Here is a 57,671-nt window from a genome sequence, read left to right on the forward strand (position 1 = left end):
TCCGGCAATATCTTTCCCCCCTACAGCGGCCAAAAGCCCCCTTTTCCTCGCAACGTTTTGCCAGCACCGCCTCCAACGCCATAAACCTTCCCTGCACCTGCCCACTTACATTGCGGAGAGGAAGGCATATCGCCGGCACAGTGCCGAGAGCGTTCGCCAAAATATTCAAACCACGTACACCCGTTGGTTATTAATTGGATGAATCCTCGTTTTGCACTAACCCTCCCTCTCCTCAAGACTAAAAGAGGGACGGTTGGCGATGAACCAGAGAATAAGTTCCTTATTGTTTTTCACACCTAATTTACGCATCACCCTGCGTTTGTGGTAACGAATTTTCAGCACATCCATGCCTGTCCGGCACGCAATCTGCTGTAATTTCATTCCGGTCATGTAAAACCCTATTACGGCAATTTCGTTTTTCGTTAAAAAAACATTTTCTCCATGTTTCCCGATAACCCTAAGCACATGTTATCTCCATAGTGAATCAGAAAAACTCAAAGGCGCGCCTGCAATAAACTACAGGGTGACTTTATTTGTTTTTAACTGATAATTATAATCACTGACGCTGGTGATGTTCAGATGCATACCCTTTGAAAGTGGATGAGAAGGTGTAGCGCACAACGTCTCCTGCGGAAGAACATAAGGCTTCGTAAAAGTGATTTTCGATCCGCCTTCATCTGTATTAACCAAAGGTGAGAAACGGAACACTTTAGCGCTGGGATTACTTATACAGAGATCGCCGCGGACTAACTGATATTGTACGCGCTGCCACATATCTTTTTGCTCGATATCTTTTCTGACGTTAACTACGACCGGCAGATCTTGCCCAATGAGAATTTTCACCTTTCCATCGCTGACCTCATCCTTAGGTGGTAATCCTGTAAATACGACGCGCGCGATATGCTCTTTTACATCCGGCGTATTGGTACGGTAAATTACCCGAATGCTCTGGATGTCGCCTGGACCTATTACAATAGCCTGAGGTTCAGTATACAGTGTGCCACCGGCAAGATTATCGTCTGGTAGACGCCGGATTTTGCTGTAAAGCAGCACACTTTTATCGCCATTATTCTTAATATCAATAGTCGACTCCTGCTTACCTGACTCGATCAACACCGCTGATGATGAAGGTAGAATTTCGGCACTGGCATCATGAATAAGACCTGTAAATATGAAAACACTCATAGAAACGTTACGAAGCATGGCAGTTGAAAATAACATTTTTAATACTCTCCTGTTGATTCAGACGACGAGATGAAAGTTTACATTGCATATTTAAATGCGTAGGTGACGACATACCTTCTGATTCCAGCTTTCCGATATCTTTTTCATCGATTAAAAGAATATCTTTGTCGATGAAACGGGCAATTAATTTTCCAGAACCGTCATAAAAAAGATCACTCTGATGAATGTCAGAAGGTTTGTGGCTCCATTTCAACAGCATTGAACGGTTATCCGCTATGCCAAATTTAAAGAACGGCACCGATCCGCGAACAGCTGAAAAATCTCTGACGTTGTTTTTAATGATTACACCTGATGGCAGACCTTCCGGGCTAACGCGAATAAAATCATTTCGTCCTTCAGCGACAGGCGTAATTATGGCTTTTCCATCATGATTGGTGACCGCACTACTTTGTAATGAGGCGACATCAAGATAATGATGGACGCCTGTGTCGACCACCGCCCAGGTATTGCCAATACGGTTTGGTGAGAAAATAACGCCTTCTTTACTAATGGCAACAGCACCGGATAAATATGCCGCGGTGGTCTGCGATACGCCTCCGGCATCTCGTCCCTGGGAGAGCGAGACATCCGCAGTGGTGTAAGGTGTAATGACGGCATTATCCAGCGAGTAGCTTTCTGAACGACCCGCGCCCGACGTACGCATCTGGCTGGCAGTCACGGTATAGTTTTTAGATACCGGCGCACTGAGCGAATTCGACAGGCGCGCTCTGTTACCGTACGTGTAATACTGACTTCGCCAGTTAGCGCTGTGTTTGTTGAAACTTAGTGGAAGGCTCAAGAAAAGATTGAGGCTGATCTTATCTTTTTGCGTTTGTCCGGGGCTTAATGACATGTAGGAGACACCTACGCCCAACGAAGCTTTTCCCACAGGTAAGTTCAGACTGCCTGACAATGAATTGAAACCAGGCGCATCGTAGAAACGATAATGTGTTAACGAGATACTTCCTGTCACGCCATAGGAAAACTGCTGCGTCTGCGTTAAACCAATGCTGCTCCGCTGTGCATTGTAATTCCCGAGTCGTGCCTGGCCAATATAGCTAAAATGCCGGCTGTTACGACTAAAATTAAGGCTGGTATTTTTATAGCTGCCTGAAACATCCAAACTCAGGCCCTTCTGGTTTTTCTCATTTTGTACGCTTGTCAGGCTGGAGCGAAAGCGAAAATCTTTTTCGAAAGCCGTATTGCTGACCGTAAGCCCGCGATAGCCTGACGCAGTGACCATAGCGACCGATGGGGCGAAGATTGAATTTAGCGTTCTGGAGAAACCGGCGCCGCTTACCGTGCTTCTGCTGCCGCTAACGGTACGTCCCGTAAAAGCATAATAGCCCGCGTTACCATCCTGGTCAGAGGTGATTTGCGCGCGTGAGATGATGCGCGAGTCAACGATCTGCCCGTCTCGCTTAACCAATACCCTGACGTCATCACTAAAGCCAGCTACCGGAATATTACGCAGTTCCGCATGGCCTTTCTGAATGATTTGTTTCCAGAGAAGCAAGTTATTTTGCCAGAACTCGACAGTCAGCGTTTCTGCAGCTTCATAATTAAAGTTCACAAATGCCGTCGCGTTGCCGTTGGCGGAGGAGATGATGGCACCATCAATATAGCCAGTGCCAAACCCACCATCGCTAACGATTGTTCGTCCTGCGCGGACGCGAACATTTTGATAGTCTCGCTCAATATAGCCATCACGTATCGTGTTAACCGCCGTACGTGCGTTACGGTTGCTAAAGGAACTGTAGTAACCATGTGAGCGAATAATCGTATTTTTCATATTAATTCCGGCTTCATAATCTGTATTGATACTGTTGAGGGAGGTTTCTCCTCCTGAAAAGCGATAGGCATAGGTATTGTAATTTATAAATGCCCCGTTCCCGCCACTCAACCTTTGCTTCCCCTCTGGATTAATCAGATATTTTACAGGGACTAATAACCGTAAGGTATTATTAGCCCGATCAAATTTAGCCTGAATCTGTTTATCCAGATAAAAATATTTACTGCCGTTTCTGGCTTTGTAGGGCGACCATGCTAACGCTTTTATTCCTGCTTTTGATTTTATGTCTTCCGAATAAACCGCTGCATTTTTAACCGAAAAAACCCTTCCTGATAAAATATATTTTCCATTGATGTAAATATCAGATTCCGTTTCTCGCTCTGGCATTACATGCTGATTAAGTGCATTATCAAGCTGCGCAGAAGTGATACCATTCGCAGCCATCAAATTAGAATCAAAATGTAGCGTTTCACTCCGCACTGGTGCTATAAAAATTAAAAAGAAAATAACAGTAACAACATAATATATTTTTTGCATGTCAAAATCAGGCACCTCATAGGGAGATGCCTGCTGTCGCTCTCAAAAAAATAAATTAGAAATAACGTACGTTAATCTGTGCAGTACCCTGCCAGTCAACCTGTTGTGCATTGGTTATCATATTTCCGGCGTTTAATTGCGGTTCGATGTCAAACACCCATGAAATAACTTTCCCTGAGGCTGGTGCACTAGTCGTTTCATCCCATGGTGTCCAGTCTTCCGTTTTCTTATAACTCCAATTGGCATTTAACACACGACCAAACGCAGTACCACTATGCGAACCACTATTCTGGTAACCGAAAGAGGTCGTATTGGTCACGCCGTCTACCGTTGATGAAACAGGGCTGATGGTAAAATTCCCCAATTTATTTCCCGTTACCGGATCCATCCCTAAACCAAAAATACGCGTACTATCTGCATGCCCACTTCTGTTATTGGTATTCACACCCACCATAGCACTGCTTTCATTGGGGTCGGTCGCCCAGAATGCCACTTTCTGCGCTGAGGGACAACTTACCTGTAATGTCACTTGTTTCGCTGCAAAGGTATTGACCGCGGTTTGATTAAGATCTTCGTGCTGAGTAATCCCCCAGTCAAGAGCCTCACCGCCTACAACATTTGCTGTACAGGCGTTCGGCGCAATGATGCCATGAACATTAATGTCGGTTCCCGCCATGGCTGAATGGCAAAATAATGCACTGGTGGTGAAACTCAACGCTAATACTGTTTTATTAAAAGACACGTTATTCTTCCTTATCTCTGTATAAAAAAATCGACACAAGCCGCTCAGGCTTAATGCGGTGAGAAATATAACGTTAAACATTGAAATCGCCATATGAATTAATCTCTTTTTTTATAAAATAATCTTTTGTTTTTTATTGTTAAAAATCAATAAGATAGAAACATACCCTATGCCACATTTAAAGCAATGTTTTTTTGATTGATTTATAAATAAATTCAGAAAAGAACATACACATCAACTCCCAATATTTACTTATCACTGCGTGAAAACCCGTCTTTTAAAGATTGCAATGGACACCTGCCGGATTAGCCTGCCCTTTCCAGTACCTTTTCATACTTTTTTCTGTGTCGAAGCGTCAGTACACACAACGCCATGCCGTCACATCTGATTGACGCTGTTTCATTGCCCTACTAATCACGTTTAAAATAGACAAACGTTCAGCCTGACGCTGTCGTTAGTCACTCAACCTGAATGCATTACTTAAGATGTTTCATTCCTGACCATTTTCATTCCTTTAGTTCATTACTGGTTTACATTGACTCACAGCCATATCTTTTAGTCAGATAGTCGTACCAGAAAAGCTTACCGTTTTATCCTACCTTCCCGTTAAATCAGCAATCTGTTTGAAAAAGAAAGTGCGGTGCAAACCGTGACGCTCTTAGAACATTGGGCCTCAGGCCTGGGTAGCGCACTTTTCGATACTTAACGTCAGGAGATCAGGAAACGACAGACATTCTGTCAGGTCGATGAGAGTGGTGTTTGTTACAGCGGGATATTGATTACATGATATCTACGATGCGTTGCTAAGCCATAATGTCGCAGGTATGGATAAATACAGAATGACACAGGTAAGTGAGGGCAGTTAAAAACATCATCAACGCCCCATTGAAATGCAATACCTTAACGTTAAACGAAGCAACGTAAGATTCTGTGATGCCCACCTTGAATTCTCGCGTGATTTACTTAAACAACGGCTGATGCGTGATCTCAGGCTGCAGTGACGATGAGTATCATTGAGGTAGAGGTTCTTTGAAAATGGAGGGTGTATTCGTTCCGCTCAGTCTGCAATCTGGGCTTAATCTGGTTGGTTTAACAACCCTGCACATTATTTTCTTGCAGATTTTATCCTCGCCCAACCCCCCTGGTCGCATGATGTCTGTCTGCGCGACCTGAGGATTGCGCGCATGCAGCTACGCCTACCTCTGATGTGGATAGCGCTGACGGCTTATTAAAGTATGTATGTGCGTTTTTCATATGAGTGTGTATGCTGACAACAACGTCTGTTTTGAATGATGCAGTGAACGGCAGCAAGCGCGTAAACCAATGAGAGTTCAAATGAATCTGACACCTGCCGTTGACCAGAACGCCTGACTGACAGGGCAAATGAGAATGTATATAATTACTATTAGAGAAATTTTTGAGAAGTTAATTGCGCGTTTTAACATCGTTATCTGCTGTCTTTCGCGTGCGACAGCGGGCTACATAAGAAGCCTAAACCCGCTTCAGGTTCCCTCTAAAAACATTACTATTTTTTATTAAATTAAATTTAAAATTATAAACAATAAAATCAATTACTTACAACTTAAATCATGTATTTTATATTCCACTTAAATTAAAAAAGCCAAAGGCATGCAAATAAAACTCTTTTATTTAATTTGATTTGGAAATTATTCAGCACTATGCTGATGTCGATTCAGATAACAAATTTTTATCTATTAATTCCTTTCAATAGATGGGTATTCATGTCCATTTCTTTTGGTACAGATGGAGAGCACTTTGAGCCGAAAGATTACACTTAATCACTTTCTGGTTTTTGAACCCGAGAAAAAAAGAATTACTGGCAGAGGCAATCCGGCGATCATTAGTGCTTCAGCATCACTATGCTTCGAGTTGCTCATTGAAAATGTCGGTGAGTTAGTCACTCATCAACAGTTTTTTGACTATGCATGGCGTCGTTTTGGCATGGAGCCGACCTCTACGTCCCTCTATCAGAATATATCCAGCCTCAGGCGCGCACTGAGTAAAGCCGGACTGCAGGAAGACATCATTCGAACGATGCCCCGGCGTGGTTTTATTCTGTCACCACAAACCGTGGTGATGAAAGAAAATACCGTTACAGCCTCTTCAGCAACTGTCTTGAGTGAGAAAAATTATGAACCTCTTTCGTCAGAAGAAAACACAGAATCGCACGAGGGAGCATCTCCAGCCGTGTTACAGCACGCAGATGTCGAGGATGATAAAGATGATAAGACGGTTTTACCCTCAACACGTCAACGTGATCACTCGCCATGGCTACCCACAACAGAAATGTTGTTAGCACGACTCTCTTTTAAAAATGTGTTTTTTACCGCCATCACTTTCGTTTCTTTTTGCTGTATTTTTATTTTTATCAAAGTCGAACCGCAATCGGCAGAGCCCGTTTTCGCTCACAGCATGGACTATAAAGGCTGCGTGATTTTTAATAACTCAGACGCCTGGCTCAATAGCGCTGAGTTAAAAAAACGCGTAGATGATTTGGATATCAATTGTAAAGACAGTCAATATATCTATATGACATCTTTTAAAAATGCTGACAGACTCTCTTACTTTCAATGCCAGCACCCCTTGCACGCTACAATTCGAGCAAACTGTCTCTCTCATTATTATGTTAAGAATTTCAATGATGAATAAAATTCTGGTTCTGACAGGGCTATGCTTTATCGCTCTTTTATTGTATCCATTTAGTGGAAACCGGGAACACCGTATATCATGTAAAGCGGATATTTCTTATCAGTGGCAAGATAGCACGCTAAATTTATTCATTTCTCAAAACATCCAGAATGGCAAAGGTATACTGGCTCTCTCTGGTACGCTTCATGAAAAAAATAAAGCCGATGGTTATTTAAGTAAAACCATATCTTTCTCCTATCGAGAACAGGGCTATTATTATCACCTTAACTCAGATTTGGTCATCAACTCGCCACAAATGACCATGAGCGTTCAGGATCAAAGAAAATGGTTACCTGATTTCTTTATTGAAAAAGGGAAGCCTCTGCTGCTGAAAATCAGGCCTTACGGTGATAAAGCCTGGCTTTTTTACTCTGAGACTACGCCACTTTTCGTCTGTGAAAGAAGTAGTTAGCTTTTTTAACGATTTTTCACCCTTGTCCACTGCACGACGCTGAGATCTCAATGTTGATAATCTTGACGTCGTGCAGTGCATTTTTTACGACGAAATCAGTTTACTTCTGGCAGAAACAACTCTGTTTCGCCCCTCATGCTTTGCCTGGTACAACCATTGGTCAACGGAAAGCAATGTTTCCTCAATATCGTTGTTATGGTGAGCTAAACTCTCCACGCCAGCTGATATTGTCATTTTTCCTATTTCGCTAAATTGCGCACATGCGATATGTTCACGGATACGATTTGCAATAGATTCAGCCTCTGAGATTTGTGTATTCGGAAAGAAAACAACAAATTCTTCGCCACCAAACCGACAAACAATATCGTTAGTGCGGCAGCCTTTTTTTAAAAACATCGCGACGGCCACTAACGTTTTATCACCGATATCATGCCCATAGTGATCATTAATGCGCTTAAAGTAATCGATATCGAAAGAGGCAAGACTATGTTCGTTTTTAGCAGAGAGGTAAGGCGCGGTAAGTTGCTCAAATCCACGTCGGTTATACAGTTTGGTCAGATGATCGGTTATTGCATCATCTCGTAATATGGCCAACGTTTTATTAATTGTGTTCGAATAAGCCAAAAAAGATTTTTTCAGCCTGTCAGATTCTTTATACCACGTTTTTATATCCTTTATTTTGGGAGGCAAATCCTTCGTTGTAGTAGACCGGGTCAGGCCAGCGAGTCTTTCGAGCGGTTTGGAAATCTGCGTGGAAACAAAGATGCTCACACCGACCAATAGCAATGCTATCACCAGTCCATAAACCAACACATCTTTAGCGATAAGCGTGAGTGTCGTGCTGACCACGTCAGGCGAAACGCATACGAATACGTGCCAGTTGGTTTTGATAACGTCTGAATAGCCTAACAGGCAGTCGCGTTGTTCTAACGTTGTCTTTAATCCACCGCTGCTGGCCTGATTCAGCCGCGTCGTCAGGCTGGTAGTCAAAGGATTGTTTTTTCCTGTAAGCATCTCATCAGGTGAATAAATGACTTCTCCAGTATCTGAAACAATGCTGATCGTTGTTTTATCAGTGTAAAAATGATGGCTCATGAGGCGGCTTAAAATACTTTTTCTTTTCAGGTAGATAGATCCTGCAATATAACCCAGATACGCCCCCGAAGAGGAATAGATCGGGTTCGACAAAAAAATGAGATAGTTACCTGTGGAAGGTGTAAAGGGTTCTGATACGAACGCCCCCTTTTTTACCGCCATCAACTGCTCAGGGGCAACATTCAAAGACGTACCAACAGGCAGTAAACCTGGTGGAGAGGATGCCGCAACGTAACCGTCTGGCGTTAGCATCACGACTGAACTGAACATATCCGATTGCAGTCTTAATCTGTCAGCTTCTTGCTGTAGTGCCTGTTTGTCTTCAAAACGTTTAATCTGAGTGGCACTGTATGCAAGCTCTTTTTGTGCCGTTCTGAATGTACTGTCGGTCATATCAGCAAGCTTACGGGCATAGGCGGTGTTAGATTCAATAATTCTTTTTTCAGTCAGAACCTTAAGAACAACGCCCACCACCAATATCAGCATGAGTGCAGTAATGACTATGCAACCAACAGAATGCAGGCACAGAAGCCCTTTTAACGAGGGTTTATAGGTTTTATTCATTCCCACAGCAGGTCTCTGTTATTTGCCATCATTATTTCAAAGATATTAGCACTGCCTGGAAAAAACAAAGCGTTTCACGGCTAAACGTCACCCTCTTACTCTCACTAATCAGCGACATCGCGCTGATAAAGGCGTAAATCCAGCGCTTGCCAGACTGGCAATCCGGTGACGCAGTTATACCGCTGGCACCCTCTTCTCCATCATTAACCTTATTCTGCCGTGAAAAAAGAGGCGGGCCGTCGTTAACGTCTTCTGAAACAGGCCAAATACGTACAGGACAGGCATTCATTGCAAATGCGTTATGACCTGCTAGCAATAATAAACCGACATAACGCAGAGGGAATGGACATGCTTTATCCGTGATTGAGAAAGCATGCAGGCTGGCATGATGTGATACAACGCATGCACCCACACGATGAATAATCCCTGTTCAGGCAATGCTTATTCACTCACGCTCTCTCACCTACCATTACCGATTATGGGTTGCGCCACCTGCTACTCAAAAAAGCGGCGCATCAGCGCCGCCCTTAGCTTATTGAATCAGCCGTTTCACCGGCGCGTTCCGTTGACGATCCCAAATTACCGTCAGCAGGCGCTGTAACGCGATAAACGCAAACAGCAAAATGCCAATAGCAATCTTGGTCCACCAGGAACTGAGCGTGCCGTCAAAGTTGATCCAGGTTTGAATAAGCCCCTGAATTAACACGCCGAACAAGGTGCCCAGCACCGTGCCTACGCCACCCGAGAGTAAGGTTCCGCCAATCACTACAGAGGCAATCGCATCCAGTTCCACGCCCAATCCAGCCAGGGCATAGCCCGCCGAGGTATAGATGGAAAACACAATGCCGGCCAGCGTCGCCAGGGTAGTCGACAGCATGTAGATCTTAATGGTGGTGGCGCGGGTTGAAACGCCCATGAGTTGCGCGGAGGTCAGGCTGCCGCCAATCGCATAAACCTGATTACCAAAGCGAGTGCGGTGCGCCAGAATGATCCCGCCCGCCACCACCACCAGCATGATCAACGCCAGCAAACTGAGCCGCCCGCCCCCCGGAACCTTCCATGCCATGCTGGACAGCGTGGCGTAAAGAGGATGATCGATCGGAATAGAATTCTCAGAGACCAGGTAACTGCAGCCGCGCAGAAAAAACATGCCCGCCAGGGTGATAATAAATGCGGGAATTTTCAGCGCATCAATCAGCCAGCCCATCATGGCACCAAACATCGCTCCCATACTCAGGATGAGGGCAAACGCCAGGACGGGGTTGAGGTGATAGTCACCGATAACCTTTGCCAAAAATACACCCGAAAACGCAATGACGGCCCCCACCGAAAGATCGATGCCGCCCGATAAAATCACAAAGGTCATACCGACAGCGATAATGCCGAGGAAGGCGTTATCCGTCAAAATGTTACAGATCACCCGCGTGGAAGCAAAGCCGGGAAACTGGCTCAGGCAAAACAGATAGCCCATGACGAACACCAGTAGGGTGATCATCAGAGGCAGATGACGTTTAATCATGATGGACGTCTCCGTTTAAACATCGCAATAAAGCGCGGGGATTGCAGAAGCAGAACGCACATGACCACTATCGCCTTCACCACCTGATTCAACTCTGGCGGAAAGCCAGAGAGTAGAATACCGGTGTTCATCGACTGAATAATCAGCGCACCTATCAATGACAGCACGATGTTAAACCGGCCGCCCATTAGGGACGCTCCGCCGATGACCACGGCGAGAATCGCATCCAGTTCCAGCCACAATCCGGCATTGTTAGCATCTGCGCCACGAATATCCGCCGCCACAATCAGGCCGGCTACCGCCGCGCAAAGGCCGCTGATGGCATAGGTGGACATCACCACCAGCCAGCCATTCACGCCTACATTGCGCGCGGCGCGCAGGTTAATGCCCACGGCTTCGATAAACAGCCCCAGGGCGGTTTTACGCGCCAGTAGCCAGACCAGCAACGCAACCGCCACCGTTATCCAGACCGGCACCGGTAACAACCACAGCGCCCCATTCCCAAACCAGCCAAGGCTGTCATTATTAAAGGTTACGATTTGCCCCTGAGTAATAAGCTGAGCAATACCGCGTCCGGCGACCATTAAAATCAGCGTGGCAACAAACGGCTGGATACGGAGTAAGGCCACCAGAATGCCGTTCCATATGCCGCAGGCCAGACCGCTGGCCAGCGTCACCATAATGATAAAGGGTACACCGTGCCCGGCGACGGTCAGCGTAGCGGCGGTGGCGCCGGCAATCGCCATCACGGCGCCGACTGACAGGTCGATCCCGCCGGTGGCGATGACCAGCGTCATGCCGATGGCCAGTAAAGCAACGGGCGCGGCGCGGTTGATAATGTCGATCGGACTGCCAAACAGCCGTCCGTCCTGAAGATGAATCGCAAAAAAGTTATTCGCGACCAGGCTGTCAACTAACAGCACCAGCAACAGGGCAATAATCTGCGGCATGCCGGGCGGCAGCCTGAACTTGCGACGTTGAGGTTTGGTCGCGGTGACCGGGGATTCAAGCATGCTGCGTACCTCCGTCAGCAATAGCGTTAACGATTGCCGCCACTGAAAGCTGCTCCAGTGGAATTTCAGCCACCTGTTTCAGATCACGCATGATCAATACACGATCGGCGTAGCCGACCAGCTCTTCCAGCTCTGAAGAGATAACCAGCAGCGCCAGACCATCAGCACACAGCGACTCGATGAGGCGGATAATTTCCGCATGAGCGCCCACATCAATGCCGCGCGTCGGTTCATCCAGGATCAGGAACTGCGGTTTTGTCACCAGCCAGCGTGACAGCAGAACCTTTTGCTGATTGCCGCCCGATAACAGCTCAACGGGCTGCTCTGCATGCGGCGTGCGAATACCCAGACTTTTAATAAAACGTTCGGCAATCGCCTGCTGTTCCCGTTTTTTAATCGGCCGTAACCAGCCGCGCTGCGCCTGCAGGGCCAGAATAATGTTTTCCCGCACCGAGGCCGCACCAATGATACCGTCGGTTTTGCGGTCTTCCGGACAGAACCCCATGCCCAGGCGTGAAGCCTGAGCAGGCGTGCGAATGTGTTCAACTTTGCCTTTGATCTTTGCCGTACCGCGATCGGCGCGACGAATACCAAATAACACTTCGGCCGTTTCAGTGCGTCCGGACCCCAGCAGTCCGGCCAGCCCCACCACTTCGCCGGGCCTGACCTGCAGGCTGAAAGGCTCGATCGTGCCTTTCTTGCCGTAATCTTCAAAAGACACCACAGGCTGATTACTGCGTAGCGTGCTGCCCTGACGCTGCAGCGCGGTCGCCATCAGCTCACGGCCAATCATCAGTTTCACCAGATCAATCTGCGGCAGCGTTGCCGTGTCATGCGTGGCGATGAATTTACCATTGCGCAGTACGGTGATGCGGTCGGTGATGCGATAAACCTGATCCAGAAAATGCGTGACGAAAATCAGGCTCATGCCGCGATTTTTCAGCTGCGTCATGAGGGTAAACAGCATTTCAACCTCGCTGGCATCCAGGCTGGCAGTAGGTTCATCCAGAATCAGGACCTGCGCAGAAAGATCGACAGCCCGGCAGATGGCAATGATCTGCTGCATGGCGACTGAATAGTGGCCAAGGGGCCGGGTGACATCAAGGGCAAAACCGTAATTACGCATCAGGGCATCGGCATCGCGAACCATGCGCTTACGATCGATCATGCCAAAACGACGCGGTTCACGCCCGATATACAGGTTATCTGCCACCGACATGTTGGGCAGCAGGTTAACTTCCTGATAAACCGTACCGATACCGATATCCTGGGCTCCGGCGGTGCTGTGCGGCGAAATCGCCTGGCCGTTTAGCGTTACGGTGCCGCTGTCCCGGGTGTAAACGCCGGTCAGGACTTTTATGAGTGTGGATTTTCCGGCGCCGTTTTCACCTAACAGCGCCATGATCTCGCCTTTACGCAGGCTGAAAGACACATCGTCCAGCGCTTTGACGCCCGGGAAGCCTTTACTGACGCCGCTGATGGCTAAAAGAGGTTGTTCGTTGTGTGTGGTCATGCTGTCAACTCCGCCCTACATCATGGAAAACCGCCCCGAAGGGCGGCCTGCGGCTTAGTAACCCATGTTCTTTTTCTTATCTAACTCGGCCTGCGCGTCGGCAGGTAAAAAGAGTTTTGATTGCGTTCTGATAATTTTTGGCGGCAGCGTGCCGTCTTTTTTGAATTTTTCCAGCGCGTCAAACGCCGGGCCTGCCATGTTTGGCGTTAATTCCACGTTTGCGTTGGCTTCGCCTGCCAGCATGGCTTTATAGATATCAGGTACACCGTCAATCGAACCAGTCAGGATGTCTTTACCCGGTTTCAGGCCGGCCTCTTTGATGGCCTGAATGGCACCGATGGCCATGTCATCGTTATGGGCGTAAACCATGCAAATGTTTTTGCCGTTATTCTCTGCTTTGATAAAGCTTTCCATGACTTCTTTACCTTTACTGCGGGTGAAGTCGCCAGACTGAGAACGGATGATTTTGATATTAGGATGACCGCTAATCGCTTCGGCAAAGCCTTTTTTGCGGTCGATGGCGACGCTGGCGCCTACCGTGCCTTGAAGTTCAACGACGTTACACTTCTTGTCGCCCACCGTTTTCACCAGCCAGTCACCGATAAGCTTACCTTCCAGCACGTTATCTGCCGTTACGACAGCCTGGTACAACGAGTTGTCTTTCACCACAATGGCGCGATCCAGCAGGTAAACCGGGATTTTCGCGTCTTTAGCTTCTTCTAATACCGGCTCCCAGCCCGTCTGAACCACTGGTGCGATAAAGATGGCATCAACGCCCTGCGCAATAAATGAACGCACGGCCTTGATTTGGTTCTCTTGTTTTTGTTGTCCATCGGCAATCTTCAGATTGATGCCGCGTTTTTTGGCTTCGCTTTTTGCCACATTGGTTTCAGCCGAGCGCCAGCCGGATTCCGAACCTACCTGTGAGAATCCCACTGTCATTTCCGCCGCTAACACTGAGCCACTTAATGCGGCGCTGACCAGCGTGGTCAGGAGTAAACGTTTCCACATAGTTTTTATTCCTCTGAAGGGCGTTCGCTGTATAGGGTAAAGTGCCCATTAAGACTGACGTAAAAAAAAGTAAATTAGGGCGACACGCTTCACAAAATCGAGCGATTTAAAGGAGTTACGCGTTTCATGAGGGGGCATTTCATCAGGGGTTATGGACAAAACGCCTGTGTGTTTTTTCAACTTATGATAAATAAATGTAATAAACAGAATCGTTTAAGTGTAGGCCAGTTGAAAACGATTACAGGGAGGCGTACAGAATGAGTTACGGCAATTATTCGGCGACAAAAAGTGCATTTTGTGATTTCCAGCACATCCCTACACGGCCCTGTATATCGAATGAAACGATTCCGCTATAAGCCTTTGTTGAGGGTTTACTGACGTTCTCTTCATCTGACGCGGGAAACGGGAATTAATGGCAGTCGATTCGTACATATAAACAAATAAAAAGTTACCTGGTCTGATCAACCCAAACAACATGCGCCCTGTACAGCACCTGACCTGATAACGGCGGCGACGTTTACTGTGCACGAAAATGATGAAAAGGGTTGTTTAGCGATCAATCTCTCGTGATTGTCCGATTTTTGCTTTTTTTAAGTGGCAGAACTGGACACGGCCGGGTGTCTCCTTATACTTGGCACTCTTTCCCATCCATATGTTACGATAAAAATGACTGTGCACGATTATCTTTTAAAATTCCGCAAAGTGAATAACCTCGACAGTCTGGAAAAACTCTACGACCATCTGAATTATTCCCTTTCTGACAACACCGATATCATCAATATGTACCGGGCTGCAGATCATCGTCGCGCAGAGCTGGTATCCGGTGGTCGTCTGTTTGATCTGGGCTGCGTACCTAAATCGGTATGGCGCTACGTGGTATAATTCTGAGGTTCAGAATATTGTCTGAAAGCGCTTAGCCATAATGTTTCCCTTCTGTCTTAACATGCTATTCTGAGCCGCTTCTGACATTGAGACAGGATTAACCGCAATGAACACACAGGATGCCGCACCCCGAATTGGTGGCTGGCTTTTAGTGCCGCTAGCATGGTTGCTGATGACGTTGCTCACCACGGCGCTGGTGATGGCCATGTATCTGACACCGCTGTTTGATACACAATGGCGCGCCACCCTGTTTAATCACAGTTCGCTCGTCACCACCTACTGGGCCATTTCGCTTTTCACCGCCACCGCGCTGTGGGCTTACAGCATGTGGGTTGTGTGGATTTTCTTTAAGCGCTCTTCCCGGCTGCCCCGCCACTATATTGTCTGGTTGCTGATTACCGTGCTGCTGGCCCTGAAAACGTTTGCCTTTACGCCGGTTTCTGACGCCCGGGCGATTCAGACGTTACTGCTGTCTCTGGCGGCAGCGGCAATTTTTGTGCCTTATTTCAAGCGTTCAGCACGGGTAAAAGCGACGTTTACTCAGCGGTGAGGCCAAAATTATCGCCAACAGTTTAATCCTGAGTGCGGTTGTCCGTAGACAATGTTGTGTCACAGTTGTGATACAGCGTTTTATCAATGATAATAAGCCGCTTTCTGGTATTCAGGCGAAAAAATGACCGATTATCTCCTTCTCTTTGTGGGTACTGTGCTGGTGAATAACTTCGTTTTGGTGAAGTTCCTCGGCCTGTGTCCCTTTATGGGCGTTTCCAAAAAGCTGGAAACGGCGATTGGCATGGGCCTCGCCACCACATTTGTTATCACACTGGCCTCTATTTGTGCATGGCTTGTGAACCATCTTATTCTGGTGCCACTGGACTTAGTGTACCTGCGCACCATGGCCTATATTCTGGTGATCGCCGTGGTTGTGCAGTTCACCGAAATGGTGGTGCGCAAAACCAGCCCGTCGCTTTACCGACTGTTGGGTATTTTCCTGCCGCTGATTACCACCAACTGCGCGGTGCTGGGCGTTCCCTTGTTGAGTGTTAACCTCAACCACACCTTCCTGCAGGCGGCGCTGTATGGATTCAGCGCCTCGCTGGGCTTCTCGCTTGTCATGGTGCTGTTTGCCGGTATGCGTGAGCGCCTGGTTCTGGCAAACGTGCCTGCCCCGTTCAAAGGAAACTCGATTGCGCTGATCACCGCAGGCCTGATGGCACTGGCGTTTATGGGCTTTACCGGTTTGGTGAAATTCTGATGAGTGCGATTTGGATAGCGGTTGCGGTATTAAGCGCCCTGAGCCTTGTGTTTGGCGCCCTGCTGGGTTACGCCTCACGACGCTTTGAGGTTGAAGAAGATCCCATTGTTGAGCAGATCGATGCTGTTCTTCCACAAAGCCAGTGCGGCCAGTGCGGTTATCCTGGTTGTCGTCCTTATGCCGATGCGGTGGGCAATAACGGTGAAGCCATCAACAAATGTGCGCCCGGTGGCGAACAGACCATGCTGAAGCTGGCGGCCCTGCTCAACGTTGAGCCGCAGCCGATTGATGGTGACGAAGAAGCCAAAGCGCCCGTGCGCACCGTGGCATGGATAGATGAAGCGAACTGTATTGGCTGCACGAAATGTATTCAGGCCTGCCCGGTTGATGCCATCGTTGGCGCAACACGCGCCATGCACACCGTGCTGAGCGACGTGTGTACGGGCTGCGACCTGTGTGTCGCGCCTTGTCCTACCGATTGTATTGAGATGCGTCCGGTTGCCACCACCACGGCCAACTGGAAATGGGATCTTGAAACCATTCCTGTTCGGGTGATCCCGGTAGAGAGTCATGCTTAATCTGCTAAATTTTTTTAAAAAAGAGAAAACCTGGGATTTTCAGGGCGGCATTCATCCGCCTGAAATGAAAACCCAGTCTAACGGTACGCCGCTGGCCGAGCTGCCGCTGCCGCACCGGTTTATTATTCCGCTGAAACAGCATATTGGTCATGAAGGTGAGATCTGCGTATCGCCCGGCGATCGCGTACTGCGCGGTCAGCCACTGACGTTTGGCCAGGGCAGAATGCTGCCGGTGCACGCACCGACGTCCGGCGTCATCGAGGATATTGCCCAGCACATGACGGCTCACCCTTCGGGCCTGTCAGAGCTGTGTATTTTCCTGACGCCGGATGGTGAGGACCGCTGGATGCCGCTGGAACCGCTGCCGGACTACCGTCAGCATGAACGAGCCGCCATCCTGAAACGCATTCACGATGCCGGCATCGCCGGCCTGGGCGGCGCAGGCTTCCCGACCGCCACTAAGCTGAAAGGCGGCCTGCGGGGCGTTAAAACGCTGATTATCAATGCCGCCGAGTGTGAGCCCTATATCACCGCTGACGATCGGCTGATGCAGGATTACGCAGCCGAAGTGCTGGAAGGCAGCCGGATTCTGGCCTGGGTCTTACAGGCAGATCGCGTTTTAATTGGCATCGAAGATAACAAACCTGAAGCCATCGCCGCTCTGAAGCAGGCGCTGGGCGGTGAGCGCGATCTCCAGATTCGCGTCATTCCCACCAAGTATCCTTCGGGCGGTGCCAAACAGCTCACCAAAATTCTTACCGGTATGGAAGTGCCGCACGGCGGACGCTCGACGGACATTGGCGTGCTGATGCAAAACGTCGGCACGGCCTGGGCGGTTAAGCGCGCCATCATTAATGGCGAGCCCATCACCGAGCGCGTGGTCACGCTGACAGGTGAAGCCATCGCCCAGCCACGTAATGTGTGGAGCCGGTTGGGTACGCCAATCAGTCATCTGCTTCATCAGGTCGGTTTTCATCCCTCGCCACGCCAGATGGTGATTATGGGCGGCCCGCTGATGGGCTTTACCCTGCCGTCACTGGATGTCCCGGTGGTTAAAATCACCAACTGTATTCTGGCACCGTCCAGCACGGAAATGGGCAACGACGAGCAGGAGCAGTCCTGTATTCGCTGCTCTGCCTGTGCTGATGCCTGCCCGGCTAAGCTGCTGCCGCAGCAGCTTTACTGGTACAGCAAGGGCGGCGATCATGATAAAGCCCGTGCGCACCATATTGATGACTGTATTGAATGCGGTGCCTGCGCCTATGTTTGCCCCAGCAACATCCCGCTGGTGCAGTATTACCGCCAGGAAAAAGCCGAGTTGCGGGCTATCGATCTGGAAGCCAAACGGACGCTGGAAGCGAAAGCACGGTTTGAAGCGCGTCAGGCACGACTCGAACGGGAAAAACAGGCACGTGAAGCACGCCATGCAGAGGCGAAGCAGCGCGTAGCGCGCAGCGACAGTGCTGAACTGGCTGCGGCTCAGGCACGCGCGAAAGCAAAACCTGGTGGAAACGAAGAGGCCGTCGCCGAGGCTCGCCATGCTCAGGCTCGCCTGCGCCAGGCTGAAGCCCAGTCGGAAACCCAGGCACTGAGCCGCCAGACGACCGATCCACGCAAAGCGGCGGTTGAAGCCGCTATTGCGCGTGCTAAAGCAAAAAAATCAGCCGTTCCGGACGCGTCTGAAGAGGTAGCGGAGGATCCACGCAAGGCCGCCGTAGCCGCCGCCGTGGAGCGCGCCAAAGCGAAGAAAGCCGCGCAGGCCGCCAGCGCTGAAGGTACTGAGGATGTGCAGCCCGCCCCACCGGAGGATCCACGCAAGGCCGCCGTGGCCGCCGCCGTGGAACGTGCAAAAGCGAAGAAAGCCGCGCAGGCCGCCAGCGCTGAAAGTACTGAGGATGTGCAGCCCGCACCGCCGGAGGACCCGCGCAAAGCCGCCGTGGCCGCCGCCGTGGAGCGCGCCAGAGCGAAGAAAGCCGCGCAGGCCGCCGCCGCTGACGGTACTGAGGATGTGCAGCCCGCCCCGCCGGAGGACCCGCGCAAGGCCGCCGTGGCCGCCGCCGTGGAGCGCGCCAAAGCGAAGAAAGCCGCCGCCCTGGCTCGCGCGGAGGACGCTTCTCGCGATGCTGCACTGGCTGCAACAGAGGCGCACCGTGACGTCGAGCAGGCGGAAATGGCGCAAGAACAAGCCAATAATGCGAATGCTGAAGCCGAACAGGCGCCGGAACTTGAGCACCCTACTGACGCGCGCAAAGCCGCTATTGCGGCTGCTATCGAACGTGCCAAAGCGCGTAAAGCGCAATCGACATTGACACCTGAGGACTAAATGGCTTTTCGTATAGCAAGTTCACCTTATACCCACAACCGGCGCAGCACCGGCAACATCATGATGCTGGTGGTGCTGGCTGCACTGCCGGGCTTTGCAGCGCAGTGTTATTTCTTTGGCGTGGGCACGCTGTTGCAGGTGATTCTGGCCTCGGTAACGGCGTTGCTTACCGAAGCGGCCATCCTGCGTTTACGCAAAAGCCCGGTTGCTGCCAACCTTGCGGATAATTCAGCCCTCCTGACGGCCATTCTGCTGGGAATCAGCATCCCCTCTCTGGCGCCCTGGTGGCTGGTAGTGATCGGTACAGTCTTTGCGATTGTGATCGCCAAGCAGCTTTACGGTGGACTGGGACAAAATCCCTTTAATCCGGCGATGGTAGGCTATGTGGTGCTACTGATCTCGTTTCCGGTACAGATGACCAGTTGGATGCCGCCGGACGCGTTACAGATGATTAAACCGGGGATGCTCGATTCACTCAGTATGATTTTTACCGGCCATACTCTTGCGGGCGACACGATGCAGCAGCTGCAGCTCGGTGCCGATGGCGTCAGCCAGGCCACGCCGCTCGATACATTCAAAACCGGCCTGCGCGCGGGCCACAGCGCCACGCAACTTCTGGCACAGCCCATTTACAGTGGTGTGCTCGCGGGTCTCGGCTGGCAGTGGGTTAACCTGGGTTATCTGGTGGGTGGTCTGTTCCTGCTATGGAAAAACGCCATTCGCTGGCATATCCCGGCTGCCATTTTGCTGTCGCTGGCCTTCTGCGCAACGCTGGGCTGGCTGTTCTCGCCCGCTTCGCTCAATAGCCCAGTGATCCATCTGTTCTCAGGTGCCACTATGCTTGGGGCATTTTTTATTGCTACCGATCCGGTCACCGCTTCCACGACCGACCGTGGTCGTTTACTCTACGGTGCGCTGATTGGGCTGCTGATCTGGTTAATTCGCAGCTTCGGCGGATATCCGGACGGCGTTGCTTTCGCTGTATTGCTGGCTAATATATGCGTACCGCTGATTGACTATTACACTCAGCCGCGTGTTTACGGCCATCAAAAGGATTAAATGATGCTGGACACGATACGCAAAAATGGCGTGACGCTGGCGCTGTTTGCCGCCATTACGACCGGCGTGACGGCCATAGTGAATACGGTCACTAAGCCAACCGTTGAGCATCAGACGCAACTGCAGCAGAAAAATTTGCTGGACCAGGTGGTGCCGACCGATATGTACGATAACCACATTCAGCAGGAATGTTACGTTGTCACTGATCCGGCGCTGGGTAACGCTAATCCTCACCATCTTTATCTGGCACGTAAAGGTAACCAGCCTGTTGCCGCGGCGCTGGAAACGACGGCACCGGACGGCTATTCCGGCGCGATACAGATGCTGGTCGGGGCTGACTTTAACGGTAAGGTGCTGGGCGTCCGCGTGATTGAACATCATGAAACGCCCGGTTTAGGCGATAAAATAGAACTGCGCATTTCTGACTGGATTAACAGCTTTAATGGCAAAGTGGTAACAGGTCCGGATGATAAAGCGTTTGCCGTTAAAAAAGACGGTGGCGAATTCGATCAGTTCACTGGCGCCACGATTACCCCACGAGCCGTCGTGAATGCCACCAAACGTTCGGCATTATTAATTGAATCCCTTAAAGGGAAACTCTCTTCGTTACCCGAATGTGGAGACGCAAATGAGTGAAGCTAAAAACCTGCTGGTAGGCGGGCTGTGGAAAAATAACTCGGCGCTGGTACAGCTGCTGGGCCTGTGTCCGCTGCTGGCGGTGACCGCCACCGCCACCAATGCGTTGGGGCTGGGGCTGGCCACCACGCTGGTGCTGACCCTGACCAACAGCTTTATTTCCGCCTCGCGCCGTTGGGTGCCCTCGGAGATTCGCATCCCCATTTACGTGATGATCATCGCGTCCGTGGTGAGCTGTGTACAGATGCTGATTAATGCTTATGCCTATGGCCTGTATCAGTCGTTGGGCATTTTTATTCCGCTTATCGTGACCAACTGTATCGTGGTAGGCCGTGCCGAGGCCGTCGCATCGAAAAGCAGCATCCCTCTTGCAGCCCTTGATGGTTTTGCCATTGGGATGGGCGCAACCTGCGCAATGGTGGTGTTGGGTTCCCTCCGTGAAATTATTGGCAGCGGGACGCTGTTTAACGGTGCAGACCAGCTGTTAGGCCCGTGGGCAAAAGCATTAAAAATTGAGGTGATTCATCTGGATTCACCGATGCTGCTGGCGATGTTACCACCAGGCGCCTTTATTGGTCTGGGCATGATGCTGGCGGGTAAATACCTGATCGATCAAAAAATGAAGCAGCGTGCTGTGCGCCGTGCTGAAGAGCAGGCGCTGGCTGCACCGCAAGGCAATACCGGAAAAGCCGTGTGAACCAGACAAAGCGTACCGAGATCCTCAGCCGTTTGCAGCAGGCTAATCCTCATCCTACGACCGAGCTGCAGTTTAGCTCGCCGTTTGAATTATTGATTGCGGTTCTGCTCTCTGCCCAGGCCACCGACGTCAGCGTGAATAAAGCCACCGCAAAGCTCTACCCGGTCGCGAATACGCCCGCTGCAATGCTGGCGCTGGGCGTGGACGGTGTGAAGGAATACATTAAAACGATCGGACTGTTCAACAGCAAGGCAGAGAATGTCATCAAAACCTGCCGCATTCTGCTGGAACAGCACGGCGGTGTGGTGCCCGAAGATCGTGCAGCCCTGGAAGCGCTGCCCGGTGTGGGCCGTAAAACGGCAAACGTGGTGCTCAACACCGCCTTTGGCTGGCCCACCATCGCAGTGGATACCCATATTTTTCGCGTCTGCAACCGGACAAATTTCGCCCCCGGCAAGAATGTCGAGCAGGTCGAAGAAAAACTGTTAAAGGTTGTGCCTAAGGCATTCAAAGTGGACTGCCACCACTGGCTGATTCTGCACGGTCGCTATACCTGTGTGGCCCGTAAGCCGCGCTGTGGCGCCTGTCTGATTGAGGACCTGTGCGAATACCCGGATAAAGTGGAATAACGCGAAGGTGTTGTCTGATAAAGCCTGTGAACACACAGACTTTTTATTTTCTGATCTAACGCTGATCCAGAGCCGCCTGCATCCAGGCAATCACCAGCGGAGAATCCTTATCCTGTAAGGCTGCACGCTCGGACTGGAAGAGCGTGGCGACGTAAAAAGGATGATCGGTCAGTTCTATGCCGCGTACATCGCCATTGAGATCCCAGGCGGTGATACGCAAATTGTTGCCTTCCAGCGCTGCACTGAAGTCCGGGTTAACGCCAAAGTTGCAGTGATAGCCTTCATCGCTGGAGAGGCTGTCGTAGGCGGTGGCAATACGTGAACCGGGTTCAAATGTCACCTCACCGCGCTGCTCCACCAGCGAGCAACTTAACGGCGCAATCACCATCCGCCCTTCATCGCTGGTTTCTGCATGATTCGCATCATGCCAGCCCAGTACGTGACGTGCATAGTCGATAACGGCATACTGAAAACCGCCACAGGAACCCAGAAAAGGTTTTTCCCCTTCCCGTACCCAGCGCAGCATACTGAAGACGCCCTCATCATTTTTATAGGGACTTCCCGGCACCAGCCATACGGCATGGCTTTGCCTGATGGCGGTTAAATCGCCCAGCTCAGGTGTTGGGATCCACTCAGGTTCAATATCGATAGCAAGATGGGCAGCGGCACGGGAAAGCGCCAGGGGAATAGCCTGATGCGCAACGGCTTCCGGACGATAGTCGCCGACTAACGCGAGACGTAAAGGTAACGGCATAGCAAAATTCCTCTTAACGAAATAAGGATGCTACGGCAGGGGGCAACGGATGTCGAGTCCCGAAGTGCGGCTCTGTCGTGTCTCCCACCCGATACAGCGAAGCGCTACGGGCACGCCGTACCCAGATAAGCTTTTTTCTCTGCCTGAATTAACAGGCAAAAATGTGACCTTAATCAACCTTTTTACGCCTTTGGTGGAGATTAACGTCATAATACGCAGACTATTTCATCAAATCGGCGTCAAAACCTGCTTTATAGCCAGATTGTCCTGAGAAAATATCACTTTCCGTTGTAAAGCTCGGCGTAACGCCGTTTTAGTAGTTAATGTCATTATTAACACTCCTGAAACCCTAACGTGACGCCATTACTTCACAGTAACGCTTAAAATCAGAATTAAATTCCAACTAATAATATTTATTTAGGTTTTCACGCCACACGATCGCTTTCCGGCAGAAGGTAGAAAACGCTTGCCCTGTCGCCTTTATTCAGCCAAATTAGTCGCCGTTTTTCCCATCTAATAAAAATCTGGCCCATGGTCTGATCACATGGCGCGGACTTAATTCCTGTCGCGACACAGGATATGAAATAACAGAGGTACAAGTGTCAACTGCAAACAAACACACCGACGAGGCCGTCAGCCTTAACGCGTTCAAACAGCCCAAAGCGTTTTACCTGATCTTTTCTATCGAATTATGGGAACGTTTTGGTTACTACGGCCTGCAGGCCATTATGGCGGTTTACCTGGTGAGACAACTGGGGATGTCGGAGTCCGACTCTATTACCCTGTTCTCCTCATTTAGCGCCCTGGTATATGGCCTTGTCGCCATCGGTGGCTGGCTGGGTGACAAAGTCCTCGGGACCAAACGCGTCATCGTTCTTGGCGTGCTGGTTCTGGCAATAGGCTATGCCCTGGTGGCCTTCTCGGGCCACAACGTCAGCATCGTTTATATTGGTATGGCGACCATTGCCGTGGGAAGTGGCTTGTTTAAAGCTAACCCCTCTTCGCTGCTCTCGACGTGCTATGACAAAGACGATCCCCGTATTGATGGGGCCTTCACCATGTTCTACATGTCCATCAATATCGGTTCGCTGTTTTCAATGATGCTGACTCCGTGGTTAGCGGAGAAGTACGGCTACAACGTGGCGTTTTCGCTCTCGGTTGTCGGCCTGGTCATCACGCTGCTTAACTTCCTGTTCTGCAAACGCCTGGTGAAAGACTTCGGCTCTAAACCGGACTTTGCCCCACTTCAGTTCGGCAAACTGTTGATGACTCTGGTGGGAATTGTCGTCCTGGTCGCCCTGGCAAACTGGATGCTGCACCACCAGTCAATCGCCCGCGTGCTGTTAGGCGTGATAGCGTTCGGTATCTTTGTCATCTTTGCCAAAGAAGCCTTTGCCCTTCACGGCGCAGCCCGTCGTCGTATGATTGTTGCGTTCCTGCTGATGGTGGAAGCCATCGTGTTCTTCGTGCTCTATATGCAGATGCCAACGTCGCTTAACTTCTTTGCGATTCGCAACGTTGAGCACAGCATTTTGGGTATCACCTTTGCCCCTGAGCAATTCCAGGCGCTGAACCCGTTCTGGATCATGCTTGCCAGCCCGATTCTGGCAGCCGTCTACAACAAGCTGGGCGATAAACTGCCCATGCCGCACAAGTTCGCCATCGGTATGGTGCTGTGTTCAGCAGCCTTCCTGGTGTTACCGGTCGGCGCGAAGTTTGCCAGCGATGCGGGGATTGTGTCTGTTAACTGGCTGATTCTCAGCTATGGCCTGCAGAGCATTGGTGAACTGATGATTTCCGGTCTTGGCCTGGCGATGGTGGCGCAGCTGGTTCCGCAGCGTCTGATGGGCTTTATCATGGGTTCATGGTTCCTGACGACGGCGGGCGCAGCGGTCATTGCCGGTAAAGTGGCAAACCTGATGGCCGTTCCTGAAAACGTTACCGATCCGCTGATCTCCCTGGCCACCTACGGCAGAGTTTTCCAGCAGATTGGTATCGCGACGGCGGTCATCGCCGTGCTGATGCTGATTACCGCCCCTCTGCTGAACCGCATGACTCAAGATACGGCAGCAGACAAAGCCTGACTGAGGTCATGACTTTTCACGAAAACCGGGCCTGCCCGGTTTTTTTGTTTTTGTCGCCGATCAATGCCTCGCACATTCCTGCACCTTATTACTGGCAATTCCGCGCCATGAGATTACTATGCAAACACGATTCGCAACATGGTGGCCTCATGATGAAACTGTTTTGTAAAGCTGGTGCCTGTTCCCTTTCACCGCATATCGTCATGCGTGAATGTGGTCTGGACTTTACGCAGGTTAATGTTGATCTGCAGACTAAGCTCACCGAGCGCGGTGAAGATTTTCGCCAGATCAACCCCAAAGGTCAGGTGCCGGCCCTGCAGCTGAGCGATGGGAATGTATTAACGGAAGGCGCGGCGATTGTGCAGTATCTGGCCGATCTTAAACCCGATCGTCACCTCCTGGCCCCGGTGGGGAGCCTGACGCGTTATCACACCATTGAGTGGCTCGGCTATATCAGCAGCGAGTTACACAAAAGCTTCTCTCCCCTGTTTCGCAACGATGCGCCTGAGGAGTACAAAGCGTTGGTGCGCCGCCAGCTGGAGGCGAAATTTGCCTGGGTAAACGATGAGCTCAAAGACAAACAGTGGCTGATGGGCGTGCACTTCAGCGTCGCGGATGCCTATTTATTTGTGGTTACCCGCTGGGCAAAAGCGCTGAAGCTGGATTTGGCCGCGCGGGACCACCTGCAACACTGGTTTGAACGCGTTGCAGAGCGGCCGTCGGTTCAGGCCGCGCTCAAAGCGGAAGGACTTAACTGATACGATGAGGGCCGTAACCGGCCCTTTTTTACAGCTTCTCAGCGGGGAAGACGTGCGTTGGTCGGACAATGGCATCCTGAGCGGCAACCAGTTGCAGTTCATACTCGCCCATCTCATGCGTTTTCAGCATCACTTCATAGACCGCAGCAGTGACGTGTTCCAGCGCCGCCTGCAGCGACAGCCCGTGCAGTAGATCGACCAGCAACAAGCCACTGGTCAGATCGCCCACGCCCACCGGTTGACGAACGCCAAAATCCACCAGCGGACGGCTGATGTGCCAGGCTTCACCGGCGGTCACCAGCAGCATCTCAAACCGATCGCTGCGGCGCCCTGCGCGCGCCAGGTGCTTAATCAGCACGACTTTCGGCCCCTGGCTAATCAGCATACGTGCCGCGTCAACCGCCGTTTCTACGCTGGTTACGCTGCGTTCGCTGAGCATTTCCAGCTCCAGCAGGTTGGGGGCGATGATATCGCTGGCGGGAAGCGCCAGTTTGCAGTGGAACTCCGCCACGCCGGGTGCAACGATGCAGCCCTTTTCCGGGTGCCCCATAACCGGATCGCAGAAATACCAGGCTTCCGGGTTCGCGGCTTTTACCTGACGCACGATTTCCAGAATGTTTTCGCCCTGCTCGGCCGAGCCCAGATAACCGCTGAGTACCGCATCACAGGTTTTCAGGCGGTCAATATCGGCAATGCCTTTGACGATATCGGTTAAGTGCGTGGCCGGCATCACGGTACCGGTCCAGTGGCCATATTGCGTATGGTTAGAAAACTGCACGGTATTCAGCGGCCAGACGTTCACACCCATACGGCGCATCGGGAACTCTGCCGCCGCGTTGCCCGCGTGACCAAACACCACGTGCGACTGAATTGCTAAAACGTTTTTCACTTTTTTGCCCTGTAGTGCCTTGCCATAAAAAAGGGCCGGAAACCGGCCCTGAAAGGTTACTGCCAGTTAATCAGGCAGTAATGCTTTTTACCGCGACGCAGCAGCGTGAAGCGGTTGAACAGCTTATCGCTGTCACTGAAACGGTACTCAGCATCAGACTGCTTTTCACCGTTCAGCGACACGGCATTCGAACCAATCATGGTGCGAGCCTGACCACGTGAAGGCACCAGCTCAGCTTTGACCAGAGCCTGTTGCAGATCGTCTTCGGCACTTAGCGTGATGGTCGGCATACCATCCTGCGCCAGCTGTTCGAAGTCGGCCTCTGTCATATCGCTCAGCGCGCCAGAGAACAGGCTCTCGGTGATTCGTTTCGCGGCAGCCAGCCCCTCTTCGCCGTGCACCAGGCGCGTGACCTGCTCGGCCAGCACGTACTGCGCGCGCGGCGTGGTTCCGCTGTTTTTATCTTCTTCTTCCAGGGCATGAATCTCTTCAATGCTCAGGAAAGTGAAGAATTTCAGGAAGCGGTAAACATCCGCATCTGCGGTGTTGATCCAGAACTGGTAGAACTTATAAGGACTGGTTTTCTTTGCATCCAGCCAGACCGCGCCGCCTTCGGTTTTACCGAACTTGGTGCCGTCCGATTTGGTGATCAGCGGAACGGTCAGACCAAATACCTGGTTCTGGTGCAGACGACGCGTCAGATCGATACCGGAGGTGATGTTACCCCACTGGTCAGATCCGCCAATCTGCAGGGACACGCCGTGCAGCGCATTCAGACAGGCGAAGTCGTAACCCTGCAGCAGGTTATAGGAGAATTCGGTGAACGAGATCCCCTGGTCGTCACGGTTCAGGCGCTGTTTAACGGCTTCCTTGTTGATCATCTGGTTAACAGAGAAGTGTTTACCGATGTCACGCAGGAAAGTCAGCACGTTCATATTGCCAAACCAGTCATAGTTATTGGCCGCAATCGCGCTGTTGGCACCACAGTCAAAGTCCAGGAAGGGTGCGACCTGCGTCCGGATTTTTTCTACCCACTCACCGACGGTTTCGCTGGTGTTGAGTTTACGCTCTGCGGCTTTGAAACTGGGATCGCCAATTAAGCCCGTGGCGCCGCCTACCAGCGCAACCGGCTTGTGCCCGGCATCCTGAAAACGTTTGAGGCAGAGCAGTGGAACCAGATGGCCCAAATGCAAGCTGTCAGCAGTGGGGTCAAAGCCGCAATAGAGCGAAATTGGCCCTTGCGCCAGTTTCTCTACTAACGCGTCTTCATCCGTCACCTGGGCGATCAGGCCCCTCTCTTGCAATTGTTGTATCAGGTTACTGCTGGTCATCACTGACTCCAAATTGATCAGGCTGCACCTATGCTGGTACACAGCTTTCCGCTGAGTTGCGGAAGGAAAAATTAAGGGCTATAGCATAAAGCGCTGACGCCTTCTGTGCCAGCGCTGATGAGGGGGAAAACGCAGTTTTACGGCGCGAGTCGGTCAATTTTCCAGCCGTCGTTATCTCGCTGATAGAGGAAACGATCGTGAAGACGATGTTCGCCCCCCTGCCAGAACTCCATCGTATTAAATTTCACCCGATAACCGCCCCAGAAACTGGGCAGCGGCACGTCACCCTGCTGAAATTTTTGCTTCAGCTCCAGAAACTTGCCTTCCAGAACGCCGCGGGCAGAGATCCGGCTCGACTGTCGGGAAACCCAGGCGCCAATCTGGCTGTCACGGGGACGGCTGCTGAAATATTTCAATACCTCCAGCGGCGACAGCTTCTCGACTTCGCCCAACACCATCACCTGACGCTCTAAAAAGTGCCAGGGAAAATGGAGCGAAATACGCGGGTTGTGACCCAGCTGCTGTGCTTTACGGCTGCCGAGGTTGGTGTAAAACACCATGCCCTGCTCATCGTAGTGCTTGAGCAGCACGATACGTTGATACGGCTGCCCTTGCTCGTCCACCGTGGCCACCGTCATGGCGGTGGGATCGGGCAGTTGCGCCTCACAGGCCTGCTTTAGCCAGCTTTCGAACAGCGCCAGCGGATTATCGGGTAGATCCTTGCGACGCAGCCCACCTCGCGTATATTCACGGCGCAGATGGGCAATAGTTTGTAGCATGTCACTGTCACTCATGATGCACATTCACTCCGGTAACGTTAACGGGCAGGTTGCAACTCGCAATCGTTTACAACGATCTTATCATTGCGCTCAATAAAGGCGCCGTTTCCTTTGGACCAGAAAACATAGTGACCGTCGCTGTAGCGAGCGCCGGAAGCGGAAACCGTTTGTGTCAGGGTCAGCGGCTTGCCGTCCATGATAAAGCTTACCTGCTGTTTGGCATTATCCAGCGTCACGGTGAGCGGCAATGTGCCACAGCGGTAGTGTAACGTTTCTGGCGCGGGCGACGACTTGTGCATCAGGCTACAGCCCGACAGCACTAACACAGCAGCCACGGTTAATCCTTTTAACATCAGCGATTCTCCTGTACGGAAAGCAGGGCATGGGGCGTTCTGCTTGATTAGGTGTCATTGACCTTCGCCGGAGAGCCACGCGGGCGCACCGACCTGTCAGGGCAATTTAACCGATGATAGCCTGGGCATCAGCAAAAGTGTTTAAATAAGGCAGTGGAATAAAGACGAATACGGCGGGCGCGTTCCGCCACCCTGCAGGAGACGCAGGGCGGCAGGTAGAGGGTCAGCAGCGGCATGCTGCCTACGCGAAGTGCCCCTCACTGGGCCGGCAGTGACGCTGAGCAGTGACGCTGCCGGGTGAGATTAGTTACCGCGATAGGTTGAATAGCCGTAGGGACTCAGCAGTAACGGAATATGGTAATGAGGCTCGCTGCTTTCCATGTGGAATATCACCGGAATTTCCGGGAAAAAGGATTTGTGCTGAACTTTCTGGTAATAATCGCCTGTTTTAAAGACGACTTTGTAATCGCCTGTTTCAACTTTTTTCCCTTCGGGAAACAGCGCGCTAATTCTGCCGTTTTTATCGGTAACACCGGAGGAAAGTTTTACCCACTTATCCTGCTCTTTATGTTCAAGGTCAACGGAAATACCCGGCGTTGGCGTGCCCGACTCCAGATTTAATACATGAACGCTCAGGGGATTTTTCATGCTGTCTGATTGTGCTGCATAAGCACTCACTGAACCCATTAATAACGCTGCGACTGCACTCATTTGCCATTTCATTGTCGATTCCTTTATTTAGTTAACCTGTTACCAAGGTTACAGAGCGCCCGATGAAATACCTAACGACAGGCGTTAAATGTGAATTTTCTGAGAGACAGGATGCTTTCCTGCTCTGTTTTAGCTATTCGCGCTATTTTCTTTTCATCATTTATGTCGTTTCGCGCTTTGGCCTGCAAAAATCTCAAAAGCGTCTATGCTGTTTAATTCAAGGTCCACTTCAAGGAGATGAAATGCATACTAAATCCTTCTCAGCCGCCGTTTTACTTGCTCTGTCCCTGGCAACGTTAGTAGGTTGCTCTTCAAACCAATCTATTAAAACATCAGACGGCCGCACGATAGTGACCGACGGTAAGCCTCAAATTGACAGCGATACGGGGCTGGTTTCTTATCGTGATGCACAAACAGGCAAAACCGAACAAATTAATCGCGATCAGATCAGCAACATGAGTGAACTTGATAACTAATTAATTCCATCATGGATATAAGGTGAAGACTATGAAGAAGACGCTGATTTTACCGCTGGCCGTTTTGATCGGCATGGCCGCATTAAGTGGCTGTACTCGTACCAGCTATGCCATTCACACTAACGATGGCCGTACCATTATTAGTGACGGCAAACCTTCTGAATCTGACGCCGGTTTACTGGGCTACACCGATGCAAACGGTGTGAAACAGCAGATTAATAAAACCGACGTTAAAGCCGTTTCAGAAGTTCCAAACTAATAAATGTGCCGCCCCGAACAGGGCGGCTTTTTTTATTGCCCGCAGCCCTGTTCTGTTTCACCTCGCCTTATCGTCTCCCCTGCTCGTTAATACGCCGCTCACGCTCCGGTTTATTCTGATGTCAGAATCGAATGTAAACAGGGTGACGTCAGACCCGTTCTGTTTTCTGTTTTCTGCTATCTGCTATCTGCTTAAGGTGACTTTTCATCTTGCGTCTGACTTTTCGCCGTTCTGGCGATCTTTTTTTAACGCTTTTAGGGCCTCATAACAGGTTTATTTTACCTGCTACGATCCGAATAGTGCCGCAATTTCGGCCTTTAACTGTCAAGCACCTATCTTAATTTCAGGCCAATGACCGCGTATCTAGTGCTTTAATCACTTCAATTTCTTTCTGGAAAACCTCTCTGATTGCGCTTTTTCCCTGCTTTTTAAGAGCTTAGCGCGCTTATCACAAAGTTCACTTTTTTCACGGCTTTCTTTGATAGGTAATGCCTAATGAAATTAGGCTTTCACTATGCATTTCTTTTACTAGACTAATTACTGGGTCGACGACATTCTCACTCACTCAGGAGGTGCATATGTATTTTCACGATGAAGCTACCGGCCATAAGATTATTGGTGAAGCTGCGGTGAACCTGGCCCTACAGGATGAGGAGATAACTGTGGTTTCGCTGATCCGTCAGCTGAGCGTTATGGCGGATAATGAAATCGACGACGAGCGGGTCATTCAAATCGCGGATGCCCGTAAATGGCTGAAGAGCTTTATTAACGTCGCGACACGGGAGCGGGCAGAGCTCAACTGGATGGCCGTTACTGGCCAGGTGCCTGCCAACCTGACCGAACACTAACCCTCCGGTCAGTGGGTTATCCCCCTACGCGGGCGCACTGTGCGTCCGCGTTACCCTGGTCCGGCCCTGCTCTCTTCTTTGTTTTCCCTTGTCAACGGGCTGTTGCAGCCTGCTTTTTCCCTCTCCGCCAGCAACCGTTCATTTTTACATCGAAATAGCTGTACAAGTTTTATTTTATTGTATAACTTTATGCTACTTTCAACTGACGACTTTTGGACCACTGCGAGAGCACCTATGCAACACAATCATCGCCTACCTCAGAGCGCCGACGATATCTCACGTTATTTTTCTGCGGCGAACCTGCCTTCACAGCAAGAGCTGCTGGGACAGATCGTTGTTGATATTTTACGCGCAGGTCAGAACGTAAACCGTAAATCTATCTGTACTAAACTGCTGCGCCGCCTTGAGCTGTCGGCAAGTCAGGAAGAAGAGCGTCTTTGTCGTGAATTGATTGGGTTGCTGTTTGGGCGGTGACACGGCAACTGACTGCCGTTATTCGGGCGGGTCATCTTTGTCAGAGCAGTAGCGGCATAACCGCTGTTACTGCTTCTGGTGCTGTTACTGTTTCTGTTGTTTCTACTACTTTTACTGTTTCTGTTGCTTCCGCTGCTTTGCAGAACCCTGTCCGGCAAATGATCCTCACACGCTAGTGAAGTTTATGCGCCAGGATGCGGATGGCCTGTTCGCAAGTCAGCCTGGTCTTTTCGCACGCCGTCTGAAGACTTTGCTGGTGCAGCGCGCTGATAATGTCCTGTACCGTCACCGCTTCTCCGGGCTGAAGAATACCTGACACAATCCTTCCTAAAAGCGCGTGTATTTCTTCACCGATCTCTGTCCTGTTTTGTTTCACGCATTTTCCTCAAACTTTACTTTTCATTTAATATTCATTCGTTTATCAAAATGGCGCTTTTCCACTCGTCCTGTCAGCGCATCAGATCGCATGCGTTAGCTGTCATCTTCGCGCTATAATTTAGGAAATATTCGCTTCCTAAATAGACAAATGTTAATCCAGTATTTTCAAGGCCAGGGCGATGGTCGCTTGCTCATTGGCAACATCGGCGACCTTGCCCGTGACGCGCATGCCAAATGCGATACGCAAAATCAGGCCTGCGGCCGTTTCAATATCAAGATCGGCGGATATTGAGCCATCGTGCTGCCCTTCTTCCAGTAATGACATCAGAAAGTGCTTATTGCGGTTGATCACCTGGGCAACCAACTGCGACAGCTCTGCGTCGAGCACCTGTAGCTCAATGGCACTGCCGACCACGAGACAGCCGGTGCGCCCTTCACCACCACGAGAGGAGTCCAGATAAAACTGCAACAGCTCGCTTAGCTTCGCGCGGCCGGTGGCGTATTGAGCCAGCCGCTCCCGCAAATCCGCATTGCGAACGGCGATATAGCGCTGAAAGACCAGCAAAAACAATGAACGCTTATCCTGGAAAGCCTTGTAGATGCTGCCGACAGAGAGGTTCATTGCTTCACCGAGATCGGCCAGCGATGCGGCATGATAGCCTTTTTGCCGAAACACAATCATTGCCTTGTCCAGAGCCTGTTCCATATTGAACTCTCTGGGCCGACCGCGTTCTCTGTGTTTACAGGCTGTAGATAGCTGGCTGTTCATGACGACCAATGTGAAAGGCGACATCTTCGGCACTGGCCGAAAACGATATGCACCCGTGATTGTATCTCAGGCGTGGATCACAAGTATACCCCGAATCCCAGCCCTGATGCAGAAGCCCGCACGAAGGCATTGCAGGCGACCGCTCAGGGCGCAGGTGCGAGCCTTTAGCGGTTAGCGTTAAGTAATGCTTCTGCAGCCAGTTTACCCAACGCATTGGCGGCAAACGGGCTGTCGCCGGTTAATACCCGACGGTCTTTATGTACGGTGCCTTTGATATCACTGTTGACCAGCGTGAGCCCCATTGCCTGAAGCTTCTCGCCAAAATACCAGGTTAAATGCCCCGGCATATAGCCGATATCGGGCGTTTGCTTATCCGCTGAATCCGGGAATGCGCAGATAGCGTAGCCGTTAAGCGGGTTTTCCCCTTTACCCAGCGCAAGAAACGCTGCCGGGCCATGGCATAGCGATATCAGATGACGATCGTTTGCCAGCGTCCAGCGAATCGCCTCTGCGACCGCCTCACTTTCTGGCAGCCCAATCAACGCACCGTGCCCCCCCGGAATAAACACACCGGCATAGTCTGAATGAGGCGTAAGTGATGCCACCACGTCGCTTAGCGTTAAAGGTGAACGGAACAGCGCCAGGCAATGGTTGTAAAATCCGACCACCACCTCATCCTGTTGGGGCATTGCCCAGTGTTCAAACTTCACCATCTGTCCGGACAGCGTGGCCACGTCAAACTGAAAGCCGGCCTGATACAGGTGGTACAGCGGCAGCAGGGTTTCAATGGGATGATTCCCGGTTGAAAACAGCGTGTCGTTATCCAGCGGCAGATAGCGCTCGTCAGCGCAGATGACCAGAATTTTTTTGTGCCCTGAGTACGGTTGCGCGTATTCAGCATCGCTCAGATCGGATTTAGGGCTGGTGAACTGGTCAAGAGAATAGGCTGACGGGAAAAACGCGTTATGTTCAGCCTGATCGGCCACTGGAGATTTACTGAGTTCTGACATGACAATGCTCTCCTTAAGGGCGAATGAATACCTGTTTCATCCTAGACCAGAAAGCCTGGTTTACGCAGAGCGGCAGCACAAAACGGACCCTTTATGAGAGCATTCCGTCTTATGACCGCGCCTGAAACCGATGTCACGACGGCCGCCGTCACTTCACCACGGGCAAATCGCTGAGGCGGGTGGTGTAAGCCGGCGACAGCATCTCGCGCTTCATGGCCCAGCGTTTTTCCGTCCCCTGCCCGGCAAACCACATCTTTCCTTTGCCCTCTTTGTGAATCAAATCGATCACCTGCATCAGATCGTTACGGCCGGGGTTAACCGAGCGTTCGTCGAACAGATCCAGCTGCGTTACGCCATGGTCGAAAAAATCACTCAGGACAATGCCGGCCTTGATATAGCGATGCCCTTCTATCCAGATATAGTCGAGCATCTCGGTCGCCACCCGGATGATGTCGCGCGTATCGTGAGACGGCGTCAGGAGTAGCCCCGTGGCCTGATTACCGTAAAAATTTTCGCCGGGCGCGTGTGGACTGGTGCGCAAAAACACACCGATCTGTCTGCAGTACTGTTTTTCTTTGCGGAGTTTTTCGGCCGCACGTTCGGCGTAGGTGCAGACGGCCTGCCGCACCTGCGTATAGTCTGACAGGCGACTGCTGAAGGAGCGTGAGCACATAATCTGTTGTTTGGTGGGTTCGAGCGCCTCCAGATCCTGACAGGGTTCGCCGCGCAACTCTCTTACGGTGCGCTCCAGCACTACGCTGAAATTTTTACGAATCAGGCTGGTGCTCTGGCAGGCTAAATCATCTGCCGTTTTAATCCCCATTTCCTCAAGTCGCTGGCTGAGCCGTCTGCCAACGCCCCATATATCGGCGACCGGCACAAGTGAAAGCAACTTTTTCTGTCGATCTCTGTTGGACAAATCCAGAACACCGCCTGTCTTACTCCACTTTTTTGCGGCATGGTTAGCCAGCTTTGCCAGCGTCTTGGTGGGGGCAATGCCGACGCACACATTGAGATGAACTTCTTTTTTTATTCGGGTTTTGATCTCGCGGCCGAAGGTGTCGAGCGACATACAGTGACTGACGCCCGTCAGATCCAGAAAGGCTTCGTCAATGGAATAAATCTCTACCGAGGGCGCCATTTCCTCCAGCAGCGTCATCACTCTGGTACTCATATCCGCATAAAGGGCGTAGTTGGAACTAAAAACCTGCACGTTGTGACGGGCAATAATCTCCCGCATTTTGAAAAAGGGCACGGCCATCGTAATGCCCAGGGCTTTTGCCTCCGCATTGCGTGCAATCACACAGCCATCGTTGTTAGATAACACAATAATGGGCTTTCCTTTGAGATCGGGCCGAAACACCGTTTCACAGGAGGCATAAAAGTTGTTCACGTCCACCAGCGCAAACATGATTAATAAACCGACTTGATCACATAGGTCACCACACCAAACACTTCCAGCGCATCCTCCGTGCTAATCGCAATCGGTTTAAACTGCTGGTTCATCGGCATCAGTTGCAGACAGGGCTGAAGCTGAAGACGCTTAACGGTAAATTCCCCCTCGACAGAGGCGACCACGATATCGCCATGCGAGGCTCTTAGCGCGCTGTCCACCACCAGCATATCGCCGTCATTAATGCCTGCGCCGGTCATCGACTCTCCACTTACCCGTACAAAGTAGGTCGAACTGGGGTGCTGAACGATCAGCTTGTTCAAATCAATACGTTGCTCTACGTAGTCCTGAGCCGGCGATGGAAAACCACATGGCACCCGCTCCATAAACAGCGGCAACGCGAGTAACGCACTGACGTTTGCTGGCCTGATAAGCTCCACATTTACCTCCCTTCCAAAATTACTGTATATAATTACAGTAATCGCGATCAACGGGTTTGATCAAGTGAAATGGCAAGGGTTTATATGAAGCGGTTGATGTGGATACAGATTTTTTTGCAGCCGCGCCGGGCAGGTTTTACGCAACTGTTCAGCAATCCTGCATTCAGGTCATTCTTTCACCTGCGGCTTTCTCTGCGCCTTAACCTGTTTTGTTCGTGGCGCGCTTTTTGTCTGACGCCGTGGCTGCGTCATGTTCACGACCCTGAAACGGTCACACGCACGGTATTTCAGTGGGCCGTTCACCTGCATGTTTCCCGTTAATTAACGCGCTTTTCTGTTTGGTCCCGATGAACGGAAGCGTAAACATCGACAGCATTTGTATTCTGGCGCTGACTGATTTAATTTTCTGCCAATAATAAACTGCAAATAATGATTGTCGTTATGCCTTATATTAATACCGACGTATCGCTATTCAGATAGCGATTTGATGAAAGACACAACATGAAAGACACAAGGCGCCGCCTGTTGCGTTAACCTCCGGCCGTTTTTATTATTCTTCCCGGCCTGATGCCAGGACAGGGTATTTATCCCCGCACGCACAGCACACCGTTCGATAAAGCGGAATCACAGAAACCTGGCCCGTCAGTGATAAGCCGTTTCAGCTGGCCCCCGGCGGGGCGCGCCCGATATCGCGGTGCGGTAAGAGATGCTTTTCCTGACTGCTTCTGATCATGCCTGCGTAGATCAGATCTGATGAAGACATATAAACACCTGATTTAACTGTTAATATAATTATTAAGATAAGTAAAGAATACGTGAAGTGTTCTCACCGCCGCCCAGCGCTATGATGCGCCCTGACCTGACAGCCTTATAAGGGAAAGGAGCACAGCATGGAATTAAAAAACCGTCACGGACAGAAAGTATCTTTAACAACCGATGAAATTTCATTAACGTGGTTTTTTATGACGGGAATGGAAATGAATAAAATAGCAGACTGGATGGCGCTTCCCGTGCACGCTGCATATTATATTAAGCAACGTGTCATGAAAAAGCTTGGCGTGAAAAATAACAGTGAGTTTATCATCTGGTTTCTTAATTACCGGGAAACCAGCGAAAATGAAAAAGCGGCGCAGAGCATTCCTGAACGCAGAGTGGGCATAATAAAATGAATCCCTGTTTTTTTACGCCTGTGACGAAGGGGCCAGTGAAAAAACCGCTGGCGGCTCACAGGCCGCCTTGCTGTCTTAATCCGGTTAACGCGGGTTACCTCGACCCGAGTAATGTTATTCACAACAGGCTGTCGGGCTTATCCGGCTATTCGCCTTCGCCTGTTGCCCGCCGCCCTATCCATTCACGAAATATTTCCATCGATGGCGTCATCTTCTTTGAACGGAGCCAGGTTAGCCAGTAGCTGCCGACATCAATCTCTAGCGCAAAAGGACGGGCCAGCGTACCGGCATCCAGTTCACGCTGGAACATGCACGCCGGCACCAGCGCAACGCCGCCCGTATGAAACGCGGCCTCAATCATCAGACGTGACGAGTCAAATACCGGGCCGGTGATCCTGGGCGGTGTGATCCCCGCTGCCGTAAACCAGCTGTCCCACTCATCAGCCCGGTAGGAACGTAACAGATTTTCCCGTAACAGGCAGGCGGGTTGTTGCAGGCGGCGGGCAACGTCGGGGCGACAGAGCACCGTAAGCGGAGCCGTAAACAGCCGTTCATTTTGCGTGGCGGGCCAGGCGCCAGAGCCAAACCGAATCGCATAGTCCACGCCCTCGCCCGCCAGGTTGACCACGTTATTGTTGGTGCGTACGTTCAGTTCCAGCGCCGGATGCTGCTGACGGAACGCCTCAAGCCGGGGTAACAGCCAGCCCAATGCAAAAGTCCCCACGCAGGCGACAGTCACTACCTCTCGGTATTCACCCCCTTCGAAACGACGCCAGGCGTTTTCAAGCTGCGTGAAGGCTTCTGACACTTCAGCAAACAGCAGCCTGGACTCATCCGTCATCTCCAGACCGCGCGGCAACCGGCGGAATAAGACGACGCCCAGTCGTTCTTCCAGCAGTCTGACCTGCTGACTGACGGCGGCCTGAGAGACAAACAGCTCCAGGCCCGCGCGGGTAAAATTCAGGTGGCGGGCGGAGGCTTCGAAAGCCCGAAGTGCGTTAAGCGGAACATCATGTTTCACATTTACCCCCAGAAATTCTTTTGGCTCCTCTCAAATTATCTCGCTTGTCGGAATTTTGAAATCCCCTACCATCTCCTCCGCTAACGCTTTTCTTCAGAAAAAACGTGCTATAGCAGGATGCAGGCCTCAGCGGACAGCTTCCCAGGCGCGAGACATCTTTTAAATCGACATAAGTTTAACGAGGGGCTGAAGGGCAACTTTTCGTTTAATCCTGACCGCGCAACGATGCGGCTAACCGTTATGCCTTGCCTCTGTTCAGCGAGGCGGGCATTCATCAGTGGAGATTGACTATGACTCATCTGTTCAGACGACGCGCCAGCACGGCCGTTACCCTGCTGGCACTCGCGATGCCGCTTGCCGCCCAGGCCGGCTTTGACGAGGCCGCACTGCAACGCGGCATCCAACAGCTGGAAAAAAACGCGGGCGGACGACTGGGTGTGGCGGTAACCGACACCGCCGATGGCACCGTTTTCACCTACCGGGGAGATGCGCGCTTTCCGCTATGCAGCACCAGTAAAGTTTTCGCCGTTGCGGCCATCCTGAAAAAAAGCGAAAGCGCGGACGGCTTGATGAGTGAAAAAATCGCCATTCATAAAGCCGACCTGGTTAACTATAACCCCATCACTGAAAAACACGTCGGCGCCACCATGACGGTAGCAGAACTCAGCGCGGCGGCGCTGCAATACAGCGATAATACCGCCATGAACGCACTGCTGACCCGCCTGGGTGGCCCGCAGCAGGTCAATGCGTTTGCACGTAGCATTGGCGACAGCACCTTTCGGCTCGATCGCAAAGAACCGGAGCTGAATACCGCTATCCCGGGTGATAAGCGTGATACGACATCGCCTGATGCCATGATGCAAAGCCTGAAAAAGCTGGTGCTGGGCAAGGCGCTGGCACCCGCGCAACGTCAGCAACTGACCGACTGGATGAAAGGCAATACAACAGGTGCTAACAGCATACGCGCTGGCCTGCCCGCCAGCTGGACGGTTGCAGATAAAACCGGAAGCGGTGATTACGGCACCACCAATGATATTGCCGTCATCTGGCCACCGCATCATGCACCGCTGGTGCTGGTAACCTATTACACCCAGCCTGATAAGCACGCCGCTGCGCGTAAAGATGTGCTGGCGGGTGCAGCGAAAATTGTCGCCTCAGGGTACAACAAGTAAGGGCGTTCAGTGCGCGACTGCGCACACCGCCACCCCGCTGGCGGCGGTGTGCTCAAGCGCCTCGTCGGCCAAAAGGGTTAGTGCGGGATAATCACCGCCCTGAATTGAGCAGTTGCTCAAGAACATCAGATTGCGGTATGTTGATGTCGGCCCGGCACGCTGCCTGAGCCCACCTGCTTTCCGTTGCGGCAGCGGCCGTTACGGAAATCGTCTCTTTCTTTGTCTGACAGGAAATGCAACATGCACCTCGCTTCTGACGCATCACAACGTGTCCGCTATCGACGCGGGATTTTCACCGCGATGCTGTTTGCATTGAGCGTCGCATCCGGCGTTAGCCTGGCGGCACAGGCTCCGCTAAACGTTGCCGTTTATCGCGGTGCGGCAGGCTGTGAGGGCTGTTCTGAAATGGTGGTGAAAGCGCTTCATGGCGTCGCGATGCCACTCAGCATTGCCTATATCGGTGAGCACGAAAAACGAAAGCTGAATGCACAGAACCTGCGCCAGTTTGATCTTTATATCCAGCCCGGCGGCGGCCAGGACATCCCCGCTGCCTATGACGCGCTCGGTGATGAAGGGGCCCGTGCCGTGCGCGATTTTGTCCGCAGTGGCAAAGGCTATCTCGGTCTGTGCATGGGAGCCTACCTGGCGGACAGTAACTGGCTGGGGCTCATCGCCTCGCCCCTTGACTCTGAAGTGGGACGTCCGGGCTCACACATCGCGGATGAGGGTGATTACACGATCGCGGTGACCTGGGATCACAAGCAAGAAATCTTTTATTATCAGGATGGCCCTTATCTTGTTGGTCAGACACAGCAGGACGGTTTTACACCTGTGGCTTTTTACCGTAATGGCGATGTGGCGATGGCGCGTTACGTCTACGGCAAAGGGACAGTTGTGTTAACCGGGCCACATCCGGAAGCGGATGAGCGCTGGATGGGCGACGTCAGCGACAGTGGCGTAACTGACACCTCACCCCAGCAAAAGATGACGCGCCTGCTGGCTTATTTCTCCACACAACGCGCGGCGCAATAATGCGGATCGCTTCGTCAACGCCTGACGGGCTGCGCCGCCCGGACAACCTGAGCCCCGGCGGCTAATTTAGGGGCCGGACGCTGCCCTGACGACAGCGCACTGACACCGTTATACTTCGCTATCGGACTCCAGCGCGTCCTGAATCGCATCGGCCAGATTGGCGATTTCGTTTGCCACGGCCTGCAGATCCCACGCCGCTTTCGAGCCATTCGCAGACGTTGAAGCGCTGACGGACTCTTTTGCCACCGCCAGTGCCGCCGCAACCGCCACCGTACGTTTATGCTGTTCCTGTGTCATGCCTGCCGGCGGCAGCGAAAAATAGTCGTTAACCATTATCATTTCCTTCTGATTCGAGAGGCGTAAACCTTAACGTCCTGCGGGGGCAGAAGGAAGTGAATTATTGCAACGCCGCCCACAAAGCCAGCATTAAGCCCCTGTAACGCACAAACAGGGTTGTTACTGCCCTCTTTCTGATTTCTGACGCGCATGCAACATGGACGTCATCTCTGACGCTATCTCACCACCCGGCAGCGCAACGCCATCCTGTCGCTTTGACAGATTATCTCACCGGCCAGCGGACAGGGATCGCGCTCAACGCGGCTTTATCAGCGTTATGTTGTACAGATTTTTCCTGGCGGCAGCGTTTTGATGCCGTTTTATTCCAGGTTATACAGCTCAATCTGTACAACTTTGTACAGTCTTGTACAACAGCGAGGAGGAAAAAGAAACGCGAAAATATGAAAAAAATCCTTATAAATCAGAGTAAAATACCTAACAGAGCCATTACACAGCGTTACTGACGGTGAAAAAACTCCTCCGACCACCGATTTTTTTTCGCAAAAAATTGTACAAAGGTAATTTTTTTGTATAACTTTACGGCGTGATGTTAAGTCACTTGTAACGAAAGGTGCCTTGCACCGCATCTGAAGGTGAGTGGATTTCCACCTTCAGATGCAAAATTTTCTCTGCCACGGGCAGAAAACGGTTTCCACGATTTTGAGGCTACTATGCAAACGACAACCAATACCGAGTCTCAGATTTCTGAATATTTCATGAATGCGGGTGAGCATTTCACCAGTGAAAAAGATGTGATTGCAGAGACCTGGTCAGAACTCGCGGCCTTTAAAGCACACGTTTCTGAAAAAGATATGGTGCTGGGCTTAATCCATAAACTGGAAAGCGAAACCGACGCGACCAAACAGGATATCTATCGTCAGGCCCTGGAGATTGTGCTTCAGCGTTCGCCGGGCGAGGCTCGTTTTTAATTTTGTTGTGATGACACGCTACTTAGCAAGGACGCTTTGCCTTCCCTAAAAATTTGCCCCTGATTCAGGGGCTTTTTTATGCCTGTCTGGCAATCTTTTCACGACAATAGTTGAGCAAGAGGGCGTGATAACCCTGCTCGTCGCGCGTTAGCTTTCGCCCGTTTCTGTGAATTTTCCTGCCGTTGGGTTTAATCACGTCCGGGAGAAGCATGTTTCGTCACTCATCAAGCTGTACGAACAGTAATCGCCACCTTCGTTAGGCTGTCAGTCGGGAAACGCCAGCGAGAGACACACTCGCTGGCGGCAGAAACCCATCCCGGATCCTCTCATCGGCCCTGCCCGTCAAGGCGAACGGCAGGCCTTTTGATATGCGCCCTTAGCCAATGGGATCTGCTGGCAGAGGTTATCGCCGAAGCAACAGGTCAGGTGCTGGCTACGCGGCGTTATCCTCAGACAAAGGATACCGGCCTGAACGATTTTCTGGCATTCCCGATCGCGCTGCGACCATCGCGATCAAAGCGCAACAGCCACTGCGGGCTGCTGGCCGGGTAAGCCGGTGCCCGCCGCTGACGTCACTTCAGACCCGCAACGGGCACGTCTCAGGTAATCAGGCTATTACGCCTGCCCCAGTCATACAGTTGTTCACGCGCCAGGTTTTTCATTTTTACCTCACACATGATATCGAAGTCGCCGAAGGACAAGGCCCAGCCGTTGAGCGTGGCATTGAAATAGTAATCAGAATGCGCACGCAGTTTGGTTTTCGGCACACTGAGATCCTGCTGGTCCGGAAAGCCTTCGGCCGGAATAATTCCCTCCTGCGAAATCGAGTAGTGCATCACCGGGCGTACGCCGCGCCAGGAGTCGATAATCTGCGCCATCCTTGCATCACTGGCCTGAATAAACTGATTCTCTTTAACCCAGTGATGATGAATATCCAGCACCACAGGGCAAAGCGCCCGGGCCTGCAGCACATCATCCAGCGAACACGATATCTCATCGTTCTCCACCGTCAGCATCAGCCGGGCTTCGGGGCTGAGCCGCTGAAATGCCTGCCTGAACCCTTCAAACCCGAGTTTGCCATTCATATGAATGTTGATTTTAAAGTCCTGAAAGGTTTTGCCGTAGCCCATCAGGCAGGCACAGAGAGCATGATATTCCACATCCTCTAAGGCACGTGACACGACATCAGGATTATCCGACGCCAGCACGCTGTACTGTCCCGGGTGGAATGACAGCCGGATATGATGCGTCCGCGCCAGCTCGCCGCAGCGGGCGAACAGCGGATACAGCTCGGGTAAAAACGTTGCAAATAACGGCTTTGCCTGCGGCACCGTATACAGCGGCAGTAAATCACTGCCAATGCGCATCATCCTTAACGCCTCTGGCAGTGCCGCAATAGCTTCCAGCGTCAGATACAGGTTCTGCAAATTTGTCTTTGAAATCTCGTAAATCAGCGCGGTGCGCTGGGCCTCATCCAGACCGAGAAAACGGGTACGCGTGGTCGCGCGGAAGGGAAAATATTGCTTGCCCTGTTCGTTTAAGTACTTACATGCAAAGCCTAATTTCATAAACACTCCTGAACGGTATTCAGAAAGTGTAACAGCTAATTCAAATTTCGCCATTTAGAGCATAACTATCAATAAGTTAATGCTTGATTTTACCAATAATTTCGCACTGACGGGCAGAGTGTAACGGATGACGTATAACAGCACATTGCGGCGCCCGGCCTGTTCAGCCTGCGGGCAGAATTTATTCACTGATTTTACAAGTAAATACCCTTAGATTTCGTCCAGGAACAAGGGATGACAAAGTGGCATAATTTCGTATCAGAACTAAACTTACCGCTGTGACTAGCTAGTCCTTCTTATCTAAGGAACCCTGATATGAGGTCTTGTCTATGACACAACAGAAATACAGAGGTGGTGCCGGTAATTTTGCCAACGATCCTGAGCGAGCCAGTGAAGCGGGCAGTGCAGGAGGCAAAGCCAGCGGAGGTAATTTCAAAAACGATCCTGAAAGAGCCAGGGAGGCCGGTCGGAAAGGAGGCAAAAACAGCCGTCGCACCTCTAAGTAGATCTGAGTAAGGCGCCTTAAGGAGGTAATACGCCATGGACTGGCGATTTTCACCCTTTCTCACCCCTGCCTGTTATTCCCGTTAAGGATAACGATCCCCATGTTTAAATACCGATTGCTCACGGATAATATCGGCTTCGCTTGCGCGTTAATAAGCGCAACGGAAAAAATAAAACTCAGCCGACTTTAGCGAAGCGTAACCGACTTAATCCCCGCATTTTCAGAAAAGGCCTGGTTTGATAAAACAGCTTCACGCCATCAATACACAATAACCTCCCCGACTAATAAATAACAAACCGATAAATATCAATATATTAAATCACCACCGCCACGCTTAAATAACCATTTAGTTTCATCATTAAATTATTTTCTCCTTTCTTAATATCTCCCTGATTTTGCGTTACGCCATCCGATAATTATTTTACCAGCGCCATTAAACGCAATATTTATAAGCTTATTAATTAAGTTGTTCTATATTTACTGGCACCTCAAGTAGTAAAAAAAAGCTGGAGCAACGTGTCATGTCGAATGAGAAAAAGAATAATCCTCTGAATCACCCAGCCCCCACAACGGGTCCGGAATCCTCACAACCCGGACTGGGCTCGCTGGCACCTAAAGAGGGTTCACATCAACCCCCAGCCGAACCGACGCCGCCGGGTAAAAAACCCACCGCGCCGGGTAGCCTTAAAGCACCCGACACGCACAGCACGAAACTCGATCAACTGGAAGCGAACCGTAAAAACGGAACGGACAGCCCGCTGACGACCAATCAGGGCACCCGTATTGCAAATGATCAGAACACATTACGCGCCGGCTCACGTGGGCCGACGCTGCTTGAAGACTTCATCATGCGGGAGAAAATCACGCATTTTGACCATGAGCGCATTCCGGAGCGCATCGTGCATGCGCGCGGTTCAGCCGCCCACGGCTACTTTCAGCCCTACTGCTCACTAAAGGATGTAACTAAGGCGCACTTCCTGAGTGAGCCAGAGCAGATCACGCCAGTATTTGTGCGCTTCTCGACGGTCCAGGGCGGCGCGGGGTCAGCGGATACGGTGCGTGATATTCGTGGTTTTGCTACCAAGTTCTACACCGATGAAGGCGTTTTCGACCTGGTCGGTAACAACACGCCGGTGTTCTTTATACAGGACGCCCACAAGTTTCCCGATTTTGTACATGCGGTAAAGCCTGAGCCGCATAATGAAATCCCTCAGGGACAGAGTGCTCACGACACGTTTTGGGACTATGTCTCGCTACAGCCTGAAACCCTGCACAACGTGATCTGGGCGATGTCTGACCGGGGTATTCCGCGCAGCTACCGCACGATGGAGGGGTTTGGCATTCATACCTTCCGCCTGATTAACGATGAAGGCAAAGCGACATTTGTTCGTTTCCACTGGAAACCGCTGGCAGGCAAAGCCTCGCTGCTGTGGGATGAGTCCCAGAAGCTGACCGGTCGCGACCCCGACTTCCACCGCCGCGATCTGTGGGAAGCGATTGAAGCGGGAGATTTCCCGGAATTTGAGCTTGGCCTGCAGATGATCCCGGAAGAAGATGAGTTCCGGTTCGACTTCGATATTCTGGACGCCACCAAGCTGATTCCGGAAGCGCTGGTGCCCGTCGTGCGCGTCGGCAAAATGGTGTTGAACCGCAATCCGGATAACTTCTTTGCTGAAACGGAACAGGTTGCCTTTCATCCGGGGCATCTCGTCCCAGGACTCGATTTTTCTAACGATCCGCTGTTACAGGGCCGTCTGTTCTCCTACACCGATACGCAAATCAGCCGCCTCGGTGGGCCAAACTTCCACGAAATCCCGATCAACCGCCCGGTTTGCCCGTACCACAATTTCCAGCGCCAGGGCATGCACCGGATGGATATTGATACGAATCCGGCCAACTACGAACCCAACTCCATCAACGACAACTGGCCACGGGAAACACCGCCTGCCGCAAAAGGGGGCGGTTTCGAAAGCTATCAGGAGCGCGTTGAAGGCCACAAAGTCCGCGAACGTAGCCCCTCGTTTGGTGAGTATTATGCCCAGCCGCGTTTGTTCTGGAACAGCCAGACTGACATTGAACAGCAGCACATCATTGCCGCCTACTCTTTTGAGCTGAGTAAGGTGGCCCGCCCTTACATCCGTGAACGCGTGGTGGACCATCTGTTGCGCATCGATGTCAAACTGGCACAAGGGGTGGCCGCCAACCTCGGGATTGATCTCAGCGATGAGCAGCTCAACACCGCCCCGCCAAAAGACGTCAATGGCCTGCAGCGCGATGACAGCCTGAGCCTGTATGCCATTCCCGATGCCGACATCAAAGGCCGTCAGGTCGCGCTGCTGCTGAGCGAAGGCGTAAAAGCCGACGACGTATTGGCTATTCTGCAGCATCTCACCGCTGCTGGCGTGCACACCAAACTGCTGGCGGCGCATATGGGCCAGGTCAGCGCAGACGATGGTTCTTTGTTGCCGATCGATGCCACGTTTAACGGGCTACCTTCGCTGACCTTTGATGCGGTGATCGTCCCCGACGGTAACGTGGATGCCCTGCTGAAAAGCGGAGATGCACGCTACTTCCTGCTGGAGGCTTACAAACATTTGAAAGTCATTGGCCTGAGTGGTGAAGCACGCCGTTTCAAAGCGCAGTTTGATCTGGATGAAAATCAGCAGGAGGAAGGCATCGTGGAAGCCGATAATGCTGAAATCGCGCTGATGAATGATTTTACTGCTGCGATGGCAGAACACCGCGTCTGGTCGCGTAGCCAGAAGGCCGAATCCATTCCGGCCTGATGACAGGAGCAGCCCGCCCTGCCACGGGAGGGCTGACACCTTAAACGCACGCAGAATGGGCGTCCACCTGGTCTGTTTGCGTCAAAACCGCTGTTAAAGGCGGTTTTTTTCTGCCTGATGCCCGTGCTCTTTTTCTGATTTCCCCTGTGCAGAGGCAAATGGAGGCCGGGCTCATCGGACAGCCCGGCCTCGCTGGGGGAAAAAGCCACAGGGTACATTGCGCGCGGCGGCAGTAAATGTTGGAACCTGGTCTATGATTATTTGTTGAGAGTGTTGTGTGAAGCAGGCACTGCCGGGTGCCTCATGCGGTATTACACATAACAATATCTGAATAATGGCACGGGGAAAGGCTGTTAAGGCGCATCGACCTCCCGGGCTCCTGATCTCGCTAACATCATTTTGCATTCGCATCATCGGCTTACCGATAGCGTGGTGGTGCTTATTGCGTACTTTCTGGTTAAAGAGGCAACGGAATGGTATCTACATCTTTTTTTAAGAGTTGGGGAAGCGAATATCTGGCCGATGGCAACGTGCGTTTCCGCGTCTGGGCAACGGGTCAACAGCAGGTTAGTTTACGACTTTCGGATAAAGATCTTGCCATGACGCCCGCCGGAGACGGCTGGTTTGAGCTGCAGGTCAGCGATGTACAGGCGGGGGCAACCTATAACTTTGTGCTGAACGATGGCACGGTGATTCCCGATCCCGCTTCACGCGCGCAACAGAATGACGTTAACGGCCCGTCTCTGGTCGTCGATCCTGCTCACTACCGCTGGCAGAACACCACCTGGCAAGGCCGCCCGTGGCAGGAAAGCGTGGTTTATGAAATGCATATGGGCACCTTCACCGAAGAAGGCACGTTCCAGGCTGCGATAAAGAAACTGCCTTATCTGGCGGAAACCGGCATTACCATGATTGAAGTCATGCCCGTTTCTCAGTTTGGCGGGCAGCGCGGTTGGGGCTACGATGGCGTGCTCCTGTACGCGCCACATGCCGCTTACGGAACGCCCGATGACTTTAAAGCGTTTATTGACGCGGCTCATGGCTATGGCATGGCGGTTGTTCTGGACATCGTGCTTAACCACTTCGGCCCGGAAGGGAATTATCTGCCCTTGCTGTCACCAGACTTCTTCCATAAAGACCGGATGACGCCATGGGGCGCCGGCATTGCCTATGATGTGGATGCGGTGCGACGTTATATTGTTGAAGCCCCGCTCTACTGGCTGCAGGAATACCACCTGGACGGCCTGCGCTTCGATGCCATCGACCAGATTGAAGACGTTTCCGACACGCCTGTTTTGATCGACATCGCTGAACGCATTCGCGCAGATATTCCCGAGCGCCAGATCCATCTCACCACCGAAGACTGTCGCAACGTGATTTTCCTGCATCCCAGAGCGGAAGATGGCACTGCCCCACTGTTCACCGGCGAATGGAATGATGACTTTCATAATGCCGTTCATGTGTTTGCCACAGGTGAAACGCATGCCTATTACAAAGATTTTGCCGATCGGCCGGAAAAACGTGTGGCACGCGCGCTGGCTGAAGGGTTTGTCTACCAGGGCGAGGTCTCAGTGCAGTCTGGTGAAGCGCGCGGTGTTGACAGTACCGGACAGCCGCCGGTGGCCTTCGTGGACTTTATCCAGAACCACGATCAGACTGGCAATCGTGCGCAGGGAGAAAGGCTGATTTCTCTGGCCGGTGCCGAACGTACTCAGGTGCTGCTGGCAACGTTGCTGCTGTCGCCCCATATCCCTTTGTTGTTCATGGGGGAAGAGTACGGCGAAACCCATCCTTTCCTGTTCTTTACCGATTTCCATGGCGATCTGGCGAAAGCCGTGCGGGAAGGCCGGGCGAAAGAGTTTGAAGGACATGCCGGTCATGAGGGCGAGAGCGTTCCCGATCCTAACGATGAAGCGACCTTTACCCGTTCAAAACTGGACTGGAGCAAGCTGGAGAGCGAAGAAGGAAAACGCTGGCTGAAGCTGACCCGCTCACTGCTGGCACTCCGGCAGCAGCATATTGTGCCGCTGCTGGCGACGGCGGGTGGAAACAGCGGAAAGGTACTGGACACCGCAGAGGGATTTGTTGCCGTGAGCTGGCGTTTCCCGGCGGGCACGTTATCAATGGCATTCAACATCGGCGAACAGGATCGCGCCCTGCCGGCGATGCCGGGCGAAACGATCTTCGCCTGGCCAGAATCCACCGATGCGCTCCCTCAAAACGCGATCGTTGTTCGTCTGGCTGCCGGAGAACCTAAATGAGCATTCCAACCGCCACCTACCGTATTCAGTTCCGCAATGGCATGACCTTCGATCGCGCTGCAGCGCTGGTACCCTATCTGAAAAAAATGGGGATCAGCCATCTCTATGCCTCACCGATCTTTACCGCCACCCGTGACTCCACTCACGGTTATGACGTGACCGATGTTAATGAAATCGACCCGGCGATTGGCGGACGCGCGGGGTTTGATCGTCTGGTCAGCACGTTAAAACAGGCCGGACTGGGGCTTATCATTGATATCGTCCCCAACCACATGGCGGCATCGCTGGAGAACGGCTGGTGGCACGACGTGCTTGAACACGGTAAAGACAGTCGCTATGCCGACTACTTCGACATCGACTGGTCACGCCGTCTGACGCTGCCGTTTCTGGGTGATGATATTGATACCGTTCTGGAGAACGGCGACCTTGCCGTTAAACGCGATCCCCAGACCGGCAAGCCTGCGCTGGCCTATTTTGAAAGTTACTATCCGCTTACGCCGGAAAGCTGGCAGGGACAGGAAGAAGCCGTGCTCCAGCTGCGCAGCAAAGCCGGGCTGGATGCATTGCATCAACAGCAGCCCTGGCGGCTGATGTCGTGGCGCGATGCCGCACGGGACCTCTCCTACCGCCGCTTTTTTGAGGTGACCGGGCTGGTTGGCGTACGGGTTGAAGATCCCACCGTCTTCAGGGATGCACACCGGCTTATTCTGGAACTGGTCCACAGCGGCGCGGTTGACGGCCTGCGCGTCGATCACGTTGACGGACTGGCCGATCCTAAAGGTTATCTGACGCAGTTGCGTCGCGAGGCCGGCGAGGCATGTTATATCACCGTTGAGAAAATCCTGGGTGAAGGCGAGCAGATCCCCAGCGACTGGCCAATTTCCGGCACCACAGGCTATGAGTTTATCGCCGCGCTGTCGCATGTGCTGGTTGATAATCACTCTCTCAACGCCCTCCGCCAGGCCTGTAAAAGCGTCAGCGGCCAGGTCGTGCAGATGGACGACGAACTTCGTAAGGCAAAATGCCTGATGGCAGATCGCAATTTTGCCGGGGAATTTTCGCGCCTGATGGACCTGGCCAGCGCCATTGCCGAGGAGGAACACATCGCGATTGATCCCGAGCGGCTCCGCAGCGCACTGCGCGAACTGCTGGTGGCGTTCCCGGTCTATCGAACCTACGGCAATGCGCACGGCCTGCCTGCCAACGACCAACAACGTCTTCAGGCCGTCGCTGACGGCGTCAGGGCGTCGGAACATGCACCTGACAGCCACATGCTCGATTTCCTGCTGCAGATCATGCAGGGCGACGTCGCCAGCCAGTCCACCGCGCTGGCGAACAGCTTCCGGACCCGCTTCCAGCAGCTCACCGGTCCGCTGATGGCGAAATCCATCGAAGACACGCTGTTTTACCGACAGAACAGCGCGCTGGCGTTAAATGAGGTGGGCGCGGAACCCTTACAGACGCAGTTTTCCCCGCAGCAGTTTCACCATGAGATGGCAACGCGTCTTGCGCGTCAGCCGGACGCCCTTTCCGCCAGCTCGACGCATGATACCAAGCGAGGCGAAGACGCGCGCGCGCGGCTTTACACGTTGACGGAAGCCCCCCAGCGCTGGGCCGAGAACGTGGCGCGCTGGCGCGAACTCAATCGCCAGGCCGTGGGTGCCCTTGAGGACGGCCCTGCGCCGGAACCGTCCGTGGAGTGGATGCTGTATCAGGCGCTCGCCGGTGTCTGGCCGCCCACCTTAGATCCCCGGGACAGTGCGGGGCTGGATGCCCTTGCCGAACGCTTCGCAGGCTATGTCGAAAAAGCCCTGCGTGAAGCCAAACTGCGCACTGACTGGACCGAGAACAACACCGCGTACGAGCAGGCCGTGCTGGGCTACGCGCGTCACCTGCTCTCACCTGCAAATCAGCCTTTCCTGCAGGATTTCGTTGAGGCGCTGCAACCCTTTATCCGTGCTGGCCTGGTGAACAGCCTGAGCCAGAGAGTCATTAAGCTGACCGCGCCCGGGGTGCCGGATGTGTATCAGGGAAGCGAAGCACTGGACTTCAGCCTGGTCGATCCTGATAACCGACGTGAACCGGATTATGCCGCCCTGGAAGCGATGTTACGTTCTGCGACGACGGCCCTGCCCGGTAGCCATGATAGCTGGCTCAGCGGTCAGGTTAACCAGCTTGCCACCCTGGCGCTGCTCAATTTACGCCGGGACAGGCCTGAACTCTTTGCCCGGGGCAGTTATCTGCCGCTTACGGCCGAGGGCACGCAGTCCGACAGGCTGCTGGCGTTTGCGCGAACCCAGGGCAGTGAGGCCATTATTGTGGTGACATCCCGACTTGTGTTCGACGCGCAGCTCAAGCTGGAAGCGCCCCCAGCGACGCACTGGGCCGCCACCGAGATCGTGCTGCCGGATGAACTGGCACATCGCCGTTATCGCAATGTGCTGAGCGGCGAAACGATCAACCTGACCGACCGTATTTCGTTGGAAACGTTAAATAACTACTGGGCACTGGCATTGTTAGCTTGCTGAAAGCAGGTCAGTACATGGATTGAAACACCGTAACGGGGTTCGTTAATTGAGAGGGACAGATGTCAAATCATCGTTTTGAAATTACGTCGGGATCGGGCCAGCAACTTGGGGCGAACTTTGATGGCAAAGGCGTAAACTTTGCGCTGTTTTCTGCCCATGCAGAACGCGTGGAGCTGTGTCTTTATGACCCAAGCGGAAAAAATGAAATAGCCAGACTGGATTTGCCCGAGTTCACACATGAGATTTGGCACGGTTACGTGCCCGGCTTGCAGCCCGGCGCGCTCTATGGCTATCGCGTTTACGGTCCTTACGATCCGGAAAACGGCCATCGGTTTAACCCGAATAAACTCCTTGTCGATCCCTATGCCCGCGAACTGGCCGGGGACATCGCATGGAATGAGGCGCACTTCGCTTATGACCTGTATCACGAAGACAAAGATCTGACGTTCGACGATCGCGACAGCGCCCCCTTCACGCCAAAATGTCGCGTGATCGACCCCAACGAATTTGACTGGCAGGACCAAAACCGCCCGCAGGTTCCCTGGTCTGAAACGATCGTCTATGAAACGCATGTGAAAGGCTTTACCCAGTTGAACATGGCGCTGCCGCCTGAAATGCGCGGGACTTACGACGGCATGAGTCATCAGTCCACGGTGGGCTATATAAAGAGCCTGGGTATTACCTCCGTCGAATTGTTACCGGTGCACTGGTTTCCGGACGATCAGCACCTGCTGGATAAAGGGCTGAAAAATTTCTGGGGTTATAACTCACTGAACTTTTTTTCTCCGGCGACACGCTATTTTGGTCCGCGAGGCATTCAGGGTTTCCGGGATATGGTCCGCGCCTTCCACGACGCGGGCATTGAGGTGATCCTTGACGTGGTTTATAACCATACCGCGGAAGGCAATGAACTGGGGCCAACGCTGTCCTTTAAAGGTATTGATAACTTCTCTTATTACCGCACCTTACCCGATCAGCATCGCTACTACATCAACGATACCGGCACAGGAAACACCGTAAATACCTCTCATCCGCGTGTGTTACAGATGGTGACGGATTCACTGCGCTACTGGGCGGACTCCATGCATATCGATGGTTTCCGTTTCGATCTTGGCACCATTCTGGGCCGTGAACCAGAAGGCTTCGATCCCCGCGGCGGCTTCTTTGACGCCATTACGCAGGATCCCCTGCTTTCACGCTTAAAACTGATCGGTGAGCCCTGGGACATTGGCCCCGGTGGTTATCAGGTCGGCGGCTTTCCACCGGGCTGGGCGGAGTGGAACGATCAGTATCGCGATACCGTGCGCGATTACTGGAAAGGAAACAATGTCCCGACCGATTTTGCCGCCCGTCTGCTTGGCTCTGGCGATCTGTACGATCAGCGCGGACGTCGTCCCTGGGCCAGCGTTAACTTTATCATCGCGCACGATGGCTTTACGTTGAACGACCTGGTCTCCTACAACGAGAAGCACAACGCCGACAATGGTGAAGACAATAACGACGGTCACAACGATAACCGGTCTTATAACTATGGCGTGGAAGGCCCCACTGACGACGAAGGCATTAACGCCGTTCGCGAGCGCCAGAAACGTAACTTCCTGGCCACGCTGTTTTTCTCCCACGGAACCCCGATGCTGCTGGCAGGCGATGAGTTTGGCCGCAGCCAGATGGGAAATAACAACGGGTACTGCCAGGACAGTGAAATTTCATGGGTTCACTGGGATAACCTGCCCGCTTCGGCCGAAGCCCTGCGTGAATTCACCCGTCATGTAATTTCACTGCGCAAAACCCAGCCGCTGTTACGGCGTGAAAGCTGGCGCGACGGGATGGAAATCAAGTGGTTCAATGCCGGCGGCGGCCTGCAGCAGGCTGAGCAGTGGGACGAAGGTTCAACGCTCGGTGTCTACATCGGCCGACCCGATCTGCAACATCAGGAAGGCGTCTGGTATGACGTACTGATGCTCATCAACCCGTTTGAAGGTAACGTGCCCTTCCAGATCCCTCAGTTCGGTGAGGGCGGCTGGGTGCTGGAACTGACCACCAGCGATACCAGCAAACACGGGATGGTGATCACCAAAGAAAAGGACTTTGAACTGGAAGGCCGCAGTATGGCGCTGTTCAGAAGGCCTTAAGGACGCCCGGCGCGGCGCGAACCGGATGCGTAACGGTTAAACAATACGCATCCGGTACCGTTGCGCTTGACCTGGGCCGCAGGGCTGCCAGGCTGAACAGGGTTAAAACAGTAAGCGACGCCATTAAGGAGGCAAAATGTCCAGATTTACAGGTAAAATCGTTGTAGTGACAGGAGCCGGATCAGGAATTGGTGAAGCAAGCGCCAAACGCTTCGCACAAGAAGGCGCATCTGTCGTGTTGGTTGGACGTAATCAGGATAAGCTGCAAAAAGTCCTGGCACAGTTGCCCGGCGATGGCCATATGGCAGCGGCCTGCGACGTGGCTGAGGCCGATCAGGTAAAAGCGCTGGCCGCCCGCGTTGAAGAAAAATATGGCCGCATGGACGTACTGGTTAACAATGCCGGGATTATCGTTCAGGGACGCATCCACGAGATCGAACCCGCTGACTGGAAGAAGCTGATGAGCGTCGATCTCGACGGCGTATTCCACTGTGTGCACTTCTTTATGCCTGCCCTGCTGAAATCGAAAGGCAACGTGGTGAATATTTCGTCGGTATCAGGATTAGGTGGCGACTGGGGCATGAGCGTCTATAACGCGGCCAAAGGCGCCGTTACCAACTTCACCCGGTCACTGGCCATGGATTATGGCGCGGACGGCGTGAGAGTGAATGCGATTTGCCCGGGCTTTACCTTCACCGAGCTGACGGAAGCGGTGAAAAACGATCAGGCCCTGCTTGAGCGTTTCTATGACCGCATTCCGCTTAAACGCGCAGGTGAGCCTGAAGATATTGCTGATGCCATTGCCTTTATCGCCAGCGATGACGCTCGTTATATTACCGGCGCAAATCTGCCGGTTGATGGCGGCCTGACCGCTTCGAACGGACAGCCTAAACAGGCGTAATCATCACAGCGCTGTAGTTTTCGGCGTTAAGCTGTAGTTTTCGGCGTTAATATTAACAGGCGTGAGCGTCACGCCTGTTAACCAGGTAATAATGTGCACCCTTCTTCGCGGTTATTATTATTTCACCTTCACACATTATTTCTTTATATCGCGCTCACGCCTCAGGCGCAGTAAACCGATATCTCCGCCGCGCGTAACGTCGGCGCTGACGTCCGTAATATTCAGGAAGACTTAGGTGTATGTCGCGTCGGCATGGCCCGATTGTGCGATGCCAGACTCCGCCCGGCAGTGGGACAGACGAAAGGGCTAAGGCAGGCGGTGCAGAGAATCGCATCCGGATGATGGATTTTCGCGACCGTTAAGGCCTGTTGCCGGGTGTAGAGTGAACCGATAAATTCACGTCCACGGCTGTTATCCAGCTGGCTACAACCTTCTTTATGAATTATCCATCCGCCTCGGGTAAAAGGACATACGTAATAGTAGCTTGATTTAAGCATAGGACTGCCCCTGCTGGTCGCTGTGTCAATCAGGACGATAAAAAGAGTGATGTAAGGTTTTATTTAATAATGTAGCGTTGTTAACCCTAGCTGAGAATTATCCCTAAAACCACAGGGATAATGACAAAACAGGGGTTTTGAGATTTATTCGCAGCGGGGTCACTGACTTACGTTAGCATCTTATCAGACTCTGGCTGCTGAAAAAGGCGCCAGGTGCAAGATCAGAGTTGATACTTTAATCATTGTGTTTACCTCTCTTCTTCGACATTTTGGTTAAAAAAACATGCCAAATCAGGCTACTGCTGTTTTCTTTTCAAGGGCAGCAGTCAGGGAACCAGGATAATTTGATTACCCCAGGTAACCTGAGAATAATACTCATCGGTGTCATTTATTAACGGACCATAACCTGCAAAAAAGATACGTCTATTCAATACCTAACCACTGAAGTGCTGATATAATAGAAACAATGCGTAACACGCTGGTAATGAACAGAATAATAAAAAACCTGTTTGCCCCCGCCATGGTCTGTTATCCACCCCATGGATCGATCGTGTTAAACCTTCTGTGACAACGGAACATCACAGGTAAGCGCCCCCTGTGCCGTGCTGGAGAAATGCACGGCAAGGACACATTTTGCGATGGTATTACAGCAGGATTAGGCTCCGCCTGATAAGCGATCTGGCAATGTGTGCGGTAAAAAAACAAGAATCTGGAAGACTTCATGTTGTCTACAATTATCTATCGCAGTCACATCGCTGACCATGTTCCGCTTAAGATGCTGGAGGGATTAGTCACCAAGGCTAACAAAATTAATGAATCATCCAGCGTCACCGGTATTTTATTGTTTAATGGCACCCACTTTTTTCAGCTCCTTGAAGGTCCTGAACGTGATGTGCTGGCGGTTTACGAACGTATTTGCCGCGATACCAGCCATCATAATATTGTGGAATTAATGCGCGATTATGCCCCTGCGCGACGTTTCGGCAACGTGGGCATGGAGCTGTTTGACCTGCGGCAATACGATAAAACCACGGTGCTTAATGCGGTGCTGGAAAAAGGCACCACCAAATACCAGCTGACCTATGAAGATCGGGCGCTTAAATTCTTGCGTACCTTTGTTGAAGCGCGCGAGAAAGAAAATTATTTTGAAATTCCCTCAGCAGACAGCTGGGATTTTATTCAGGATGAGGCCGAAACCCGCGAAGGTGATGTTGCCATGCTGAATCAGGAAGGCGTAAATTTTGCTTTTCAGGCCATTATTGATCCCTTTGCACGCAAAATTGTTTCCCTTGAAGCGCTGCTTCGCGGCAATCAGGGTGAAACGCAACAGCACTATTTTTCCCGCCTTGATCCGGATGATATCTACCGCAACGATTTGCACTCTAAACGCACGGCCTTTGCACAGGCAAAGGCGCTCGGCCTGGATGATATGGTGCTGTCGATCAATCTGCTGCCGATGTCGCTGGTGCTTGTTCCCGACGCGGTCGACTTTCTGCTGACGGAAATTCATGCCCACCAGCTGGTGCCGGAGCAAATTGTCGTTGAGTTTACCGAGAATGAGATCATCTCTCGTCCTGACGAATTTGCCGCCGCGCTGAAACAGCTCAAAGCCGCCGGTATCAGCGTCGCGCTCGATGATTTTGGCGCGGGTTATGCCGGGTTATCACTGCTTACCCAGATCCAGCCCGATAAAATTAAAATCGACCGCAGTATTATTAGTAACGTGCACAAGAGTGGCCCGAAGCAGGCTATCGTCCACGCGATTTTAAAATGTTGTTCATCGCTGGAAATTACCGTGATTGCAGAAGGGATTGAACAGCCCGAAGAGTGGATGTGGCTGGAAGCCGCCGGCATTTCACAGTTTCAGGGATTCCTGTTTTCCTGGCCGAAATTAAATGGCGTATCTTCCGTTTCCTGGCCCGAGCTTAAATAAACCCTGGCTCCCGCAACACAATAAATTTTCATTCTCTCTTGCCGGACATAAAACGTGCTGCTAAATATTAGTAGCACGTTTCAGATTGTGTCATTGCGCTGCAATATTAGACGTGCACGCTGTTTTTTAAATTATCGATGATGTTAAGCAGTCAGATGTTCAGTGTTAAAGACCGACGCAACGCGCCTGTTAAGGCGTGCCCCACAGGTATAGCATTTGAGGGACTGAATGAAGCAAATCATCCGCGGTGATAAAGAACCCGTCCATATCGTTGCCGCCTCGCGCGCGCTGGAAGCCCATATGTCTCGTTATGGTGAGGGAAATAAATACCATCCGGTTATCTATTCAATTGCCTATCGCAGCAAATACTACCAGGTTGAAGTCATTACCCGGCGTGAAACCATCGTGGCAACCGTCATCACGGGCGTGCGCAAGTTAACGCATCTGCCTGGCGTGGCCTGATTCGTTTTACGCTGTTCTAAAAGGGGACAGATTCAGTCCCCTTTCCCCTGTCGCATGAACAACGGATTGGCGGGATAAATGGCGCCAATCACGCTTTTTTCGCGTGCGCCTGTGACCGCAGGCAAATTTCCGGGCAGGCCGGACAGGGTGCGAAACGCCAGCCAGGCAAACGCCAGCGCTTCCATATCATCCCCGTTGATACCGATCGTATCGGTTGTCGTCACTTCGGTACCCGCAAGATGCGCCGCCAGTCGCGCCATCAGTAACGGATTGCGGCTTCCCCCACCACAGGCCAGTAAACGATCGCATCCGTCATTGAGTTGCACCTGTTGCGCGATGCTGACGGCGGTAAATTCATTAAGCGTAGCCTGAACGTCCTGTGCGGCGATGCCGGGAAAATGACGCAGATGTTGTTCAAGCCAGCCCAGGTTAAACAGCTCCCGCCCGGTGCTTTTAGGCGGCGGCAACGCGAGCCAGGGCTCGCGCAGCAACGTATCAAGCAGGGCATGACTGACTTTGCCACTCAGCGCCCACTGGGCATCT

The 57,671-nt window shown here is 52.0% G+C and carries 56 protein-coding genes (1 of these 56 only partly in view); 30 read left to right on the forward strand and 26 right to left on the reverse strand.

Annotated elements, in window-relative coordinates:
- Positions 1-216: 216 nt before the first annotated feature.
- The 4 genes from NXS97_RS03420 to NXS97_RS03435 are packed head-to-tail and all read right to left on the reverse strand — an operon-like array spanning position 217 to position 4,388.
- A complete protein-coding gene (locus NXS97_RS03420; RefSeq protein ID WP_019105274.1) occupies positions 217-465 on the reverse strand; it encodes a LuxR C-terminal-related transcriptional regulator in 249 nt (82 codons plus the stop codon).
- A gap of 51 nt (positions 466-516) precedes the next feature.
- A complete protein-coding gene (locus NXS97_RS03425; RefSeq protein ID WP_015700376.1) occupies positions 517-1,221 on the reverse strand; it encodes a fimbria/pilus periplasmic chaperone in 705 nt (234 codons plus the stop codon).
- A complete protein-coding gene (locus NXS97_RS03430) occupies positions 1,193-3,553 on the reverse strand; it encodes a fimbrial biogenesis outer membrane usher protein (protein WP_019105275.1) in 2,361 nt (786 codons plus the stop codon). Before NXS97_RS03430 ends, NXS97_RS03425 begins: the two co-directional genes overlap by 29 nt.
- 55 nt (positions 3,554-3,608) lie before the next feature.
- Positions 3,609-4,388, reverse strand: coding sequence for a DUF1120 domain-containing protein (locus NXS97_RS03435; protein WP_015700378.1), 780 nt, complete (start codon positions 4,386-4,388; stop codon positions 3,609-3,611).
- Positions 4,389-6,059: 1,671 nt separating this feature from the next.
- Between NXS97_RS03435 and NXS97_RS03440 the strand changes: the two genes are divergently transcribed.
- Positions 6,060-6,965: a winged helix-turn-helix domain-containing protein gene (locus tag NXS97_RS03440; protein ID WP_014593630.1), complete on the forward strand. Its 906-nt coding sequence runs from the start codon at positions 6,060-6,062 to the stop codon at positions 6,963-6,965.
- A complete protein-coding gene (locus NXS97_RS03445; protein ID WP_019105277.1) occupies positions 6,958-7,416 on the forward strand; it encodes a hypothetical protein in 459 nt (152 codons plus the stop codon). The genes NXS97_RS03440 and NXS97_RS03445 overlap by 8 nt, the downstream gene beginning before the upstream one ends.
- 84 nt (positions 7,417-7,500) lie before the next feature.
- Here NXS97_RS03445 and NXS97_RS03450 read toward each other — a convergent pair whose 3' ends face one another.
- From NXS97_RS03450 to ytfQ, 6 genes are all read right to left on the reverse strand, one after another.
- Positions 7,501-9,081 carry a sensor domain-containing diguanylate cyclase gene (locus NXS97_RS03450; protein ID WP_116219712.1) on the reverse strand — a complete coding sequence of 527 codons (1,581 nt, stop codon included), beginning with the start codon at positions 9,079-9,081 and terminating at the stop codon, positions 7,501-7,503.
- Between the two features lie 25 nt (positions 9,082-9,106).
- Positions 9,107-9,487: a hypothetical protein gene (locus NXS97_RS03455; protein WP_024471565.1), complete on the reverse strand. Its 381-nt coding sequence runs from the start codon at positions 9,485-9,487 to the stop codon at positions 9,107-9,109.
- Positions 9,488-9,607: 120 nt separating this feature from the next.
- Positions 9,608-10,594 (reverse strand): galactofuranose ABC transporter, permease protein YjfF, encoded by a 987-nt coding sequence (yjfF, locus tag NXS97_RS03460; protein WP_014593627.1) that lies wholly within the window; start codon positions 10,592-10,594, stop codon positions 9,608-9,610.
- Entirely contained in the window at positions 10,591-11,607 is a 1,017-nt protein-coding gene (ytfT, locus tag NXS97_RS03465) for a galactofuranose ABC transporter, ATP-binding protein YtfT (RefSeq protein ID WP_259231702.1), read from the reverse strand. Before ytfT ends, yjfF begins: the two co-directional genes overlap by 4 nt.
- On the reverse strand, positions 11,600-13,120 hold the full coding sequence (locus NXS97_RS03470; RefSeq protein ID WP_259231703.1) for a sugar ABC transporter ATP-binding protein: 1,521 nt from the start codon (positions 13,118-13,120) through the stop codon (positions 11,600-11,602). Before NXS97_RS03470 ends, ytfT begins: the two co-directional genes overlap by 8 nt.
- Before the next feature lie 54 nt (positions 13,121-13,174).
- Positions 13,175-14,131 carry a galactofuranose ABC transporter, galactofuranose-binding protein YtfQ gene (ytfQ, locus tag NXS97_RS03475; protein ID WP_013025666.1) on the reverse strand — a complete coding sequence of 319 codons (957 nt, stop codon included), beginning with the start codon at positions 14,129-14,131 and terminating at the stop codon, positions 13,175-13,177.
- Between the two features lie 666 nt (positions 14,132-14,797).
- Between ytfQ and ydgT the strand changes: the two genes are divergently transcribed.
- From ydgT to nth, 9 genes are all read left to right on the forward strand, one after another.
- Positions 14,798-15,013 (forward strand): transcription modulator YdgT, encoded by a 216-nt coding sequence (gene ydgT, locus NXS97_RS03480; RefSeq protein WP_116219710.1) that lies wholly within the window; start codon positions 14,798-14,800, stop codon positions 15,011-15,013.
- A gap of 106 nt (positions 15,014-15,119) precedes the next feature.
- Positions 15,120-15,563, forward strand: a complete 444-nt coding sequence (locus NXS97_RS03485; RefSeq protein ID WP_013025664.1) for a DUF2569 domain-containing protein — start codon at positions 15,120-15,122, stop codon at positions 15,561-15,563.
- Between the two features lie 123 nt (positions 15,564-15,686).
- Positions 15,687-16,268 (forward strand): electron transport complex subunit RsxA, encoded by a 582-nt coding sequence (gene rsxA / locus NXS97_RS03490; RefSeq protein WP_013025663.1) that lies wholly within the window; start codon positions 15,687-15,689, stop codon positions 16,266-16,268.
- On the forward strand, positions 16,268-16,846 hold the full coding sequence (gene rsxB, locus NXS97_RS03495) for an electron transport complex subunit RsxB (RefSeq protein ID WP_013025662.1): 579 nt from the start codon (positions 16,268-16,270) through the stop codon (positions 16,844-16,846). The genes rsxA and rsxB overlap by 1 nt, the downstream gene beginning before the upstream one ends.
- Positions 16,839-19,169, forward strand: coding sequence for an electron transport complex subunit RsxC (gene rsxC / locus NXS97_RS03500; RefSeq protein ID WP_116219709.1), 2,331 nt, complete (start codon positions 16,839-16,841; stop codon positions 19,167-19,169). Before rsxB ends, rsxC begins: the two co-directional genes overlap by 8 nt.
- Positions 19,170-20,228, forward strand: coding sequence for an electron transport complex subunit RsxD (gene rsxD / locus NXS97_RS03505; protein WP_116219708.1), 1,059 nt, complete (start codon positions 19,170-19,172; stop codon positions 20,226-20,228).
- A gap of 3 nt (positions 20,229-20,231) precedes the next feature.
- Positions 20,232-20,864 carry an electron transport complex subunit RsxG gene (rsxG, locus tag NXS97_RS03510; RefSeq protein WP_259232809.1) on the forward strand — a complete coding sequence of 211 codons (633 nt, stop codon included), beginning with the start codon at positions 20,232-20,234 and terminating at the stop codon, positions 20,862-20,864.
- On the forward strand, positions 20,857-21,561 hold the full coding sequence (locus NXS97_RS03515) for an electron transport complex subunit E (protein WP_014605923.1): 705 nt from the start codon (positions 20,857-20,859) through the stop codon (positions 21,559-21,561). The genes rsxG and NXS97_RS03515 overlap by 8 nt, the downstream gene beginning before the upstream one ends.
- On the forward strand, positions 21,558-22,190 hold the full coding sequence (gene nth, locus NXS97_RS03520; RefSeq protein ID WP_013025657.1) for an endonuclease III: 633 nt from the start codon (positions 21,558-21,560) through the stop codon (positions 22,188-22,190). Before NXS97_RS03515 ends, nth begins: the two co-directional genes overlap by 4 nt.
- Positions 22,191-22,245: 55 nt before the next feature.
- Here the strand turns inward: nth and NXS97_RS03525 are convergent, their stop codons facing one another.
- Complete coding sequence (locus NXS97_RS03525) at positions 22,246-22,944, reverse strand: CTP synthase (protein ID WP_014605924.1); 699 nt, start codon at positions 22,942-22,944, stop codon at positions 22,246-22,248.
- A gap of 599 nt (positions 22,945-23,543) precedes the next feature.
- Here NXS97_RS03525 and dtpA point away from each other — a divergent pair.
- Together dtpA and gstA are read left to right on the forward strand one after the other, a co-directional pair.
- Positions 23,544-25,028 carry a dipeptide/tripeptide permease DtpA gene (dtpA, locus tag NXS97_RS03530; protein ID WP_014605925.1) on the forward strand — a complete coding sequence of 495 codons (1,485 nt, stop codon included), beginning with the start codon at positions 23,544-23,546 and terminating at the stop codon, positions 25,026-25,028.
- 152 nt (positions 25,029-25,180) lie between these two features.
- On the forward strand, positions 25,181-25,786 hold the full coding sequence (gene gstA / locus NXS97_RS03535; RefSeq protein WP_024471825.1) for a glutathione transferase GstA: 606 nt from the start codon (positions 25,181-25,183) through the stop codon (positions 25,784-25,786).
- A gap of 28 nt (positions 25,787-25,814) precedes the next feature.
- On the opposite strand, the gene pdxY is transcribed toward gstA, so the two are convergent.
- From pdxY to uraH, 5 genes are all read right to left on the reverse strand, one after another.
- Positions 25,815-26,675, reverse strand: a complete 861-nt coding sequence (gene pdxY, locus NXS97_RS03540; RefSeq protein WP_013025653.1) for a pyridoxal kinase PdxY — start codon at positions 26,673-26,675, stop codon at positions 25,815-25,817.
- A gap of 56 nt (positions 26,676-26,731) precedes the next feature.
- Positions 26,732-28,006: a tyrosine--tRNA ligase gene (gene tyrS, locus NXS97_RS03545; protein WP_259231706.1), complete on the reverse strand. Its 1,275-nt coding sequence runs from the start codon at positions 28,004-28,006 to the stop codon at positions 26,732-26,734.
- 137 nt (positions 28,007-28,143) lie between these two features.
- On the reverse strand, positions 28,144-28,800 hold the full coding sequence (gene pdxH, locus NXS97_RS03550; protein WP_015700385.1) for a pyridoxamine 5'-phosphate oxidase: 657 nt from the start codon (positions 28,798-28,800) through the stop codon (positions 28,144-28,146).
- 23 nt (positions 28,801-28,823) lie between these two features.
- Positions 28,824-29,138, reverse strand: coding sequence for an MliC family protein (locus NXS97_RS03555; protein ID WP_013025650.1), 315 nt, complete (start codon positions 29,136-29,138; stop codon positions 28,824-28,826).
- A gap of 303 nt (positions 29,139-29,441) precedes the next feature.
- Positions 29,442-29,861, reverse strand: coding sequence for a hydroxyisourate hydrolase (gene uraH / locus NXS97_RS03560; protein WP_013025649.1), 420 nt, complete (start codon positions 29,859-29,861; stop codon positions 29,442-29,444).
- A gap of 230 nt (positions 29,862-30,091) precedes the next feature.
- On the opposite strand from uraH, the gene NXS97_RS03565 reads away from it, so the two are divergent.
- From NXS97_RS03565 to ycgZ, 4 genes are all read left to right on the forward strand, one after another.
- Positions 30,092-30,325, forward strand: a complete 234-nt coding sequence (locus NXS97_RS03565; RefSeq protein ID WP_014605928.1) for a YgdI/YgdR family lipoprotein — start codon at positions 30,092-30,094, stop codon at positions 30,323-30,325.
- A gap of 31 nt (positions 30,326-30,356) precedes the next feature.
- On the forward strand, positions 30,357-30,584 hold the full coding sequence (locus tag NXS97_RS03570; protein ID WP_014605929.1) for a YgdI/YgdR family lipoprotein: 228 nt from the start codon (positions 30,357-30,359) through the stop codon (positions 30,582-30,584).
- A 578-nt stretch (positions 30,585-31,162) separates the two neighbouring features.
- On the forward strand, positions 31,163-31,432 hold the full coding sequence (locus NXS97_RS03575) for a hypothetical protein (protein WP_014605930.1): 270 nt from the start codon (positions 31,163-31,165) through the stop codon (positions 31,430-31,432).
- 234 nt (positions 31,433-31,666) lie between these two features.
- A complete protein-coding gene (gene ycgZ / locus NXS97_RS03580) occupies positions 31,667-31,906 on the forward strand; it encodes a regulatory protein YcgZ (RefSeq protein WP_014605931.1) in 240 nt (79 codons plus the stop codon).
- 172 nt (positions 31,907-32,078) lie between these two features.
- Here ycgZ and NXS97_RS03585 read toward each other — a convergent pair whose 3' ends face one another.
- The 5 genes from NXS97_RS03585 to umuD form a co-directional block, all read right to left on the reverse strand.
- Complete coding sequence (locus NXS97_RS03585; protein WP_013025644.1) at positions 32,079-32,282, reverse strand: hypothetical protein; 204 nt, start codon at positions 32,280-32,282, stop codon at positions 32,079-32,081.
- Positions 32,283-32,435: 153 nt separating this feature from the next.
- Positions 32,436-33,077, reverse strand: a complete 642-nt coding sequence (locus tag NXS97_RS03590; protein ID WP_014593623.1) for a TetR/AcrR family transcriptional regulator — start codon at positions 33,075-33,077, stop codon at positions 32,436-32,438.
- A gap of 140 nt (positions 33,078-33,217) precedes the next feature.
- Positions 33,218-34,063 (reverse strand): glyoxalase III HchA, encoded by an 846-nt coding sequence (gene hchA / locus NXS97_RS03595; protein ID WP_015700389.1) that lies wholly within the window; start codon positions 34,061-34,063, stop codon positions 33,218-33,220.
- 148 nt (positions 34,064-34,211) lie between these two features.
- Positions 34,212-35,474, reverse strand: coding sequence for a translesion error-prone DNA polymerase V subunit UmuC (gene umuC / locus NXS97_RS03600; RefSeq protein ID WP_022622456.1), 1,263 nt, complete (start codon positions 35,472-35,474; stop codon positions 34,212-34,214).
- Between the two features lie 2 nt (positions 35,475-35,476).
- The gene (umuD, locus tag NXS97_RS03605) at positions 35,477-35,896 is read right to left on the reverse strand and encodes a translesion error-prone DNA polymerase V autoproteolytic subunit (RefSeq protein ID WP_029569961.1); all 420 of its coding nucleotides are present in this window, start codon (positions 35,894-35,896) and stop codon (positions 35,477-35,479) included.
- Between the two features lie 890 nt (positions 35,897-36,786).
- On the opposite strand from umuD, the gene NXS97_RS03610 reads away from it, so the two are divergent.
- Positions 36,787-37,065, forward strand: a complete 279-nt coding sequence (locus tag NXS97_RS03610; protein ID WP_014605934.1) for a hypothetical protein — start codon at positions 36,787-36,789, stop codon at positions 37,063-37,065.
- A 145-nt stretch (positions 37,066-37,210) separates the two neighbouring features.
- Here NXS97_RS03610 and NXS97_RS03615 read toward each other — a convergent pair whose 3' ends face one another.
- On the reverse strand, positions 37,211-38,098 hold the full coding sequence (locus tag NXS97_RS03615) for a LysR family transcriptional regulator (protein WP_196492566.1): 888 nt from the start codon (positions 38,096-38,098) through the stop codon (positions 37,211-37,213).
- Positions 38,099-38,376: 278 nt separating this feature from the next.
- Here NXS97_RS03615 and bla point away from each other — a divergent pair, with 278 nt between their 5' ends.
- Complete coding sequence (gene bla / locus NXS97_RS03620; protein WP_015700395.1) at positions 38,377-39,258, forward strand: class A beta-lactamase; 882 nt, start codon at positions 38,377-38,379, stop codon at positions 39,256-39,258.
- Positions 39,259-39,498: 240 nt separating this feature from the next.
- Positions 39,499-40,290: a BPL-N domain-containing protein gene (locus tag NXS97_RS03625; RefSeq protein ID WP_105088125.1), complete on the forward strand. Its 792-nt coding sequence runs from the start codon at positions 39,499-39,501 to the stop codon at positions 40,288-40,290.
- A gap of 108 nt (positions 40,291-40,398) precedes the next feature.
- Here the strand turns inward: NXS97_RS03625 and NXS97_RS03630 are convergent, their stop codons facing one another.
- The gene (locus NXS97_RS03630; protein WP_088900244.1) at positions 40,399-40,623 is read right to left on the reverse strand and encodes a hypothetical protein; all 225 of its coding nucleotides are present in this window, start codon (positions 40,621-40,623) and stop codon (positions 40,399-40,401) included.
- Between the two features lie 674 nt (positions 40,624-41,297).
- Between NXS97_RS03630 and NXS97_RS03635 the strand changes: the two genes are divergently transcribed.
- Both NXS97_RS03635 and NXS97_RS03640 read left to right on the forward strand, forming a co-directional pair.
- Positions 41,298-41,555 carry a biofilm development regulator YmgB/AriR family protein gene (locus tag NXS97_RS03635; protein ID WP_047714714.1) on the forward strand — a complete coding sequence of 86 codons (258 nt, stop codon included), beginning with the start codon at positions 41,298-41,300 and terminating at the stop codon, positions 41,553-41,555.
- A 363-nt stretch (positions 41,556-41,918) separates the two neighbouring features.
- A complete protein-coding gene (locus tag NXS97_RS03640) occupies positions 41,919-42,107 on the forward strand; it encodes a hypothetical protein (RefSeq protein WP_022622461.1) in 189 nt (62 codons plus the stop codon).
- Between the two features lie 47 nt (positions 42,108-42,154).
- Here the strand turns inward: NXS97_RS03640 and NXS97_RS03645 are convergent, their stop codons facing one another.
- Positions 42,155-43,123: a UV damage repair endonuclease gene (locus NXS97_RS03645; protein ID WP_014593620.1), complete on the reverse strand. Its 969-nt coding sequence runs from the start codon at positions 43,121-43,123 to the stop codon at positions 42,155-42,157.
- A 329-nt stretch (positions 43,124-43,452) separates the two neighbouring features.
- Between NXS97_RS03645 and NXS97_RS03650 the strand changes: the two genes are divergently transcribed.
- From NXS97_RS03650 to NXS97_RS03675, 6 genes are all read left to right on the forward strand, one after another.
- On the forward strand, positions 43,453-43,629 hold the full coding sequence (locus NXS97_RS03650; RefSeq protein ID WP_014605940.1) for a general stress protein: 177 nt from the start codon (positions 43,453-43,455) through the stop codon (positions 43,627-43,629).
- A 520-nt stretch (positions 43,630-44,149) separates the two neighbouring features.
- Entirely contained in the window at positions 44,150-46,414 is a 2,265-nt protein-coding gene (katE, locus tag NXS97_RS03655) for a catalase HPII (protein ID WP_013025630.1), read from the forward strand.
- A gap of 473 nt (positions 46,415-46,887) precedes the next feature.
- Entirely contained in the window at positions 46,888-48,675 is a 1,788-nt protein-coding gene (gene treZ, locus NXS97_RS03660; protein ID WP_014593619.1) for a malto-oligosyltrehalose trehalohydrolase, read from the forward strand.
- Entirely contained in the window at positions 48,672-51,203 is a 2,532-nt protein-coding gene (gene treY, locus NXS97_RS03665) for a malto-oligosyltrehalose synthase (protein WP_116219707.1), read from the forward strand. The genes treZ and treY overlap by 4 nt, the downstream gene beginning before the upstream one ends.
- Positions 51,204-51,262: 59 nt before the next feature.
- Complete coding sequence (gene glgX / locus NXS97_RS03670; RefSeq protein WP_259231710.1) at positions 51,263-53,335, forward strand: glycogen debranching protein GlgX; 2,073 nt, start codon at positions 51,263-51,265, stop codon at positions 53,333-53,335.
- A gap of 136 nt (positions 53,336-53,471) precedes the next feature.
- The gene (locus NXS97_RS03675; RefSeq protein ID WP_013025626.1) at positions 53,472-54,236 is read left to right on the forward strand and encodes an SDR family NAD(P)-dependent oxidoreductase; all 765 of its coding nucleotides are present in this window, start codon (positions 53,472-53,474) and stop codon (positions 54,234-54,236) included.
- A 221-nt stretch (positions 54,237-54,457) separates the two neighbouring features.
- Here the strand turns inward: NXS97_RS03675 and NXS97_RS03680 are convergent, their stop codons facing one another.
- Positions 54,458-54,733, reverse strand: coding sequence for a hypothetical protein (locus tag NXS97_RS03680; RefSeq protein WP_116219706.1), 276 nt, complete (start codon positions 54,731-54,733; stop codon positions 54,458-54,460).
- A gap of 721 nt (positions 54,734-55,454) precedes the next feature.
- Here NXS97_RS03680 and NXS97_RS03685 point away from each other — a divergent pair.
- Positions 55,455-56,666 (forward strand): diguanylate phosphodiesterase, encoded by a 1,212-nt coding sequence (locus NXS97_RS03685; RefSeq protein ID WP_014593617.1) that lies wholly within the window; start codon positions 55,455-55,457, stop codon positions 56,664-56,666.
- Positions 56,667-56,894: 228 nt separating this feature from the next.
- On the forward strand, positions 56,895-57,128 hold the full coding sequence (locus NXS97_RS03690) for a DUF4060 family protein (RefSeq protein ID WP_006119000.1): 234 nt from the start codon (positions 56,895-56,897) through the stop codon (positions 57,126-57,128).
- Between the two features lie 32 nt (positions 57,129-57,160).
- Here NXS97_RS03690 and anmK read toward each other — a convergent pair whose 3' ends face one another.
- On the reverse strand, positions 57,161-57,671 hold the 3' end of the coding sequence (gene anmK, locus NXS97_RS03695; RefSeq protein ID WP_014605944.1) for an anhydro-N-acetylmuramic acid kinase. 626 nt of this gene lie beyond the right edge of the window; 511 of the gene's 1,137 nt are visible here — the last part of the coding sequence; its start codon lies beyond the right edge, outside the window — the gene reads right to left on this strand; it ends in the stop codon at positions 57,161-57,163.

It is taken from the genome of Pantoea sp. B623 (assembly GCF_024814475.1).
GTDB classification, from domain to species: domain Bacteria; phylum Pseudomonadota; class Gammaproteobacteria; order Enterobacterales; family Enterobacteriaceae; genus Pantoea; species Pantoea ananatis.

What these genes read in the sequence shown, in the direction of transcription:
- NXS97_RS03425 (WP_015700376.1), bottom strand. Translation starts at nt 1,221, where the DNA reads ATGTTATTTTCAACTGCCATGCTTCGTAACGTTTCTATGAGTGTTTTC.
- NXS97_RS03430 (WP_019105275.1), bottom strand. Translation starts at nt 3,553, where the DNA reads ATGCAAAAAATATATTATGTTGTTACTGTTATTTTCTTTTTAATTTTT.
- NXS97_RS03435 (WP_015700378.1), bottom strand. Translation starts at nt 4,388, where the DNA reads ATGGCGATTTCAATGTTTAACGTTATATTTCTCACCGCATTAAGCCTG.
- NXS97_RS03440 (WP_014593630.1), top strand. Translation starts at nt 6,060, where the DNA reads ATGGAGAGCACTTTGAGCCGAAAGATTACACTTAATCACTTTCTGGTT.
- NXS97_RS03445 (WP_019105277.1), top strand. Translation starts at nt 6,958, where the DNA reads ATGAATAAAATTCTGGTTCTGACAGGGCTATGCTTTATCGCTCTTTTA.
- yjfF (WP_014593627.1), bottom strand. Translation starts at nt 10,594, where the DNA reads ATGATTAAACGTCATCTGCCTCTGATGATCACCCTACTGGTGTTCGTC.
- ytfT (WP_259231702.1), bottom strand. Translation starts at nt 11,607, where the DNA reads ATGCTTGAATCCCCGGTCACCGCGACCAAACCTCAACGTCGCAAGTTC.
- NXS97_RS03470 (WP_259231703.1), bottom strand. Translation starts at nt 13,120, where the DNA reads ATGACCACACACAACGAACAACCTCTTTTAGCCATCAGCGGCGTCAGT.
- ytfQ (WP_013025666.1), bottom strand. Translation starts at nt 14,131, where the DNA reads ATGTGGAAACGTTTACTCCTGACCACGCTGGTCAGCGCCGCATTAAGT.
- ydgT (WP_116219710.1), top strand. Translation starts at nt 14,798, where the DNA reads ATGACTGTGCACGATTATCTTTTAAAATTCCGCAAAGTGAATAACCTC.
- NXS97_RS03485 (WP_013025664.1), top strand. Translation starts at nt 15,120, where the DNA reads ATGAACACACAGGATGCCGCACCCCGAATTGGTGGCTGGCTTTTAGTG.
- rsxA (WP_013025663.1), top strand. Translation starts at nt 15,687, where the DNA reads ATGACCGATTATCTCCTTCTCTTTGTGGGTACTGTGCTGGTGAATAAC.
- rsxB (WP_013025662.1), top strand. Translation starts at nt 16,268, where the DNA reads ATGAGTGCGATTTGGATAGCGGTTGCGGTATTAAGCGCCCTGAGCCTT.
- rsxC (WP_116219709.1), top strand. Translation starts at nt 16,839, where the DNA reads ATGCTTAATCTGCTAAATTTTTTTAAAAAAGAGAAAACCTGGGATTTT.
- rsxD (WP_116219708.1), top strand. Translation starts at nt 19,170, where the DNA reads ATGGCTTTTCGTATAGCAAGTTCACCTTATACCCACAACCGGCGCAGC.
- rsxG (WP_259232809.1), top strand. Translation starts at nt 20,232, where the DNA reads ATGCTGGACACGATACGCAAAAATGGCGTGACGCTGGCGCTGTTTGCC.
- NXS97_RS03515 (WP_014605923.1), top strand. Translation starts at nt 20,857, where the DNA reads ATGAGTGAAGCTAAAAACCTGCTGGTAGGCGGGCTGTGGAAAAATAAC.
- NXS97_RS03525 (WP_014605924.1), bottom strand. Translation starts at nt 22,944, where the DNA reads ATGCCGTTACCTTTACGTCTCGCGTTAGTCGGCGACTATCGTCCGGAA.
- gstA (WP_024471825.1), top strand. Translation starts at nt 25,181, where the DNA reads ATGAAACTGTTTTGTAAAGCTGGTGCCTGTTCCCTTTCACCGCATATC.
- tyrS (WP_259231706.1), bottom strand. Translation starts at nt 28,006, where the DNA reads ATGACCAGCAGTAACCTGATACAACAATTGCAAGAGAGGGGCCTGATC.
- pdxH (WP_015700385.1), bottom strand. Translation starts at nt 28,800, where the DNA reads ATGAGTGACAGTGACATGCTACAAACTATTGCCCATCTGCGCCGTGAA.
- NXS97_RS03555 (WP_013025650.1), bottom strand. Translation starts at nt 29,138, where the DNA reads ATGTTAAAAGGATTAACCGTGGCTGCTGTGTTAGTGCTGTCGGGCTGT.
- uraH (WP_013025649.1), bottom strand. Translation starts at nt 29,861, where the DNA reads ATGAAATGGCAAATGAGTGCAGTCGCAGCGTTATTAATGGGTTCAGTG.
- NXS97_RS03565 (WP_014605928.1), top strand. Translation starts at nt 30,092, where the DNA reads ATGCATACTAAATCCTTCTCAGCCGCCGTTTTACTTGCTCTGTCCCTG.
- NXS97_RS03570 (WP_014605929.1), top strand. Translation starts at nt 30,357, where the DNA reads ATGAAGAAGACGCTGATTTTACCGCTGGCCGTTTTGATCGGCATGGCC.
- NXS97_RS03575 (WP_014605930.1), top strand. Translation starts at nt 31,163, where the DNA reads ATGTATTTTCACGATGAAGCTACCGGCCATAAGATTATTGGTGAAGCT.
- ycgZ (WP_014605931.1), top strand. Translation starts at nt 31,667, where the DNA reads ATGCAACACAATCATCGCCTACCTCAGAGCGCCGACGATATCTCACGT.
- NXS97_RS03590 (WP_014593623.1), bottom strand. Translation starts at nt 33,077, where the DNA reads ATGTCGCCTTTCACATTGGTCGTCATGAACAGCCAGCTATCTACAGCC.
- hchA (WP_015700389.1), bottom strand. Translation starts at nt 34,063, where the DNA reads ATGTCAGAACTCAGTAAATCTCCAGTGGCCGATCAGGCTGAACATAAC.
- umuC (WP_022622456.1), bottom strand. Translation starts at nt 35,474, where the DNA reads ATGTTTGCGCTGGTGGACGTGAACAACTTTTATGCCTCCTGTGAAACG.
- NXS97_RS03610 (WP_014605934.1), top strand. Translation starts at nt 36,787, where the DNA reads ATGGAATTAAAAAACCGTCACGGACAGAAAGTATCTTTAACAACCGAT.
- bla (WP_015700395.1), top strand. Translation starts at nt 38,377, where the DNA reads ATGACTCATCTGTTCAGACGACGCGCCAGCACGGCCGTTACCCTGCTG.
- NXS97_RS03625 (WP_105088125.1), top strand. Translation starts at nt 39,499, where the DNA reads ATGCACCTCGCTTCTGACGCATCACAACGTGTCCGCTATCGACGCGGG.
- NXS97_RS03630 (WP_088900244.1), bottom strand. Translation starts at nt 40,623, where the DNA reads ATGGTTAACGACTATTTTTCGCTGCCGCCGGCAGGCATGACACAGGAA.
- NXS97_RS03635 (WP_047714714.1), top strand. Translation starts at nt 41,298, where the DNA reads ATGCAAACGACAACCAATACCGAGTCTCAGATTTCTGAATATTTCATG.
- NXS97_RS03645 (WP_014593620.1), bottom strand. Translation starts at nt 43,123, where the DNA reads ATGAAATTAGGCTTTGCATGTAAGTACTTAAACGAACAGGGCAAGCAA.
- NXS97_RS03650 (WP_014605940.1), top strand. Translation starts at nt 43,453, where the DNA reads ATGACACAACAGAAATACAGAGGTGGTGCCGGTAATTTTGCCAACGAT.
- katE (WP_013025630.1), top strand. Translation starts at nt 44,150, where the DNA reads ATGTCGAATGAGAAAAAGAATAATCCTCTGAATCACCCAGCCCCCACA.
- treZ (WP_014593619.1), top strand. Translation starts at nt 46,888, where the DNA reads ATGGTATCTACATCTTTTTTTAAGAGTTGGGGAAGCGAATATCTGGCC.
- treY (WP_116219707.1), top strand. Translation starts at nt 48,672, where the DNA reads ATGAGCATTCCAACCGCCACCTACCGTATTCAGTTCCGCAATGGCATG.
- glgX (WP_259231710.1), top strand. Translation starts at nt 51,263, where the DNA reads ATGTCAAATCATCGTTTTGAAATTACGTCGGGATCGGGCCAGCAACTT.
- NXS97_RS03675 (WP_013025626.1), top strand. Translation starts at nt 53,472, where the DNA reads ATGTCCAGATTTACAGGTAAAATCGTTGTAGTGACAGGAGCCGGATCA.
- NXS97_RS03680 (WP_116219706.1), bottom strand. Translation starts at nt 54,733, where the DNA reads ATGCTTAAATCAAGCTACTATTACGTATGTCCTTTTACCCGAGGCGGA.
- NXS97_RS03685 (WP_014593617.1), top strand. Translation starts at nt 55,455, where the DNA reads ATGTTGTCTACAATTATCTATCGCAGTCACATCGCTGACCATGTTCCG.
- NXS97_RS03690 (WP_006119000.1), top strand. Translation starts at nt 56,895, where the DNA reads ATGAAGCAAATCATCCGCGGTGATAAAGAACCCGTCCATATCGTTGCC.